52 protein-coding genes and 5 pseudogenes (1 of these 57 running past the window's edge) are annotated in these 56,181 nt (G+C 62.5%); 30 read left to right on the top strand and 27 right to left on the bottom strand.

Annotation, left to right across the window (positions count from 1 at the left end):
* Positions 1 to 374: 374 nt before the first annotated feature.
* A pseudogene (locus P3T22_RS17750) lies at positions 375 to 446 on the bottom strand (universal stress protein); the annotation flags it as partial.
* A gap of 60 nt (positions 447 to 506) precedes the next feature.
* Between P3T22_RS17750 and P3T22_RS17745 the strand changes: the two are divergent.
* A complete protein-coding gene (locus P3T22_RS17745; protein ID WP_429325636.1) occupies positions 507 to 1,196 on the top strand; it encodes a FadR/GntR family transcriptional regulator in 690 nt (229 codons plus the stop codon).
* A 163-nt stretch (positions 1,197 to 1,359) separates the two neighbouring features.
* Here the strand turns inward: P3T22_RS17745 and P3T22_RS17740 are convergent, their stop codons facing one another.
* Positions 1,360 to 1,953, bottom strand: a complete 594-nt coding sequence (locus P3T22_RS17740) for an acyl-homoserine-lactone synthase (protein ID WP_429325635.1) — start codon at positions 1,951 to 1,953, stop codon at positions 1,360 to 1,362.
* Positions 1,954 to 2,107: 154 nt separating this feature from the next.
* Here P3T22_RS17740 and P3T22_RS17735 point away from each other — a divergent pair, with 154 nt between their 5' ends.
* The gene (locus P3T22_RS17735) at positions 2,108 to 2,425 is read left to right on the top strand and encodes a transcriptional regulator (RefSeq protein ID WP_063498612.1); all 318 of its coding nucleotides are present in this window, start codon (positions 2,108 to 2,110) and stop codon (positions 2,423 to 2,425) included.
* On the opposite strand, the gene P3T22_RS17730 is transcribed toward P3T22_RS17735, so the two are convergent.
* A complete protein-coding gene (locus P3T22_RS17730; protein ID WP_063498613.1) occupies positions 2,409 to 3,113 on the bottom strand; it encodes a helix-turn-helix transcriptional regulator in 705 nt (234 codons plus the stop codon). The genes P3T22_RS17735 and P3T22_RS17730 overlap by 17 nt on opposite strands.
* 314 nt (positions 3,114 to 3,427) lie before the next feature.
* On the opposite strand from P3T22_RS17730, the pseudogene P3T22_RS17725 reads away from it, so the two are divergent.
* The 6 genes and pseudogenes from P3T22_RS17725 to P3T22_RS17700 all read left to right on the top strand — a co-directional run.
* Positions 3,428 to 3,727 (top strand): annotated as a pseudogene (locus P3T22_RS17725) (dihydrodipicolinate synthase family protein); the annotation flags it as partial.
* A gap of 104 nt (positions 3,728 to 3,831) precedes the next feature.
* On the top strand, positions 3,832 to 4,776 hold the full coding sequence (locus P3T22_RS17720) for an SMP-30/gluconolactonase/LRE family protein (protein ID WP_063500640.1): 945 nt from the start codon (positions 3,832 to 3,834) through the stop codon (positions 4,774 to 4,776).
* 273 nt (positions 4,777 to 5,049) lie between these two features.
* Entirely contained in the window at positions 5,050 to 6,219 is a 1,170-nt protein-coding gene (locus P3T22_RS17715; RefSeq protein WP_429325634.1) for an extracellular solute-binding protein, read from the top strand.
* Positions 6,220 to 6,375: 156 nt separating this feature from the next.
* The gene (locus P3T22_RS17710) at positions 6,376 to 7,455 is read left to right on the top strand and encodes an ABC transporter ATP-binding protein (RefSeq protein ID WP_429325633.1); all 1,080 of its coding nucleotides are present in this window, start codon (positions 6,376 to 6,378) and stop codon (positions 7,453 to 7,455) included.
* A complete protein-coding gene (locus P3T22_RS17705; RefSeq protein ID WP_429325632.1) occupies positions 7,452 to 8,339 on the top strand; it encodes an ABC transporter permease in 888 nt (295 codons plus the stop codon). Before P3T22_RS17710 ends, P3T22_RS17705 begins: the two co-directional genes overlap by 4 nt.
* Entirely contained in the window at positions 8,339 to 9,268 is a 930-nt protein-coding gene (locus P3T22_RS17700) for an ABC transporter permease (protein WP_063498618.1), read from the top strand. The genes P3T22_RS17705 and P3T22_RS17700 overlap by 1 nt, the downstream gene beginning before the upstream one ends.
* A 358-nt stretch (positions 9,269 to 9,626) precedes the next feature.
* Here P3T22_RS17700 and P3T22_RS17695 read toward each other — a convergent pair whose 3' ends face one another.
* Together P3T22_RS17695 and P3T22_RS17690 are read right to left on the bottom strand one after the other, a co-directional pair.
* Complete coding sequence (locus P3T22_RS17695; protein WP_429325631.1) at positions 9,627 to 10,232, bottom strand: short chain dehydrogenase; 606 nt, start codon at positions 10,230 to 10,232, stop codon at positions 9,627 to 9,629.
* 207 nt (positions 10,233 to 10,439) lie between these two features.
* On the bottom strand, positions 10,440 to 10,892 hold the full coding sequence (locus P3T22_RS17690; protein WP_429325707.1) for a DUF3005 domain-containing protein: 453 nt from the start codon (positions 10,890 to 10,892) through the stop codon (positions 10,440 to 10,442).
* Between the two features lie 350 nt (positions 10,893 to 11,242).
* Here P3T22_RS17690 and P3T22_RS17685 point away from each other — a divergent pair, with 350 nt between their 5' ends.
* Together P3T22_RS17685 and epsC are read left to right on the top strand one after the other, a co-directional pair.
* Positions 11,243 to 11,476, top strand: a complete 234-nt coding sequence (locus tag P3T22_RS17685) for a hypothetical protein (protein WP_063498620.1) — start codon at positions 11,243 to 11,245, stop codon at positions 11,474 to 11,476.
* Positions 11,477 to 11,615: 139 nt separating this feature from the next.
* The gene (gene epsC / locus P3T22_RS17680) at positions 11,616 to 12,548 is read left to right on the top strand and encodes a serine O-acetyltransferase EpsC (protein WP_063498621.1); all 933 of its coding nucleotides are present in this window, start codon (positions 11,616 to 11,618) and stop codon (positions 12,546 to 12,548) included.
* Between the two features lie 308 nt (positions 12,549 to 12,856).
* Here the strand turns inward: epsC and P3T22_RS17675 are convergent, their stop codons facing one another.
* Entirely contained in the window at positions 12,857 to 13,096 is a 240-nt protein-coding gene (locus P3T22_RS17675; protein ID WP_429325630.1) for a hypothetical protein, read from the bottom strand.
* Here P3T22_RS17675 and aepX point away from each other — a divergent pair.
* From aepX to P3T22_RS17660, 3 genes are read left to right on the top strand one after another with little or no spacing between them, the layout of a single operon-like run.
* Positions 13,071 to 14,792, top strand: a complete 1,722-nt coding sequence (gene aepX / locus P3T22_RS17670) for a phosphoenolpyruvate mutase (protein ID WP_429325629.1) — start codon at positions 13,071 to 13,073, stop codon at positions 14,790 to 14,792. The genes P3T22_RS17675 and aepX overlap by 26 nt on opposite strands.
* Entirely contained in the window at positions 14,789 to 15,955 is a 1,167-nt protein-coding gene (gene aepY / locus P3T22_RS17665) for a phosphonopyruvate decarboxylase (RefSeq protein WP_429325628.1), read from the top strand. The genes aepX and aepY overlap by 4 nt, the downstream gene beginning before the upstream one ends.
* Positions 15,956 to 15,966: 11 nt before the next feature.
* Entirely contained in the window at positions 15,967 to 17,034 is a 1,068-nt protein-coding gene (locus P3T22_RS17660) for a 2-aminoethylphosphonate aminotransferase (protein ID WP_429325627.1), read from the top strand.
* A gap of 66 nt (positions 17,035 to 17,100) precedes the next feature.
* Here the strand turns inward: P3T22_RS17660 and P3T22_RS17655 are convergent, their stop codons facing one another.
* The 9 genes from P3T22_RS17655 to P3T22_RS17615 form a co-directional block, all read right to left on the bottom strand.
* Positions 17,101 to 17,253 carry a hypothetical protein gene (locus P3T22_RS17655; protein ID WP_165614491.1) on the bottom strand — a complete coding sequence of 51 codons (153 nt, stop codon included), beginning with the start codon at positions 17,251 to 17,253 and terminating at the stop codon, positions 17,101 to 17,103.
* 162 nt (positions 17,254 to 17,415) lie between these two features.
* Positions 17,416 to 18,120, bottom strand: a complete 705-nt coding sequence (locus tag P3T22_RS17650; protein ID WP_063500642.1) for a PIG-L family deacetylase — start codon at positions 18,118 to 18,120, stop codon at positions 17,416 to 17,418.
* A gap of 322 nt (positions 18,121 to 18,442) precedes the next feature.
* The gene (locus P3T22_RS17645; RefSeq protein ID WP_429325626.1) at positions 18,443 to 19,915 is read right to left on the bottom strand and encodes a UdgX family uracil-DNA binding protein; all 1,473 of its coding nucleotides are present in this window, start codon (positions 19,913 to 19,915) and stop codon (positions 18,443 to 18,445) included.
* Between the two features lie 15 nt (positions 19,916 to 19,930).
* On the bottom strand, positions 19,931 to 20,518 hold the full coding sequence (locus P3T22_RS17640) for a nucleotidyltransferase family protein (RefSeq protein ID WP_063500643.1): 588 nt from the start codon (positions 20,516 to 20,518) through the stop codon (positions 19,931 to 19,933).
* A 205-nt stretch (positions 20,519 to 20,723) separates the two neighbouring features.
* Entirely contained in the window at positions 20,724 to 21,407 is a 684-nt protein-coding gene (locus P3T22_RS17635) for a Fe2+-dependent dioxygenase (RefSeq protein ID WP_429325625.1), read from the bottom strand.
* Positions 21,404 to 22,150: a tetratricopeptide repeat protein gene (locus tag P3T22_RS17630; protein WP_429325624.1), complete on the bottom strand. Its 747-nt coding sequence runs from the start codon at positions 22,148 to 22,150 to the stop codon at positions 21,404 to 21,406. Before P3T22_RS17630 ends, P3T22_RS17635 begins: the two co-directional genes overlap by 4 nt.
* Positions 22,151 to 22,160: 10 nt before the next feature.
* On the bottom strand, positions 22,161 to 24,410 hold the full coding sequence (locus tag P3T22_RS17625) for a TonB-dependent receptor (protein ID WP_429325623.1): 2,250 nt from the start codon (positions 24,408 to 24,410) through the stop codon (positions 22,161 to 22,163).
* 558 nt (positions 24,411 to 24,968) lie between these two features.
* Positions 24,969 to 26,432, bottom strand: coding sequence for an amino acid permease (locus P3T22_RS17620; protein ID WP_429325622.1), 1,464 nt, complete (start codon positions 26,430 to 26,432; stop codon positions 24,969 to 24,971).
* Positions 26,433 to 26,671: 239 nt separating this feature from the next.
* A complete protein-coding gene (locus P3T22_RS17615) occupies positions 26,672 to 27,964 on the bottom strand; it encodes an aspartate carbamoyltransferase (protein ID WP_429325621.1) in 1,293 nt (430 codons plus the stop codon).
* On the opposite strand from P3T22_RS17615, the gene P3T22_RS17610 reads away from it, so the two are divergent.
* From P3T22_RS17610 to P3T22_RS17595, 4 genes are all read left to right on the top strand, one after another.
* Positions 27,963 to 28,784 (top strand): dihydrodipicolinate synthase family protein, encoded by an 822-nt coding sequence (locus tag P3T22_RS17610; RefSeq protein ID WP_429325620.1) that lies wholly within the window; start codon positions 27,963 to 27,965, stop codon positions 28,782 to 28,784. The genes P3T22_RS17615 and P3T22_RS17610 overlap by 2 nt on opposite strands.
* Positions 28,785 to 29,126: 342 nt before the next feature.
* Positions 29,127 to 30,122 (top strand): M23 family metallopeptidase, encoded by a 996-nt coding sequence (locus tag P3T22_RS17605; protein WP_429325619.1) that lies wholly within the window; start codon positions 29,127 to 29,129, stop codon positions 30,120 to 30,122.
* On the top strand, positions 30,115 to 30,504 hold the full coding sequence (locus P3T22_RS17600; RefSeq protein ID WP_429325618.1) for a hypothetical protein: 390 nt from the start codon (positions 30,115 to 30,117) through the stop codon (positions 30,502 to 30,504). The genes P3T22_RS17605 and P3T22_RS17600 overlap by 8 nt, the downstream gene beginning before the upstream one ends.
* 28 nt (positions 30,505 to 30,532) lie before the next feature.
* Positions 30,533 to 30,967 carry a bactofilin family protein gene (locus P3T22_RS17595; RefSeq protein WP_429325617.1) on the top strand — a complete coding sequence of 145 codons (435 nt, stop codon included), beginning with the start codon at positions 30,533 to 30,535 and terminating at the stop codon, positions 30,965 to 30,967.
* 16 nt (positions 30,968 to 30,983) lie between these two features.
* Here P3T22_RS17595 and P3T22_RS17590 read toward each other — a convergent pair whose 3' ends face one another.
* Together P3T22_RS17590 and P3T22_RS17585 are read right to left on the bottom strand one after the other, a co-directional pair.
* Positions 30,984 to 31,790, bottom strand: a complete 807-nt coding sequence (locus tag P3T22_RS17590) for a hypothetical protein (protein ID WP_429325616.1) — start codon at positions 31,788 to 31,790, stop codon at positions 30,984 to 30,986.
* A gap of 122 nt (positions 31,791 to 31,912) precedes the next feature.
* Complete coding sequence (locus tag P3T22_RS17585) at positions 31,913 to 34,018, bottom strand: putative bifunctional diguanylate cyclase/phosphodiesterase (RefSeq protein ID WP_429325615.1); 2,106 nt, start codon at positions 34,016 to 34,018, stop codon at positions 31,913 to 31,915.
* 57 nt (positions 34,019 to 34,075) lie between these two features.
* On the opposite strand from P3T22_RS17585, the gene P3T22_RS17580 reads away from it, so the two are divergent.
* The 6 genes and pseudogenes from P3T22_RS17580 (at position 34,076) to P3T22_RS17555 (ending at position 37,835) form a co-directional block, all read left to right on the top strand.
* Positions 34,076 to 34,399, top strand: a complete 324-nt coding sequence (locus tag P3T22_RS17580; RefSeq protein ID WP_429325614.1) for a hypothetical protein — start codon at positions 34,076 to 34,078, stop codon at positions 34,397 to 34,399.
* A gap of 8 nt (positions 34,400 to 34,407) precedes the next feature.
* Positions 34,408 to 34,617 (top strand): hypothetical protein, encoded by a 210-nt coding sequence (locus tag P3T22_RS17575; RefSeq protein ID WP_148662288.1) that lies wholly within the window; start codon positions 34,408 to 34,410, stop codon positions 34,615 to 34,617.
* A gap of 52 nt (positions 34,618 to 34,669) precedes the next feature.
* Positions 34,670 to 35,887 carry a DUF2252 domain-containing protein gene (locus P3T22_RS17570; protein WP_429325706.1) on the top strand — a complete coding sequence of 406 codons (1,218 nt, stop codon included), beginning with the start codon at positions 34,670 to 34,672 and terminating at the stop codon, positions 35,885 to 35,887.
* Between the two features lie 485 nt (positions 35,888 to 36,372).
* Positions 36,373 to 36,513: pseudogene (locus P3T22_RS17565) on the top strand (family 1 glycosylhydrolase); the annotation flags it as partial.
* A 20-nt stretch (positions 36,514 to 36,533) separates the two neighbouring features.
* Positions 36,534 to 36,722, top strand: a pseudogene (locus tag P3T22_RS17560) (ABC transporter ATP-binding protein); the annotation flags it as partial.
* 48 nt (positions 36,723 to 36,770) lie between these two features.
* A complete protein-coding gene (locus tag P3T22_RS17555; protein WP_429325613.1) occupies positions 36,771 to 37,835 on the top strand; it encodes a LacI family DNA-binding transcriptional regulator in 1,065 nt (354 codons plus the stop codon).
* Here the strand turns inward: P3T22_RS17555 and P3T22_RS17550 are convergent.
* The 3 genes from P3T22_RS17550 to P3T22_RS17540 form a co-directional block, all read right to left on the bottom strand.
* The gene (locus P3T22_RS17550; protein ID WP_429325612.1) at positions 37,805 to 38,662 is read right to left on the bottom strand and encodes a PA4780 family RIO1-like protein kinase; all 858 of its coding nucleotides are present in this window, start codon (positions 38,660 to 38,662) and stop codon (positions 37,805 to 37,807) included. The two genes, P3T22_RS17555 and P3T22_RS17550, sit on opposite strands and share 31 nt — an antisense overlap.
* 180 nt (positions 38,663 to 38,842) lie before the next feature.
* Positions 38,843 to 40,099: a type II toxin-antitoxin system HipA family toxin gene (locus P3T22_RS17545; protein ID WP_429325611.1), complete on the bottom strand. Its 1,257-nt coding sequence runs from the start codon at positions 40,097 to 40,099 to the stop codon at positions 38,843 to 38,845.
* Complete coding sequence (locus P3T22_RS17540) at positions 40,086 to 40,424, bottom strand: helix-turn-helix domain-containing protein (RefSeq protein WP_429325610.1); 339 nt, start codon at positions 40,422 to 40,424, stop codon at positions 40,086 to 40,088. Before P3T22_RS17540 ends, P3T22_RS17545 begins: the two co-directional genes overlap by 14 nt.
* A 771-nt stretch (positions 40,425 to 41,195) precedes the next feature.
* Between P3T22_RS17540 and P3T22_RS17535 the strand changes: the two genes are divergently transcribed.
* Positions 41,196 to 42,908: a SulP family inorganic anion transporter gene (locus tag P3T22_RS17535; RefSeq protein ID WP_429325609.1), complete on the top strand. Its 1,713-nt coding sequence runs from the start codon at positions 41,196 to 41,198 to the stop codon at positions 42,906 to 42,908.
* 31 nt (positions 42,909 to 42,939) lie between these two features.
* Here P3T22_RS17535 and P3T22_RS17530 read toward each other — a convergent pair whose 3' ends face one another.
* Positions 42,940 to 43,311, bottom strand: coding sequence for a hypothetical protein (locus P3T22_RS17530; RefSeq protein WP_429325608.1), 372 nt, complete (start codon positions 43,309 to 43,311; stop codon positions 42,940 to 42,942).
* Between the two features lie 135 nt (positions 43,312 to 43,446).
* A complete protein-coding gene (locus P3T22_RS17525; protein WP_429325607.1) occupies positions 43,447 to 44,340 on the bottom strand; it encodes a LysR family transcriptional regulator in 894 nt (297 codons plus the stop codon).
* A 151-nt stretch (positions 44,341 to 44,491) separates the two neighbouring features.
* Here P3T22_RS17525 and P3T22_RS17520 point away from each other — a divergent pair, with 151 nt between their 5' ends.
* The 6 genes from P3T22_RS17520 (at position 44,492) to P3T22_RS17495 (ending at position 53,649) form a co-directional block, all read left to right on the top strand.
* Positions 44,492 to 44,926, top strand: coding sequence for a VOC family protein (locus tag P3T22_RS17520; protein WP_063498643.1), 435 nt, complete (start codon positions 44,492 to 44,494; stop codon positions 44,924 to 44,926).
* A gap of 430 nt (positions 44,927 to 45,356) precedes the next feature.
* Entirely contained in the window at positions 45,357 to 48,584 is a 3,228-nt protein-coding gene (locus P3T22_RS17515; protein WP_429325606.1) for an efflux RND transporter permease subunit, read from the top strand.
* 48 nt (positions 48,585 to 48,632) lie between these two features.
* Positions 48,633 to 49,856 (top strand): efflux RND transporter periplasmic adaptor subunit, encoded by a 1,224-nt coding sequence (locus tag P3T22_RS17510; protein WP_429325605.1) that lies wholly within the window; start codon positions 48,633 to 48,635, stop codon positions 49,854 to 49,856.
* Positions 49,853 to 51,409: an efflux transporter outer membrane subunit gene (locus P3T22_RS17505; protein WP_429325604.1), complete on the top strand. Its 1,557-nt coding sequence runs from the start codon at positions 49,853 to 49,855 to the stop codon at positions 51,407 to 51,409. Before P3T22_RS17510 ends, P3T22_RS17505 begins: the two co-directional genes overlap by 4 nt.
* Positions 51,410 to 51,487: 78 nt before the next feature.
* Positions 51,488 to 52,174, top strand: a complete 687-nt coding sequence (locus P3T22_RS17500) for a heavy metal response regulator transcription factor (RefSeq protein ID WP_007176723.1) — start codon at positions 51,488 to 51,490, stop codon at positions 52,172 to 52,174.
* Positions 52,171 to 53,649 (top strand): heavy metal sensor histidine kinase, encoded by a 1,479-nt coding sequence (locus P3T22_RS17495; RefSeq protein WP_429325603.1) that lies wholly within the window; start codon positions 52,171 to 52,173, stop codon positions 53,647 to 53,649. The genes P3T22_RS17500 and P3T22_RS17495 overlap by 4 nt, the downstream gene beginning before the upstream one ends.
* Here P3T22_RS17495 and P3T22_RS17490 read toward each other — a convergent pair.
* The 5 genes and pseudogenes from P3T22_RS17490 to P3T22_RS17470 form a co-directional block, all read right to left on the bottom strand.
* A pseudogene (locus P3T22_RS17490) lies at positions 53,591 to 53,887 on the bottom strand (hypothetical protein); the annotation flags it as partial. The gene P3T22_RS17495 and the pseudogene P3T22_RS17490 sit on opposite strands and share 59 nt — an antisense overlap.
* Positions 53,791 to 54,939, bottom strand: a complete 1,149-nt coding sequence (gene dinB, locus P3T22_RS17485; RefSeq protein WP_429325602.1) for a DNA polymerase IV — start codon at positions 54,937 to 54,939, stop codon at positions 53,791 to 53,793. The gene dinB and the pseudogene P3T22_RS17490, both read right to left, overlap by 97 nt.
* 92 nt (positions 54,940 to 55,031) lie before the next feature.
* Positions 55,032 to 55,184, bottom strand: coding sequence for a hypothetical protein (locus P3T22_RS17480; protein WP_429325601.1), 153 nt, complete (start codon positions 55,182 to 55,184; stop codon positions 55,032 to 55,034).
* A 66-nt stretch (positions 55,185 to 55,250) separates the two neighbouring features.
* Complete coding sequence (locus P3T22_RS17475; RefSeq protein ID WP_429325600.1) at positions 55,251 to 55,880, bottom strand: methyltransferase family protein; 630 nt, start codon at positions 55,878 to 55,880, stop codon at positions 55,251 to 55,253.
* Positions 55,881 to 55,946: 66 nt separating this feature from the next.
* On the bottom strand, positions 55,947 to 56,181 hold the end of the coding sequence (locus P3T22_RS17470) for a TadG family pilus assembly protein (protein ID WP_429325599.1). The gene runs 839 nt beyond the window's last position; 235 of the gene's 1,074 nt are visible here — the last part of the coding sequence; the start codon falls outside the window, past its right edge — the gene reads right to left on this strand; the stop codon is at positions 55,947 to 55,949.

Raw genomic sequence — 56,181 nt, 5'->3', positions numbered from 1 at the left:
CTCGCCTTTGCCGGTGCGGCACGACGGCCGCCACGCGCCGGCGGCGAAATCACAGTGGAATCGGCAGCGGCGCCGGCGGAGCGAGTCACAGCGGTAGGGATAAGCATGTTCTGCAGCCATTTGTCGGAGTAACAACTGATTGTCCCACCGCCCATGCCCCCCGCTTAGCGACAAAATGACGCGTCCATGCAGTTAGGCATCTTGAGCGATGTCACCCTCGCGTTGCTGCTTGTGGTTATGGACTGCTATGTATTCTGGCGAACGTGCTTTGCTCTGATTTTGAAGATAGGGTGCTGCGCGTGCCGCCCTTTGGGGCAAGCACGCGCAGTTGCAACGTGCGTCGCCACGCGTTCAGGCGTCTTCACTGACCTTGCCGCCGCGGACGGAATCAGCAGCACGGGCAAGGTCGCCTGGCGCACACAACGCTCTGCGACGCTGCCGGGAATCCAGGGCCAGGTTTGCCTTACAATCAGGAACTACTCAGACAAGCTGCTTCAGCACCGTTGATGAACGAGCACAAAACGACGGGCTTGCCCGACAAGATCTACAGCGACATCCTCAATCGCATTCTTGACGGCGAGTACAAGGAAGGCGAGCGGCTGCCTACCGAGCATGCGCTCGCCGAACGCTTTGCGACGTCTAGGCCAACCGTGCGCGAAGCGCTTGCACGCTTGCGGGCGGACGGGATCATCATGACGCGGCACGGCTCGGGCACCACGGTTGCGCGGCGGCCGGACCCGGATGTGCGCCGGTTTGCGCCGCTCGAAACGCTGTCCGACATTCGCCGCTGTTATGAATTCCGCATCGTGACCGAGGCGGGCGCGGCCGGGCAGGCGGCGCTCAAGGCCGATGCCGACGACATCGCCGCGATCCAGCATGCGTGGGACCAGTTGGAATGCATCATCGAAACCCGGGGCATCGGTGCGCAGGACGATTTCATATTCCACCTGGCGGTGGCGCGCGCCTCGAAGAACCCGTTTTTCGTCACGGTCATGTCGTTCATCGAAGAGCAGATCCTGTTCAGCATGAACCTGTCGCGCAATCTGTCGCTCGTGAAGACGGTGGAGCGGCAGCGGCTCGTGCAGGACGAACATATGGCCGTGCTCGAGGCGATCCGCCGCAAGGATGGCCCTGCAGCGGGGCTGGCAATGCGCGCGCATCTTGAGAATGCGCTTGAGAGGATGTTCGGTTCCTGAAATCCCGCGCGTCTCTCCAGCGGGCCGCGACCACCACGTAACCGCTCCCAGCCCGCCGCAATCCGGCAACCTCAGCCGGGCAACTTCGATCGGGGTCAGCAGCAGCGGGTCGGGCGCGACCGGGCAACCGCCACGGCGGCCCGGCCTCGATCGCTTCAAGGCGTCAGGCGGCGGCGGCCATCGGCCCGAACAGGGCGGTGCGGGTCTTCGGACTGACCGCGATATCCAGCGCCACGGCCCGTTCCACGCCGATCTGCAGGGGCGACCCGAGCCGGCTGATGTCGATCCCGGTCTTGCGCAGCAGCCGTTCGATCGGCGTGGTGGTCACCGTGACATAACGCGTGATGCCCATCCGGTCGGCAAACGTCACGAGTTCGTGAATCGCCTGCATCGTCAGGTCGGCAAAGCCGAACGACTGCTCCTCGCCGCCGGTTTCGATCGCGAACCGGCTCAGTTCCCAGATGTGCCGCCCGACTGGCGCATCCGCGCCATGCAGCAATTGCGGAAAGGTGTCCTTCAACATGTTTGGCCCTTCCGTCGGCATCAGGCGCCAGCAGCCCCGCACGTGCCGGTCGTCGCCCTGAATCAGCATATAGTGCGGCCCGAGGGCGTCGTAGCCGTCGATCTCCATGCCCGCGATGGTCGGAATGTCCCATCCGAGCCGCCCGTGAAACACCCGCGCCCGCAGGCGGTACATCTCGTTGATGTCCGCGTTGTCAAATTCTTGCCGCATTCCAATCCGGATCGTTGTTTGCATGACGTTCTCCTGAACGTGTTGGGATACCCAATACGCAAGAAAACTTATGCATTTTGAATCTTTTCGCCACCTATCTACCTGGATAGGTGTGCATGCTTATCGGGTAACGCAGAATTCGAGATAAGCCTCAGCACTCAACCGACGGGACACAAAAATGGAACTTCTCGACAACCACTGGCAGGCGCAACCCTCCGTGCAAACTCGCCCGGCAGAGCCTTCATCGGCGGTGGACCGCGTTCTGATCATTGCCTACCGCAAGAAGAAAAAAGAGAGCCAGCGCCGTTTCTGGGCACGCTTCGGCGTGACGCAGTCGCGTGGCAGCCGGTTCGAATCGGGCGCCGAAATTCCGCCGCCGGTGTCGATCCTGCTGGGCCTCTACTTCACCAAAACCGTTTCGGACGCCGATCTGGGCCGGGCCGAGCGGGTCCTGACCAGCCGCGACGCCGCCGCCTTGCTCAACCCGGGTCAATAAGTCCCAACTGCGCGGCGATCACGGCCGCCGCGCGCCGTGAATTCACACCGAATTTCGTCCTGATGTTCTTCATGTGGAAGTTCACCACGGCTTCCGAACAGTTCAGGATATGGGAGATTTCCCAGGTGGATTTGCCGCGCGCGGTCCATTTCAGACACTCGCGTTCGCGAGGCGTGAGCTTGGGCAATAAAGTCTGGGCATGCGTAGTCAAATGGCGCTGACTGGTATCGATCACCAGATCGCGCAATAACACCAGGTTTGGCAACGCAACGTTGATATGACGCCAGAATTCGCCGGTCGGATTGCTGTCGTTGACGAAGCACATCATGCCGGCTTCCTGGTTCGGCCCATGAATCGGCAACGTCACGCCGGCGCGCAGGCCGTGCGCGCGGGCTTCCTCGTACATCGATTGTTGCGGCGCGGTCGTGAAAATGTCCGGCGACCAGATCAGCGGCGCGGCGCGCGTCGCGCAATGCGAGACCGTCGGGTCGATGTGGACGAGACCCTGCTCGTCGTAGGTGCGCCGCCACGCCGGCGCGTAGGTGCTCCGCACATAGGCGTCTTCAAGGCGAATGGTCGGGCGCGGCAGCATGGCGATCAAAAGCTTGTCGAAGCCCCACGTTTCGGCAAGGGCCGTGATCGCGCCGAACCATTCCGCTTCATCTGCGGCGTTCAGTAGCGGTGCCATTTCCTCGATAAAATGTAGCGACAATTTGGTTCTCTCAGACTCGCAAACGTCCCGTTGCGGTTAATTGCGGTACGGCAATCCGTCCGGCTGTTTTTATTCTCACAATCTATCACTAAAAATCGTTTCACAAGCCGACTGCAATTTCTAAAGAAACGGCATCGGCGCTGGTTCTGCAACCAGAGGAACGAATGACTCCTTATATCGGATTTGTTTGACCTGATTAACATTCACGGGCCGATAAAGTGGGTAATTTTCTCGTAGTTGCATTTTTGAAGATTTTGATTGGCAACATTATTGTCAACCCAATCTGAAACGCGATCGTCCGCGACAATCCTGCGGACGATCCGTATCTGCGCCGCCTGCTGCGATCCGTGCCTGCGGCCAAGGTGGTGTCGGGCATGGGCGAGCGGCCTGTGCTCGTTCATCCGCACGACGAAATTTCGCTAATCCGCGTGCTGCACGATGCGGTTACGTTCTCGACGATTGCCGACATGGGGCCGATCCTGCCGCTACTCAGTTCGACGCCGCCCGAACATCATGCGAAGATCGATCATGCGACGCAGGTCCTGCTCACATTGGCGCGTCAGTTCGCGCAGAAGCGCGCGTTGAATTGACGTTGCCTGGTGTCGAAAGCGGGCGCTTGCATCGCGCGCGTATGCCGGGCGCACTGCGCTTCAGCCTGCTTTCCCCATTAACTTCCATCGTCCAAAGCCTACGCATGACCGACATCAGCCGCCGCTATCCCGATCCCTCCATTCGCGTGCTCGATCCGCGCTTCAAATCGCTGATTCTTGCGTCCGCTTCCGTCGAGTGTCTGTATCAGGGCGCGCGCTGGTCGGAAGGGCCGGTCTGGTTCGGCGACGGCCGTTATCTGCTGTGGAGCGACATTCCCAACGACCGTATCCTGCGCTGGGACGAAACCAGCGGCGCGGTGACCACGTTCCGCCAGTCGTCAAACAATGCGAACGGCCATACGCGCGACCGCCAGGGCCGCCTCGTGACCTGCGAGCACCTGACGCGGCGTGTCACGCGCACCGAGTATGACGGCTCGATTACCGTGCTCGCCGACCGTTATCGCGGCAAGCGCTTCAACTCGCCGAATGACGTGATCGTGAAGTCGGACGGTTCGATCTGGTTCAGCGATCCGACCTTCGGCATCGACAGCTTTTATGAGGGCGAGCGGCAGGAGTCAGAACTGCCCGCGTGTGTGTATCGCATCGACGGCCAATCCGGCGAAGTGACGGTGGTCGCCGACGACGTGCTGGGCCCGAACGGTCTCGCCTTTTCGCCGGACGAGTCGGTGCTGTACATCGTCGAATCGCGTGGCGTGCCGCGCAAGCTTCGTGCGTTCGACGTCGACGTTAGCGGCGAGAGCGCTGTACTGTCGAACAACCGTGTGCTGATCGACGCCGGGCCGGGCACGCCGGACGGCTTTCGCGTCGACACGCATGGCAATCTCTGGTGCGGCTGGGGCATGGGCACGGACGAACTCGACGGCGTGCGCGTCTTTACGCCGCAAGGCGAGCCGATCGGCCATATCGCGTTGCCGGAACGCTGCGCGAACGTGTGCTTCGGCGGACGCCATCGCAACCGCTTGTTCATGGCGGCAAGCCACGGGTTGTATTCGCTGTATGTGAATACGCAGGGCGTCCAGGGCGGTTGAGTACGCGCCTCTGGATGCGCAGTGCCAGCGCGGCTTGCCTGACAACCTGTTGCTCAATCCGCATGCCGACTCCGGGTTTGCCCTTGGATAAAGCGCGCAAGCCATTGAGCCGCAACGATTGCCCGTCAAAACAGGCAGATTGGCCAGCAAGGCGCGGTGGCGACTATTTGCTTGACATCGGCAGTTCCGCTTCGCTATGTTCCATTGGTAGAGAGACACCGCCAGCAGCGCATCTGGTCGGCGGACTTCCATACCAAGAAGCGAGGAGACGCAATGACTGTTTCAGGCAGGTTGGCGCTCAGGCTGGTGTCCGTAAGTCTCGTGGCAAGCGCCGCATTGGCATCCGCGGCGCGCGCGGCCGATCAGGTAACGCTCAATATCGTCGACGTGGCCGGCGATCTTCAACTCACGCAGAAGGGCTTCGAGGCCTTCAAGGCGAAGTATCCGGATCTCGTCGCCAATCTCACGTTCACCAACGCGCCCGCGCCGCAGTTGCCCGGCAAGATCAAGGCGATGCAGGCCGCTGGCCGCTCCGATATCGATCTCGTTCTGACCGGCACCGACGCACTGGCCGCCGGCATCGAACAGAACCTCTGGATGAAGCTGTTGCCGGACAATGCGGCGGCTTTCCCCGGCGTGCTCGACAAATACGCGCCTGGTCCGCGCAAGATGCAGGACCTCGCACAAGGCTTCGGTCTCGAAGTCGCGTATATGCCGGCTGGTCCGTTGCTCGAATACAACCCCGCCAAGGTCAACGATCCGCCCAAAACGCCTGAGCAATTGCTGCAATGGTGCAAGGCGCATCCGGACAAGCTGATCTACGCCCGGCCGGCGAACTCCGGTCCGGGTCGCACGTTCCTGATGGGCTTGCCGTACGTGCTCGGCGACAAGGATCCACAGGATCCGATTCACGGCTGGGACAAGACGTGGGCCTTCCTCAAGCAGCTGAACGATTGCATTCCTTACTATCCGGGCGGCACGTCGGCAGTCATGAAAGAGCTTGGCGAGGGCACGCGCGACATGACCGTGACCGTTACCGGCTGGGACATCAATCCGCGTGCGCTCGGCATTGTGCCGGCGGAATTCCGGGTGCAGGCATTCGACAACATGACGTGGGTGAACGACGCGCACTATATGGTCATTCCGAAGGGCGTGCCGAAGGAAAAGCTCGACGTGCTCTACAAACTGATGAACTTCATGCTCGAACCGGCGCAGCAAGCCATGACCTATGACGACGGTTATTTCTACCCGGGGCCGGCGATCAAGGGCGTGAGCGTCGAGCAGGCGCCCGCGCACAGCCAGGACGTGCTGAAGAAATACGGTCGGCCGGAGTACGCAAAACTGCTGGCCGAGCGTCCGCATGTTTTGCCGCTCAATGCGGCGGCAATGGTCGCGGCTTTCAAGAAGTGGGACAGCGACGTCGGCGCACAGAAGACCAAGTAGTCGCTGAATGAGTCCGTGCACGCGTTCGTTCGGTCCGCCGAGATTCGCGTGCCATGCACGCAGAAAACCGCCATGTAGCTGCTGTCGCATCCGTTCTATTGGGCCGCCGCGACTCGAGGGTCAAACGTCAAGCGTCACGCGTATCAGGAAGCCGCCATGAAGCATCACTTTGAACAGTTGCGGCTCGCTTCGGTGAGCCGCAGTTTCACAAATGCGGAGGGCCAGGCGGTCGCGGCGTTGCAAGGTCTCAATCTGAATATCCAGCGTGGCGAGTTCATCGCGTTGCTCGGACCTTCGGGCTGCGGTAAATCGACGGCGCTCAATTGCATCGCCGGTTTGCAGCCGTTGAGCGGCGGCGGCATCTGGCTCGACGATAAGCGCATCGACGTGCTGCCGCCGGAAAAGCGCGGCTTCGGCATGGTGTTCCAGAACTACGCGCTGTTTCCGCATATGAGCGTGCTCGACAACGTCGGCTTCGGATTGAAGATGCGCGGCGTCGGCAAGAGCGAAACCATGCGCCGGGCGCGTGAAGCGTTGCAGCTCGTGCAACTTGTCGGGCATGAACGTAAGCTGCCCGGGCAGCTTTCGGGCGGTCAGCAGCAGCGCGTGGCGATTGCGCGGGCGATCGTGATCGAACCGCCGCTGATTCTGATGGACGAGCCGCTCTCGAATCTCGATACGAAACTGCGCATTGAAATGCGTGCCGAGATTCGCCGCATCCATAGCCAGCTCGAGCGCGCGACGCTCTACGTGACGCACGATCAGGACGAGGCGCTTTCCATGGCCGATCGCATCGTCGTGATGAAAGAGGGGGTGGTGCAGCAGGTCGGCACGCCCAAGGAGGTCTACACGCGGCCGCAGAATTTGCACGTCGCGCGTTTCATGGGCTATCGCAACGTGACTGAATTCACGCTCGAAGGCGCGCAAGGCGATGCGGTTGCGGTGAACGCGAACGGCGTGCGTCTGATTGGCACGCCGATGGCCGGTTTCAACAGCAAGCGCGTGAGCGTCGCCTTGCGTCCAGAGGATATGGAGCGTGCAGCACCTGGCGCGCAAAACGCCTTCGACGCGCTGGTGACAACCGTGGAATACGGCGGCCACGATTCCCTGCTGCGGGTGAAGACCGCGTTCGGCGACTTGTGGGCGCGCATTACTGGCGAATTCGAAGAGGGCGAACGCATCAGCCTGCACGTGCCGCCGTCACGCACGCTCGTCTATGACGCAGAGGCGGTATGAACACGCCCACGCTGTCGCCGCCACGGGTACCATTTGCGCCGCGCGACGCCAAAGCGTGGCTGGTCGCGCCGGCTTTGATCTTCATCGTCGCGTTGTTCATCTATCCGTTCGCGTACGGTTTGGTGCTGTCGTTCCGGCCGATGAACGGCGGCGGCCTGTGGGCCAACTATGTGACGTTCTTCACCGACACGTCGATGTGGCCGACCATTCTCGTCACGCTCAAGCTCGCTGTACCCGCAACGCTGATCAATGTCGGCGTGTCGGTTCCAGTGGCGTTCGCGCTGCGCCGCAATTCACCCTACCAGAAACTCGTCACGACGCTGCTGGTGATTCCCGTCACGCTCGGCACCGTGCTGATCGCCGACGGCATGCTCACGTACTTCGGCCCGAACGGCTGGTTTCCGCAGGCGTTGCAAGGTTTGCATCTCTACACCGACGAAGTGCGTTTGACGCACAACTTCTGGGGCGTGCTGATCTCGCTGATCGTGTCGGGTTTTCCGTTTGCGTTTCTGTTGACGCTGTCATACGTGACCGGCATCGATCCGACGCTCGCGAGCGCTGCGGCCACGCTCGGCGCGAGTCCGTGGCAGCAGTTTCGCCGCATCTACCTGCCGCTGCTGGTGCCCGGTCTAACGATGGCCGCGTGTTTATCGTTCGTGCAGGCGTTCTCGGTGTTTCCATCGGCGGTACTGCTGGGGGCGCCCGCAGGCCCGACGCGCGTGATGTCGATCGCCGCGGCCGAAGCCGCGTTCGAAAGCTATGACTATTCGCTTGCTTCCGCGATCGCCATGGTGATGGGTTTCGTGCAACTGGTGGTGGTCGCCGCCATGCTCGGCGCGCGCCGTTTCTTCTACAGCGGTCCGGTGACGGGAGGCAAAGGCTGATGGCTAGCGATCGCCACGCCGCGCATCCTTCGTGGTCCGCGTCCACATCGAACGAAAACAACGACGGCGCCCAGCAACCCAGCAAGCGCGTGAAGCAGCGCGCCAGTGTGCCGGGCCGCATCTGGCACGTGCTGGTGTGGGGCGCGATGGTGTTCTTCCTCGTCAACGTGGTGTTGCTGATTGCGACCGTGGCGGTGAATTCGGTGGCGACCCGCTGGTTCGGCACCTTGCTGCCGCAAGGCTTTACGCTGCATTGGTATGCGCAGGCGTGGAGCGATTTCCAGTTGGCGAGCGTGTTGTGGGTCACCGTCGAAGTGGTCGGTGCGGTGGTGGTGTTGTCGGTGCTGCTCGGCGTGCCCGCGGCGTATGCGCTCGCCCGCGTGCAGTTTCCCGGCAAGCGCATGGCGATGCTGATTTTCCTGCTGCCCCTGATGGTGCCGCCCGTGACGTATGGCATTCCGATGGCGACCGTGATGTACAAGGTCGGCCTCGCGGGCACGCTGGGCGGCGTAATTCTCGCGAATCTCGTCCCGGCGCTGCCGTTCGTGATCCTGGTGATGACGCCGTTCATCGAGCAGATCGATCCCAATCTCGAAGCGGCGGCGCGCATTTTCGGCGCGAACACGTTCCGCTATTTCCGCTACGTGCTGCTGCCCCTACTGGTGCCCGGCATGTTGGCCGCGGGGCTGCTCGTGCTGGTGCGGACCATCGGCATGTTCGAACTGACATTCTTTACGGCGGGGCCCGCGACGCAAACGCTCGTGGTCGCCTTGTACTACGCGGTATTTTCAACCGGCGTGCGCGCACCGCAATCGATCGATGCGATGGCGATGATCTACATGGCGATCACGCTGATCTGGGTGCTGATCGCGCTGCAATTCGTCAGCCCGACGCAGATCGTGTCGCGGGTGAAGGAGCAGAAGCGCTGAGGCGCTGAGTCACTGAGGCGCGCCCCGAAGGAAGTCCCCCGCCCGTAGGAAGTCCCCCGCCCCGAAAGAAGTCCCCCGCCCCGAAGGAAGTCCCCGCCCCGAAGGAAGTCCCCGCCCCGAAGGAAGTCCCCGCCCCGAAAAAAGTCCCCTTGGGGGATCGAGGGATCGGGGGGCGCCAAAAAAAGCATCGTGGAGCAGACGTTGACGACGAGAAAGAAACCTGAAGAACTGCGCAGCCACCGCTGGTACGGCCTGAACGATTTGCGCTCGTTCGGCCATCGCTCGCGCACCGCGCGGCGGCGCGCACACGGATGCAGTCGGCGAGCCGGAGATTCACTGAGCTGCCAAGGGCTCAATATCAATACCCCACGCGATACACCCGGCCCGTTTGCGCGCCTTCCACACTGCGCAAGTAGGCCTGCGCCGCGCGTTCGGCCGTCACCGGCTCGAAGCCGCGGAAGTAGGGCGCATAGGCGTCGAGCGCTTCGGTCAGTACCGTCGGGCTTACCACGTTGATCCGGATGCCGCGCGGCAATTCGATCGCGGCGCCGCGCACGAAGCCTTCCAGGGCCAGATTGACGGTGGTTGCGTTAGCGCCTTCGCGGATCGGTTCGTCGCCGACAATACCGCTCGTCAGCGTGAACGAGCCGCCGTCGTTCACGTAGCGCTGGGCGCCCAGCACCACATTGATCTGACCCATCAGCTTGTCGCGCAGGCCGACCCAGAACTGCTCGACGCTCATCTCCGGTAGTGGGCCGAAATGCAGCTTGCCGGTGGTGGTGACGACGCCGTCGACCTTGCCGATCTCGCTAAAGAGCCGCTCGATGCTGGCCGGGTCGGTACTGTCGACGCGATACTGGCCGCGCGTCGCGCCCACTTCGATGACTTCATGGCGCGCTTTCAATGCTGCGCTCACTGCTTGGCCGACCGTGCCGGTTGCGCCGATCACGACGATCTTTTTCATCTGCCGCTCCGTTTAGTTTTGAATATGCAGTTGATTGTCTCCGCGTTCGGCGGGCGGAAATAGCTTGTTCGGCTTGCAGGTCCTGCAACCCCGAGTTTCTAATCCGTGCCGAAACGCGCACCGTCATTCAAACGGAGCGCGCTTTGGAATTGCCTGATTAATCGGTGCAAGCGGCGTCATTCAAACGAATACCCGCAACGCGATTACTTATTTCGCCCGATGTAATTCGATCACGCGAGTGGGCCGAAAATGATTAAGGGCGTAGTGAATGCGGCCGCGTTCGCGACGGCTGCGGATCGGACGCGGGTCGTCGAACAGATCGTCCGCTGACTCGGCGCCTTGCGGCTCGACCATGCCTTTGTCGATGACCGTGTAGCCCGGTTCGAGCGCCAGCAGCAGATGATTGCCGCCAACCCGGCTGTCGAAGCCGGCCATGCCGTCTTGCGCCTCGGGCACGCTGTTGACGAGGGTCGCGTTGCTCGTCGTGATTTCGTCGGGCGAGATCGGGCTGTGGCCGGCGATGCGGGCGGCTTCGAGATTTTTGCCGTCAGTGTCGACCGTGCTGTCATGGGTGCGGTCGTTATGCAGTTCGGTCGTGCACGGGCCGATGGTGCGCGGCTGTTTGCCGGCGTCTGCCGGCTTGTTGATATCGCTGTTCATCATGCATTCTCCGTTGAAGATGACATGGTTGAAGTGCAACAAAACCCGTTCCGCCTTGCGCCACGTCTTTGTGCGTGTGAGTTTGAACTGCGCGCGGCGCCTCAGTTGCCTCGTGGCTATGCGCAGTGATGTATGCGGGCGTTTCACCCGGCGATTGCGTCCCTGGATTCCTTTCGTTTTTTTTAATGGACGCCTATTTTCTACAGAGTATGATCTTACTCCGACAAGTGGAGCGCGGTTAAATTGGCGACATGCGTTGACGACATGTGCCCGGTTGTTTTTACATGGCCGACAACGAATAGACGCGCGCTACTCAGAACATCTTACGGGGCCGTCAGGGCGGGTGACACATGCACTTCGATGCTGCATTCACACATCGCGGCTATTTGCTGAATTGTGCGCCGGCGCGCGCGGGCGATGGTACTTGGCAACCTTATGTGGTCATCTCCCGCTCGAGCGACGGCGAACTGGTCGCCAACCGGTTTTTCCCCACTGACTTGCGCTTCCCTGACGAAGCCACCGCTATCGCGCACGCCCGCGACTGGGCGGTGCGCTGGATCGATGCGAGCAGCGTGACCATCTGAAGCACCGGGCACCGGGCATCGGGCACGCGTGGCCCAGCATACCGGGCAGCCGCGGTGCGCTGCGCGAGCGGCTGTAAAACGCGGTAATCTCTTGGGACAATCACTCTGAACCGTGCCTTGCGCACGGCGCCGTTCTTTTATGCCTAACGTGCCTTCCCCCAACTGGGGTCTCGAACAGATCGTCGCGGACTTGCGCGCGTCGCGTGAAAAATTGCATCGCACGCGGCATCCGCTCGGTATTCGCGAGCTGCCATCGCGCGAAGCGGTGATCGCCATTGTCACTGGCTTGCGCGCGGCGTTGTTTCCCACGCACTACGGCGCCCCCGATCTCACTGACGAAACGGTCGACTACTACGTCGGCCACACGCTCGAAAGCACGTTGCGATTGCTCGCCGAACAGATACGGCGCGCCTTGCGCTTTCTGCCCGAGTTCGGGGAAACGCCCGATGCGGATCTGAAGGCGCGCGCGTTCAACGTTGCGCGAGAGTTCGGCACGCAGTTGCCCGGCATTCGCGCGTTGCTGGTCAGCGATATTCAGGCTGCTTTCACCGGCGACCCGGCCGCCCAGCACATCACTGAAATTCTGCTTTGTTATCCGGGCGTGTGGGCGATGACGCACCATCGTCTTGCGCACGCGCTGCATCGCCTCGGCGTGCCCTTGCTCGCGCGCTTCATCAACGAGATCGCGCACTCCGCGACCGGCATCGACATTCACCCGGGCGCGACCATTGGCCCAAGTTTCTTTATCGACCACGGCACGGGCGTAGTGATCGGCGAGACCGCGATCATCGGCGAACGCGTGCGCGTCTACCAGGCTGTGACGCTTGGCGCGAAGAGCTTCGCTGCGGACCTTGACGGCACGTTGGTCAAGGGCAACGCGCGGCATCCGATCGTTGAAGACGACGTCGTGATTTATGCCGGCGCGACGATTCTCGGCCGCGTGACCATCGGGCGTGGCTCGGTGATTGGCGGCAACGTGTGGCTTACGCATAGCGTGCCGCCGGGCAGCAGCGTGTCGCAAGGCAAGATCCGCGAGGGTGGGCGCACGGGCACGGACGAGGAGGGTGGTTGACGAGCGGGCTGGCTCGCGCGTCATCTCGTGCTTTGCCGCACGGCTTTCTCGTTAGCGGTTAAGGGGAGAGCCCATGGTGCGCGGCCGTGTTCACGTGCCTCGCTGCGCAATTGCCGGCGTCGAAGCGACGGTGGCAAAGAAAGTAAGTGTGCCTGCCCCGCACGGGGGGCGAACGCTAATAAACCGATAACATAATTAATACAAAATTCGAATAAAGCAATGCAATAAAAAGCCCAAATGCAAATCAAATAAGAAAAAAAGAAAACGAAGGCAAAAAACCGCGCCAAACCGATCCCAGGCAGGGGAAATCACATTCCTCCACACAACGCCAAAAAAGTCCAAACCCCAATCCCCTCATTGAAAAACGCAAAAAACAACACATTTTTCCACGTAACCGCAAAAATAGAAATTTGAATACCGCCGAAAAAACGAATAAAAACGATTTCGGCTATAGTCGCCATTTTCCAGCCGCTAGCCGGGCAAAAAAGAGCCCCAATAAGCCCGCCACCAGGAGTAAAGAAATTGAACGCCCGCGAACCTGCATTCATCTCCGCTTCGCGCAGCGCACGCCTGCGCCAGATGCTCGTCAGCAACGAACTCGAATTCATGATGGAGGCCCACAACGGGCTCTCCGCCCGTATCGTCCGCGAAGCCGGCTTCAAAGCGATCTGGGGTTCGGGCCTCGCGATCTCCGCCCAATTCGGCGTGCGCGACAACAACGAAGCCAGCTGGACGCAAGTCGTCGATACCCTCGAATTCATGGCCGACGCCAGCGATTTGCCCATTCTCCTCGATGGCGATACCGGCTACGGTAACTTCAACAACGTGCGCCGTCTCGTGCGCAAACTCGAACAACGCGGCATCGCCGGCGTCTGTATCGAAGACAAACAATTCCCGAAAACGAATAGCTTCATTAACGGCGAAGCCCAGCCGCTTGCCGATATGGACGAGTTCTGCGGCAAAATCAAAGCCGGTAAAGACTCGCAGTCGGATGAACACTTCTCGATCGTCGCCCGCGTCGAAGCACTCATCGCCGGCTGGGGCATGGACGAAGCGCTGCGCCGCGCGGAAGCCTATCGGCAAGCCGGCGCCGATGCGATCCTGATTCACAGCAAGCTCTCGCGTCCCGATGAAATTCTCGAGTTCGCGCGCGAATGGGCCGGCCGCGCGCCGCTCGTCATCGTGCCGACCAAGTACTACAGCACGCCCACCGAAGTGTTCCGCGAGGCTGGCATCAGCACGGTCATCTGGGCGAATCATCTGATCCGCGCAGCGACCTCGGCCATGCAGGCCGTTGCCAAGGAAATTCATTCGAGCGAGACGCTTGTCAACGTCGAAGACAGCATCGCCGCAGTCAACGAAATCTTCCGTCTGCAAGACGCCGACGAATACTCGGAAGCCGAAGACCGCTATCTGTCGAGCGGACGCGCGGCCGGTGCGGCCGTCGTGCTCGCGGCAGGCCGCGGCAAGGGGCTCGAAGCCGTCACCGAAGATCGTCCGAAAGTCATGCTGCCGATCGCGGGCAAGCCGCTCTTGCGCTGGCTCGTCGATGCATTCAAGAAGCAGAGTGTCAATGACATCACCGTGGTCGGCGGTTATCGCGCCGATGCGATCGATACTGCCGGTATCAAGCTGGTCGTCAATGAACGTCACGCACAAACTGGCGAGCTGGCGTCGCTCGTCTGCGCAGTCGATAAACTCGCAGGCGACACCGTCATCTCGTACGGCGATCTGCTGTTCCGCAGCTACATCTTGCGCGATCTGGTCGAGAGCGAAGCCGCGTTCAGCGTGGTGGTCGATTCGTCGCTGACCGATGCGGAAAACGCCAGCGTGCGCGACTTCGCATGGTGCTCGGCGGGCGACGATCGCGGTCTGTTCGGCAACAAGGTCACGCTGCGTCACGTGTCGAGCGGGCAGGAGGCAACGTCCGCCATCGCTTCGCAAACGCCGCATGGCCGCTGGGTCGGTCTGCTGAATGTGCGCGGCGAGGGGCGTGAGCGTCTGCGAGCGGTACTCGGCAAACTGCAGGCGCGCCCGGATTTCGATTCGCTCGATATGCCCGCGCTGCTGAATGCGCTGATCGAAGCGGGTGAAGCGATCGAAGTGCAATACGTGCACGGCCACTGGCGCGGGGTGAACGATCTGGACGACTTCCGTCGTGCCGGCGATTTCGCACATGCGCAGGCGCCGTTCGCGGCAGCGGTCGGCAACCAGATGGGGACAACCAGCGGGGCCGCGCAATGATCGAGGCAGCACAGTTCGTCGAAGCGGCGCGCGAACGCGGCTTTGACTGGTATGCAGGCGTGCCGTGCTCGTATCTGACGCCGTTCATCAACTACGTCTTGCAGGATGAGTCGCTGCATTACGTCTCGGCCGCCAATGAAGGCGATGCGGTTGCGTTGATCGCGGGCGTTACGCTCGGCGCGCAGAACGGCCGGCGCGGCGTCACGATGATGCAGAACTCCGGCCTCGGCAATGCGGTGAGCCCGTTGACCTCCCTTACGTGGACCTTCCGTCTGCCGCAATTGCTGATCGTGACGTGGCGCGGGCAACCCGGCGTCGCGGACGAACCGCAGCACGCGCTGATGGGCCCGGTCACGCCCGCGATGCTCGACACCATGGAGATTCCGTGGGAGACCTTCCCGACCGAAGCCGACGCGATCGGTCCGGCGTTGGATCGCGCCATCACCTATATGGATGAAACCGGCCGTCCGTACGCGCTCGTGATGCAAAAGGGCAGCGTGGCGCCGTACGAATTGAAAGAGGGCCACGCTGGTGCCCGCCGTGTGCCGGTGGCGCCGCGTGCGCAATTCAGGAACGTCGCGGCGAATGAATTGGCTTCACGTCACGATGCGCTGCAGAAAGTCATCGCGCACACGCCGGTCGAATCGACGGTGGTGCTCGCGTCGACCGGTTTTTGCGGCCGCGAACTCTATGCCATCGACGACCGTCCCAACCAGTTGTACATGGTCGGCTCGATGGGTTGCGTGACGCCGTTCGCGTTGGGTCTCGCGCTCGCACGTCCTGACCTCCACGTGGTCGCGCTCGACGGCGACGGCGCCGCGCTGATGCGCATGGGCGCATTCGCGACGCTCGGTGCGTACGGTCCGTCGAATCTCACGCACGTGTTGCTCGATAACGGCGCGCACGACTCGACCGGCGGTCAGGCGACGGTGTCGTCGCAAGTATCGTTTGCGGGTGTCGCCGCGGCTTGCGGTTACGCGTCGGCGGTTGAAAGCGACGACGTCAATGTGATCGATGAGCTGTTCGATACAGCGCCGTCGCCCCACGGCCCGCGCTTCGCGCGACTGGCGATTCGCCGCGGCACGCCCGATGGCCTGCCGCGTCCCACTATCACCCCGCCCGATGTGAAGGCGCGCCTGATGCGCCACATCGGCGCCGCTTAAGGAGTGTGCTCATGCTGCTGCTCAATCCCGGCCCGGTGACGCTCACCGAACGCGTCCGCAACAGCCTGTTGCAAACGGATCTGTGCCACCGCGAAAGCGAATTTTTCGACTTGCAGGAAGAGGCGCGCACACGTCTGGTCGATCTGTACGGGCTCGACGCAAACGAATGGCAAGCGGTCCTGATGACCGGTTCCGGCACGGCTGCTGTCGAAAGCATGACCGCCGCGCTGGTGCCGCAAAACGGCAAGCTGCTGGTCGTGGAAAACGGCGTGTACGGCGAGCGTATTTCGCAGATCGCCACGCAATACGGCATCGCGCATGAGTCGCTGAAACACGACTGGATGGTGGCGCCGGATCTCGCGAAGATCGCCGAACACCTCGACGCGGACAAAGCGTTCACTCACGTCGCGGTGATTCATCACGAAACGACCACCGGCCGTCTGAACGATCTGCAGGCGCTCGGCGCACTGTGCCGCGAACGCGGCCTGCGTCTGCTGGTGGATAGCGTCAGCAGCTTCGGCGCGGAATCGATCGATTTCGCCGATGCCAGTCTCGACGCCGTCGCGGCGACCGCGAACAAGTGTCTGCATGGCGTGCCCGGCGCGTCGTTCGTGCTGGCGCGGCGCGCGGCGCTCGCGCAGGCGGCGAGCCGCACGTACTACCTGGACCTCGGGCGCCTCGCACGCTTGCAGGACCAGCGCAATACGCCATTCACGCCGTCGGTTCATGCGTACTACGCACTGGTCGAAGCGCTGCGCGAACTCGCCGACGAAGGTGGCTGGCGGGCGCGCCACGCGCGTTACGCTGCGCTCGCCGAGCAGGCGCGCGCGGGCCTCGCTGAGCGGGGCATCGGCAGTGTGTTGCCGCCGGAGCAATCGTCGGTGGTGCTGCGCGCGTATCGTTTGCCGGACGGCGTGTCGTATCCGCAGCTGCACGATGCGTTGAAGGCACGCGGCTTCGTCATCTATGCCGGTCAAGGCGGCTTGTCGGCCGAACTGTTCCGCATCTCGACGATGGGCAACATTCACGCGGCCGACATCGACCGTCTCCTGCAAGGCTTTTCCGCGCTGACACGCTAAGGCGCGCGTTTACACGTGGGTCCGGTAACAAGCCGGTACCAAGCCGGTACCAAGCGCAGGGCGGCATCACACTGGGTCCTTGTCCGGCGGTCCATCGGGCCGCTGCGGCTCCTCGGTGTGATGACCCGGCGACGGCGGCACGAGCGGATCGGCTTCCGGGTCCCGGTTCGGATCGGCGTTCGGATCGGGAATCGGGCTGGTATGCATGTCGTAGCTCATTGCATCACCTCTTTGAGTTGGGAAGAGGGCCGAAAGCGGGCCGAAAGCGGGCCGAAAAGCGGGCCGAGGAGCGGGCCGAGGAGCGGGCGGTGCGCCCGGTCGAATGCGCATAAACGCCGACCGTTTCCTTCTAGCGTAGGCGATCCGGCACGCCGCGCACCCTTACTTTTTTCCGCGGCGGCCCACGCTCAATTGCCAGTAGCGTTCGGCGGCGAAAACGTCGTCGTAGTGGTCCGCGCCGAAAGCGCGCAACTGGCTTTCGTAGGCGTTGACCGCTTCACGTTTGAGCTGGGTTCGGCGCGCGAGATCAATCGTATGGCTCGCGCTCGGACAAGCTGGCGTGGCGACGATGCCGCGTTGCGCGAGGTCGGCGAGGCGCGCCTGCACGACACCGGGTGTGCAGCGGTGAATCGCGTCTTCATAGGCGAACCACGTGAGATGTGACAGACGCGGCAGGATTTCGCAGCAGGCTTCGAACACCCGCACGTGATCCTCGTGATGCAGGCCGAGCGGCATGAGCAACGTATTCGCGGTCGAGCGGTAGATGGTCTCTTCAAGCGCCGCCGCCAATCTGGCGATCGACGGCGAGTCCATGTATTGGTCGTCGCGAAACGGCATGCGTAGCGGAATCGCGTCGAGCACCTCGAGCGCGAGGTCGTCTTCGCGCGTGCGCGCGTGGATGGCCTGACGGGCGCTCGTGAAACCCGACTTTTCATCCCATTCGGTATGCATCTCCTGCTCGGGCGGTGCGGCGAACACCGTGCAGACCGCGGCGTCTGGATGGGCGGCGAGTAAGGCGCCGCAACTGAAGACGGCGTCGTCGAAATGGGGCGAGACGATGAAAAGGCGTGGGCTGGTTTCGCTCATGGGACGTGTGATGGTTTCGAAACGCGCGGGCCGCACTCGACGCGCCAATATAGCGCGCGACAAACTTGCTGGATGGGCGGCGTCACATCAGCTTAGGCGGAATCGGCGCGGCTTGCGTAACCGTTGTGATCGACGCAAGACACGTGCCCGGGCTGCCGCGATGCTGCGGGGCATCCCGTAAAGACTCACCGTCCGGCGTTCTGCGGCTCCCGAACCTGCTCACCCTCTGCCGACGGCCCGACGGGCGCATGTATGAACGAGCAAGTGGAGGTGGCGGCGACGCTGCTCTGAGCACAGGGCGCGCGCGCCTCGAGCGAGAAAGCTACGCGCCGCCGGCAGCCAGCGCTGCTGCGCGGCTGAACGCCGCCGCAATGGTCGCGACAATGTCGTCGCGCAACCTGGTGTCGGCCGTTCCTAGCGCATAGGACGGATGCCATGCCGGCACGATCAGGCGGCCGTCGTGGGCGATGGTTTGACCGAGGTATTCGGACAGATTGACGTGCGCGCCGGTCAGCGCTCTCAGCGCGGTTGCTCCCAGTGTGACGACCACGCGTGGCCCAATCTGCGTCAGTTCTTTTTCCAGCCAGTACTGGCAAGCCTCGACTTCGCGCCGCGCGGGCGTGCGGTGAATGCGCTGCTGGTCGAGCGTTTCCCATTTGTAATGCTTGACGGCATAAGTCAGATACAGCGCCCCCCGCTCCAGTCCTGCGCGCGCAAGCGCAACATCCAGCAGTTGACCGGCCGGCCCGGTGAACGGCTCGCCATGCTGGTTCTCGTACTCGCCCGGCTGTTCGCCGACCACCATGATCGCCGCATGTGCGGGCCCCGCGCCCGCAACCGCCTGTTTCGCATTGCGCCATAACGCGCAGCGCCGGCAGGTGGCGAGCGGGCCGGTGGGCTCCAGCAAGGGTGGCGTTATCGCCGAATACTCGACCGGTGGCGCGGCGGGAACGGTGACGGTCGCGCTTTGCGCACCGAGACGGCTGCGCTCGCGCGCGAGGCGTGCGGGCAGCGGCGGACCCGCGGGCGGCATTCTCCAGTAGCGCAGCGGCACGGGAGACGGCTCGCCATTGAAAGCGCTGGCGTAATACGCGAGCCAGAGCGCCTCCGTGGGCGTGCTGGTAATGGCTTCACCGGTCATGGCGCTTGCCGGTAAAGCGTGCGTGGCTTGCTCGTGATCCTCCGTTGCCGGCCGGCCAATACGCAGCAGCATGCCGTTCCAGAACACCGCGCCGTGCGGCGTGGCCAGCATCCACGTGGAGTCGCCCATGCGAGCGGCGAACCGCGCTGCGGCGCGCGCCAGCAGGTCATGATGCGGCTCGTACCAGCCGACGAATTCAGGTGGCCCCATCGACGGATCACGCCGTCTGAACAGCGTGAGTGTCAGCAGATCCTCGGTTTCGTGCTCGATAGCCCGGATGCGTTGATCCAGCAGCGAGCCGTCTGGATCGTTCAGATCGAGGACGTTGCGCTCGCCGCGCGTCCAGCGCCATAGGACGCGGTATAACAGCGCCCAGCGGTCCGGCGCGCGGAAGCACGCGGCCGTTTTCAGCCAGGAGAGCAGTTCGCGGGGAATTGCGGGAGCGGACAGGACTGGGGCAGGGCCGGTGGCGATTCCTGAGCCGGAGGCACCTGCAGTGGCGAACGCGGACTCAGCAGCCGGCATGCCTGGCGCTGCCGCTGCACCTTCAGACTCAAGCCATTCGATCTGCGACGGCTCGACACCTTGCCGCAGCAGCGCCCGCGCGGCGCGCCGCCATACGGCGAAAGACGGTTCGATCGGAATGCGTTTCATGCTGTCGCGCTAAAGCTAGACGTTGCGCAGATCGTCGGGCGTATCCACGTCCCGCAGAATCCCGGGGTCGTCGACGTCCAGCCGCATCACCCGCTGCGAAGTCAACAGCGCGCGCGCGCCGGTGTCGCCGTCGAGTGTCATCAGGGCGTCCCGATGCTCGACACCGAAGCCGACCGGATGGCCGCGCTGTCCCTGATAAAACGGCGCGACGATCGAAGCGCCGCCGTCGAGCGCACGCGCCACCGCTGCGATCGTCGTGGTGGCAATGCGGGGCATGTCGGCGAGCGCGACGATCCAGCCCTCGGCGTCATCGCTGGCTTCGATGCCGGCGGCGAGGCTCGCACCCATGCCGCGTTCGGCGTCCGGAGCGAACATGACGTCGCAGCCGGCGTCGTTCAGAAGGCGGGCGAGGGCGTCCGAGCCCGGCCGCACCACGGCCAGCACACGCGTAACGACTTGCAGCAGCCGGTGCGCGGCTTCGTGCGCGACCGGCGTGCCGTCGGGCATGAGCGCGAGTAGTTTGTTGTGTCGGCCGTCCGGATCGAAGCGAGAGCCGAAACCGGCGGCGAGTAACACGCCAGTGGCGAGCGAAGCGTAGGCCATTGACGGGCACCGGTAGAAAAGATGAGACCGATTGTGCGATGCAACGCGTCGGCAGGCAAGCGGCAATGCATGGGCTGTTATGTGCAGATCGCGCACGCGCACGCCGGTCGCGTGATACACCGCATTCGCGATCGCCGCCGGCACGGCGGTGATGCCGATCTCGCCGATCGAGCAAGGTCACGCGCGGGACGAGTAGTCCGCTCAATCAGGCGTCGGCCCAGCGGCGCAGCAGATTGTGATAAATGCCGGTGAGGCTGACCACGGTTGCGTCGTTCGAACCTTTTTCGGCGGCGAGGCGCTGCACGTCGTTGTCGAGTTGAAACAGCATGGCGCGTTCGCCGTCGTCGCGCACCATGCTCTGAATCCAGAAAAACGACGCAATCCGCACGCCACGCGTCACGGGGTTCACGTGATGCAGGCTCGAAGCGGGGTAGAGCACCATGTCGCCGGCCGGCAGCTTCGAGCGATGCACGCCGTAAGTGTCTTCGATGCAGAGTTCACCGCCGTCGTAGGACTCCGGCTCGGCGAGAAAGAGCGTGGCCGACAGATCGCTGCGGATGCGGAAGCCGGTGCCGCGCAACTGGCGGATCGCGTTGTCCACATGCGTGCCGAAACCGTCGCCGCCTGCATATCGGTTAAAGAGCGGTGGAAAGACTTTCAGCGGCAACGCAGCGGAAAAGAAACGCGGATTGCGCCCGAGCGCGTCCTGAATCGCATCGCCCACCGCGCGCGCGGCGGGGGAGCCTTCGGGCAATTGCTGATTGCGCTTGGCCTGCGCCGACTGCTCGCCGGAAGTCGCATTGCCGTCGATCCATTGGGCCGCGTCGAGGACTTCGCGGCATTGCGCGACCTGATGTTTGTTGAGCACGCCTTGCAGATGCAGCATCATGCGCGTGCCTCTTCATTGACGACTTCAGCCAGTGCACGAAATGCACCAACCGGCGAAGCGGCCAGCCACGCCCGCATTTTCTCGACGAACGCCGCCGTTGCCGTCGCCGGCACGCGCCGCAACCACGCCAGCGCGGCTTCGATCTCGCCGCGCCCGGCCAGCAGCCGCGCATAGTTGAACTGGCCACGGAAGTCACCGCCGACCGCTGCGCGCCGGTAATAGTCGAGCGCGATGCTTGCATCGGCATCGACTGCCCAGCCGTCTTCGTAAAAGCTGCCAATGAAGTTGAGCGACTTCACGTGACCCATTTCGGCGGCGCGCCGGAACCACTGCAACGCCTGCGCACGATCGCATTCGACACCATTGCCGAGCGCCAACGCCGACGCATAGTTGTACATGCCCCAGTCGAGTCCCGCCTGCGCCGCGAGCCGGTACCAGTAGACCGCCACGGGCGCGCACGCGGTGGTTCCCCAGCCGTGCTCGTAGCTTCGGCCCAGCATGTTCATCGCCATTGGATGATCCTGGCGGGCCGCGTGCCTGAACCACGTCAACGCTTCTTCGGCATTGCGCGCTACGCCGTGGCCGTCGAGCAGATACTGGCCGTACACGGCCTGCGCTTCGACGATGCCGTTATGCGCGGCGGCCGCCACCCACACGGCGGCTTTGGCGGGCGGCCCGGAGAGAATCGCGGCGAACTCGTCGTGCGACACGCTCGCCAGCGCCTTCAGCGTCACCTGTTCCATCATGCTGTGCTTAGTAGTGCGCGTTAAGCGTCAGGAAGGCGGAACGGCCGGCTGCGATCGACGCGTAGTGCGCCGGATACGCCTGGTCGTAATACGTCCGATTGAAGATGTTCTGCACGTTCAGTTGCAGATCGACCTTCTTGTTGATCCGGTATGTCGCCATGCCGTCGAAGCGCCAGTACGACGGCACTGCACGCAGGTTCGCCGTGTCGCCGTACACCTGCGACATGTAGAACGCGCCGCCGCCGATCGTGAACTTCGGCAGCACGTCGTAGTTGGTCCACAGGCTGATGCTGTTCTTCGGCGTATTCGGGAACTGGTGGCCGTTATCCGAGGTGGTCTTGCCGTTGTCGCGCAACTGGCTCTTCATGTACGTGTAGCCGCCGAACAGCTGCCACTTGTTCGTCAACTGACCGGCCACGCCGAATTCGAAACCTTGCACGCGCTTGTTGCCGGCCATCGCGTATTCGTTGTTCGGCAGCGTGACGCGGGCGTTGGTCGTATCGATCTGGAACAGCGCGCCCGTCAGCGAGAGATGGTTGTTCAGCACATTCCACTTGGTGCCGAGTTCGACGCTGCGGTTCTTTTCCGGGGCGAGTTGATCCGCATTCGCACCGACACCGTTGCGGCCCGGCGTCAGCGATTGCGTTTCGCTGCCCTGGCCGAGCTGGGCGCCGGCCGGCGTCGACGAGGTCGCGATCGACGCATACACGCTGCCGTTGGAAGCCGGTTTGAAGACGAGGCCGAACTGGTAGTTGAAGAGCGTGTCGTCGCGCGAGGTGCGCTTGCCGCCGCTGGCCACCGTGTTGCGGAAATCGGTCGAGTAATCGTCGACGCGCAAGCCGATGTTGGCCTGCCAGCGTTTGGCGAGTTCGATCGTATCGAACGCATACAGCGATTTCGTGGTGGTGCGCTGCTCGCTCGGGTCGTTCGCCTGGCTTACCGAACCGGACCACGGGTCGTTCGGATTCGGCGACCACAGGCTCGTGCAGTTGTAGCCCGACGCCGCGCCGATGCCCTTGGTCTTGCAGATCGCACCGGTGGCCGCAGCCACGGCGTACGAGTCGTTCACGCTGGTTTCGCGCGACAGTTCGAGGCCGGTGGTGAAGCTGTGCTTCAGGAAGCCGGTCCTGAACTCGCCGAACAGTTCGGTCTGGTTCGCGAGGCTGTAGACGTCGCTGGCACGCGTATTCGCGCGGCGCCAGACCATGCCGTTCACGACGTTGCCCTGGCTGTCGTCCGGCTGCGTCCAGATGTAGTCCTGGGTGGACTTCGTATAACGCGTGGTGTTGCGGATCGTCAGATTGCTGTTGATGTCGTGCTCGATGCGCACCGTGCCGACGTCCGAGGTCGTCTTGCGGAAATCGCGGTCGATCAGGCCGTAAAAGTTGTGGCGGTCCACCTTGGCCGGATAGATCGTGTCGACGTTGGCCGGCTTGTTGGCGGTCGTGTAGAAGTACGGAATACCGCTGTCGGGCAGGTCGTCGGTCGAGAGATGGTAGTAGCTCGCCGTGACGCGGGTCGGCGTGCCGAGACCGTAGGTGAACGACGGCGCGATGCCCCAGCGCTCGTTGTTGACCGCGTCGCGGCCGGCCACGTCGTTGTTGTGGCTTATCACGTTCAGGCGGAAGGCCGCGTGATCGGCCATTTGCCAGTTGCCGTCCGCGGTGAAGCGGCGGTAGCGGTCGGTGCCGAGGCCCGCGCTGCCGTCGGCGGAATTGCCCAGATGCGGCGTCTTGGTGATCAGGTTGATGCTGCCGCCCGCGCCGCCGCGGCCACCGTAGGCGCCGTCCGAACCCTTGGTCACTTCCACGCTTTCGATATTGAACACTTCACGGGTGGTCGCACCGATGTCGCGCATGCCGTCGACGAAGGTGCTGCCCTGAGCGTCGTAGCCGCGAATGAACGGCCGGTCGCCGAGGGGATTGCCGCCTTCGCCAGCGCCGAATGTGATGCCCGGCACCGTGCGCAGCGCTTCGGTCAGCGTCGAGGCGCCCGTGCTCCTGATCAACTCCTGCGGAATCACGGTCACCGACTTCGGGGTGTCGACCAGTGGCGCGGTGAATTTGACCGATGCCGAGTGGTCGGTCTTGAAGCCGTCGTCCGCCTGGCCTTGCACGGCGATCGGCGCGAACTGGCTTTCCTTGTCGGGCGGCGCCGTGCCGGCCGCAACCTGCGCGAGAGCGGGACCTGCCGCCAACATGCCGCACAGCGTCGTGCTGATCTTGCCGAGCCTCGGTTCGTCGGACCGCAACTTCATTTTTATCCTCGTCGTTGAGTGCTGGTAGCCGAGCGGGCTGCGCATCCCTTACCCGGGTATTCCATGTTTATTACAAAAAGGTTTCGGCATGCATTCTATGCAATCCGCTTGTAATTGAGAAGCGTTCTCATTAAAAAATCTCAGTGCGTGGAATTGAATGTGAAAGCCGCCGCGTGGAATTGGCGGGGTAATCGACGAGGATGGGTAAAAAAGGCGGGGGTTTGGCGACTACCGAGGCGTAGCGGTGACTTTGCGTCTGTCGCGCGAGTGGTTTTTGCAGTGCGTGATGGGCCGCTTCTGATCGAAGGGCAGCCCGTGCCTCGCTAGGTTTCTCGCTGTGCCGCCAGCTCGGCCAGCGTCTCCCGCAGCCACTATCTCGCGCTGGTTTCGCTGGTGGCGTCGGGGCAGATCCTTATCGAGGCCGTTGCGTTGAAGTCGTATCCGTTTGCTGAACTGGAGGCGGCCATCGACGCTGCCGGCCGTATGCCGGGTCTGCAATGCACGGTCGTGGAGGGCCAGTCCCGCGAGACGTGGGGTCGAGCACGACGCAAGGCACTATCAGTCGGGAGCCCGCTCCGGATGGCGAAGGCGCGAATGATTGCGACCGTAGATCCCATAGATGACGAGCCCGATCACCAGCCAGACGAACAGCCGTAGCCATGTGACGAGCGGCAGCCCGGCCATCAGCAGCAGGCAAAACAGAATCCCGAGGATCGGGATCACCGGCACGCCCGGCGCGCGGAACGGCCTCGCGGCGTCTGCGTCGCTGCTGCGTAGATAGATCACGGCGCCGCAGACGAGAATGAACGCGAACAGGGTGCCGATGCTGACCATCTCGCCCAACACGTTGATCGGCGTAAACGCCGCCACAACCGCGACGATGGCGCCGATCATGATCTGGCTCAGATAAGGCGTGTGCAGACGCGAATGAACTTCCGCGAACAGGTGCGGCAGGAGGCCGTCCTGCGACATCGTGAAGAAGATGCGGCTCTGGCCATACAGCAGCACGAGTATCACGGTCGTCAAGCCGGTCAGCGCGCCGATCTTGATGAGCACGGAAAACCAGGTGACGCCGATCACATCGACACCTTTCGCGATCGGATCCGGGACGTTGAGCTCGGCATACGGAACGAGTCCGGTCAGCACGCCGGCGACCGCAATATAGAGCACCGTGCAGATCACCAGCGAGCCCAGAATGCCGATCGGCATATCGATCTGCGGCTTGCGTGCCTCCTGGGCCGCGGTGGACACCGCATCGAAGCCGATGAAAGCGAAGAAGACGACGGCCGATCCGCGGAGAATGCCGCTTGCGCCGAAGTTGCCGAATTCGCCGGTATTCTGCGGAATGAACGGATGCCAGTTGGCCGGATGGACAAAGAAGGCGCCGATGACGATGAACGCCAACACCACAGTCAGTTTGATCGCCACCATGATGTTATTGAGCCGCGCCGACTCCTTGGTGCCGAGCACGAGCATGATGGTCAGCACGGCGATAATGAAGACCGCCGGCAAATTGACGATACCGGCTACCGTGCTGCCATCGGCGAGCGTCACCGTGGTGCCGGGCGCAGCCGCCATGGTGGGCGGAATGTTAATCCCGACATTGTGCAGCAGGCTCACGATGTAGCCTGACCAGCCGACCGCAACGGTTGCCGCGCCCATCGCATACTCGAGGATCAGATCCCAGCCGATGACCCACGCGAATAATTCGCCGAGCGTGGCATACGTGTAGGTATAACTGCTGCCGCAGACCGGCAGCATGGCAGCCAGTTCGGAGTAGCAGAGTCCGACAAAGGCGCAGGCAATCCCGCCAAGGACAAACGAAAGAATGATGCTCGGCCCCGCATAATGGGCTGCGGCCGTGCCGGTCAGAACAAAGATGCCGGCGCCGATGATCGCGCCGATACCCATCGCCGTAATGCTGAGCGCGCCCAGCGACTTCGACAGGTGGCGTTCACCGCCCTCCGCGCTGGCAACAATATCCGCGACGGATTTGCGCGCCATATAACCCGTGTCAGCCATGATGAGTCGTCCTGTTCGTATGTGGGTGAATCCGAGATCGAATCGATTCGTGACGCACTGCAATAAGCGACTTCTTTAAAGGCGACCGACACTATTGATGTTGCGGTTGAGGAGGGTACTGACGAATCCAGTCTAGTCTGGATTTAATCGCGTGTGTACTGAAGAGCGAGGTTGCGGTTGCCAAAACGGCCTTGCGGGTGCGCCGCAAGGCCGTCCTTCTGTCATCGAATCCTGATCAATCAATCGATGCCGTGAAACACCGCATCGTCCGGGCCGAGATAAACGGGCGGCCGCCACGCGGCGTCGCGCATCGAATGCTGGACCAGCTTTTCGACACCCAGCAGCACCGCGAAAATCGCCATCCGCACGGGAATGCCGTTATCGGTTTGGCGGAAAATCGCGAGGCGCGAATCGTGATTCAGGTCGATGCTCAGATCGTTCGCGCCCGGCCGGCTGTCGCGCGGCAGCGGGTGCATGATCAGCGTGTCGGGACCGCATACGCTGTCCATCAGCGCCTGATTGATCTGGAAATCCGGCGTATAGCCTTCGAACGATTCGTCGGTGAAGCGCTCTTTCTGGATGCGCGTGGCATACACCACGTCCGCGCCGCGCAGCCCGGAGGGCAGATCGTGGGTCTGCTCGATCACGTGGCCATTGCGCGAGATCTGCTCGATGATGTAGCTCGGCATTTCGAGCATGGGCGGCGAGATCAGCGTGAACTTGATGCCGCGATATAGCGCCAGCAGCTTGACCAGCGAATGCACCGTGCGGCCATATTTCAGGTCGCCGACGAGAGCGATATGCGCGCCGTCGACGATCTTATCCAGCCGCGAAAACTCGCGCTGGATCGTGTACAGGTCGAGCAGCGCCTGGCTCGGATGCTCACCCGGGCCGTCGCCGCCGTTGATCACCGGCACGTTGGTGGCGCGCGCGAATTCGGCCACCGAGCCTTGTTCCGGATGACGGATCACCAGCGCGTCCACATAGCCGCTCATCACGCGGCTGGTGTCGTAGATCGACTCGCCCTTTGCCATCGACGAAAACGTGAAGCCGGTGGTGTCGCACACCGAGCCGCCGAGCCGGCAGAATGCCGCGCCGAAGCTCACGCGGGTACGCGTGCTGGCTTCGAAAAACAGGTTGCCGAGCACCGCGCCTTCGAGGACGCGGGAGATTTTCCGGCGCCGCGCGATCGGCTGCATGATGTCGGCGACGCGAAACAGCGCCTCGACCGAGTCGCGCGAGAACTGATCGACCGACAGCAGTTGCGGCTTGCCCTCGAACAGCATCTGGCTTGCCAATGACTGTGAATCTACGCTTTGCGTATATTTTTCACCTGGCTCGCCATGCACGACGATTTCCGATACGAAACGCTCCACGATCTCCGGCATGGCCCGCGATTCCTGCGAATCGTCCGGCAGCAGCCAGGTGTCGAGCGCGCGGCGCGACACGCCGATGCGGCTCGCGAACGTGTCGCGGGTCATGTTCAGGCGACGCATCGCATCGCGCAGGAAGGCTTGTTGTGGGACGCTCATGCGGGCACCTTGTCGGGAGTGGTCGCGCACCGATTATGTACGCGGTGCGTATATTAGTTTCCCTGTCGTAGAAGTCAAGCAATTTTGCGATGAGCTTCGCAAACCGGCGCCGGACGCGGTTACACGGCGAGCATGCGAGCGCATCGAGCAACTGAATGCCCTGCCGATAGCCGGTACGCTGATGGCCGCGCCGTACTACATCCGGCCTTCGCAAGCCGGCATCGTCGGGCATTTCATGGCGCTTGCCGATGCGAGCGACAAGCCTGTCGTGCTGTACGACATTCCTTATCGAACCGGTGTTCGGCTCGAACTCGATACGCTCCTGACGCTTGCCGCGCATCCACGTATCCAGGCATCCAGGCATCCACGCATCCACGCATCCACGCATCCACGCATCCAGGCGGTGAAGGATTGCGCGGGTTCGCTCGAAACCACGCTCGCGCTGATTCGCGACGGCCGTTTGCAGGTGCTGACCGGCGAAGACATCAATATTTTCAACACCTTGTGCCTGGGTGGGAGCGGGGCGATCGCGGCCTCGGCGCATCTGCGGCCGGAACGGTTCGTCGCGCTGTATCGTGCGCTGTCGGCGGGCCGGCTCGACGAAGGACGGCGTATTTTTCATGAGCTCGCGCCACTGATCCAGGCGCTGTTTGCCGAACCGAATCCGGCGCCGGTGAAGGCCCTGCTCGCCGCGCATGGTCTGATACGCGACGAGTTGCGCATGCCGATGACGCGTGCTGGCGATGCACTGGTCGCGCGGCTCAGGGAATTGGAAGGGCTTGATCGGATAGCGCAGCACGCGGCCGCCTTGTCGGCTTGAGTGTGGGTTCGCTTGCCGCCATTTGTATTTGAGATGATGGTTCGTGATGCCAGGCGATAATCGGCGCCCTTTGTCCATTATCGCCACCGGCTTAGTGTCCGGTCGATGCCGCATGCAGTTAGTCTTGTCCACCGATTTCCTGTCCCTCTTTAGCCCGCTCAGCCCGCTCAGCCCGCTCAGCCCGCTCAGCCCGCTCAGCCCGCTCAGCCCGCTCAGCCCGCTCAGCCCGCTCAGCCCGCTCAGCCCGCTCAGCGCGTTCAACACGCCGAACGCGCTGAACGTGTGTTGTGGCGCCCGTGCGCGGCCTTGCACGGGCCCGATGGCACGCGCCGGGAGCCGCTGATGTCCTCCGTGTTTCGCGCCGGCAGTCAGCTTTCCAGCGGCTCGGTGAGGTTCGTCACGCGCCGCACCGCGCTGACCATCGCGGTTGTCACGGCGTTCGGCACAGCCGCCCTGACGCTCGCCGCGGGCATCGCGATCGGCATGCATTGGCCGGCGCGCGGCGGCTCCGGCGAGCAGGCAGCGAACCGTGTCGAGCACGACTATGCAGTCGATCAGCTCGGCAAGCTGAACGCGTCCGTGGCGCAGATCGAACCGCGCATCGCGCGCCTGACGATGCAGGTCGGCGCGTTGCGCGATTTCGAAGCACGCCTGAATACACCGCGGCCGGCGCCGCGCGCACCGGCCATCCCAGCCACCCTGGCCACCCTGGCCCCACCGGGCGCCGCCTCTGAACCCGACACGTCCGCTACCGACAGCGAAGGCGAGGGCGGCCCTTCCTTACCGCCGCGCAGCTGTACGGATGTCATGCCGCAACCGGCCGTTCATGCCTATGCCGGGCGCACCCGGCAACAACTGGATTGCATTGCCGCGACGCTGTCCGCGCTCGAGCAACAAACCGCCGACCACGCGATCGCGTACGCCGCCTTTCCCGGCCGCATGCCCGTCGACGGCGCGCGCTTCGGCTCGCCGTTTGGCAACCGCACCGATCCGTTCACGCAGCGCTTGAGTTTTCATCCGGGCGTCGACCTGGTCGCCAGAACCGGCACCGCGATTGTGGCGGCGGCGGGCGGCCGGGTGATTTTCGCTGGCGAGAAATTGGGCTATGGCAATGCGGTCGAAATCGATCACGGCAACGGCCTCGTGACCCGTTACGGCCACGCGTCGCGCATTGTCGTGCATGTCGGCGATCTGGTGCTGCCGCGCCAGTATGTCGCCGATGTCGGCTCGACCGGCCGCTCCACCGGACCGCATCTGCATTTCGAAGTGCTGGTCAACGGCGCGCCGGTCGATCCGGCTGCCTACCTCGCGCTATTCGCGCCCGTGCCCCATGGTTGAACGACGTCGTTTTTCCCGCGATGCGGGCAGTCTGACCCACCGCGCCTATACGGTGCAGCCCGCGCGGCCGCTCGTTCTTCGCGTAACGATTTGGGTGCTGGTGTGCGCGCTCGGTGCGGCAGGTGGCGCGGCGGCCGTTTTGGCGTGGCACGCGCAACGCGCGGATACACCGGCTGATCAATGCAATGCGGCGCGCGTCGATGAAGGCAGCGAACAGACGGAACTCGCCCGCACGCGGCTTGCGCTGGCGCAGGAATCGGCGGCGCGCGCCGCGGTGCAGAAAACCGCGGACGGCGCCGCCGCCGACGCCGCGCGATTGAACGCCGAACTGCAGTTTCTGCGCGGCCAGAGCAAGGCTAAGACGCCGACGCCGAGCCGCTGACTGTCATTTTCATTTCCACGAGGTACTTATGTTCAGCAAGAAAAAGCACGCGGGCATCCAGCAGACCAAGCTCGCCACCCTCATCGCACATGACGTGCGGATCACGGGCGACCTCGTGTTCAGCGACGGCCTGCGCATGGACGGCCACGTGAAGGGCAACGTCAGCGGCGAGCAGGGCACTCAGACGCTGCTGGTATTGAGCGACCGCGGCTCGATCGAGGGCAACGTGCATGGCTATGACGTGGTGGTCAACGGCCGGATCGTCGGCGATGTGATCGCCGATCACTTCGTCGAATTGCAAAGCAATGCGCATGTGACCGGCAACATCTACTATCAGCAGCTGCGGATGGATTGCGGCGCCTCGGTGGACGGCAAGCTTACCCGGCGTGAAGCCGCGCAGGCGGCGACGCCGATTCTCGTTTCGGTGGCCGATACCGCACGCGAGGAGCGCAAGGCCGGCTAAGCGGCCGCGCTCCGCGTCAAACCGGCCCCGGCAGCGACTGGCATTGCGCCGGTGTGTCGTGGCCGAGCGAGTCGCAGCGCCGCGAGCGTGAATCGAACATGGCGCGCATTTCCCGTGCTTCAGCGAGACGGTCCAGCGCGCCGCGGTCGAGCGTGGCGAGCATGTCGCGTTCGACGATCAGATGGTGCAAGGCCAGCACGATCAGGCCGATGGTCAGCAGCAGATCACCTGCGAACACCACGGCGTAAAGCGCCGAGGTGGTGCGCGGATTGCCGTACAACAGGGTCATGTTGGCGCGGTCGAGCAGCACAAGCACGAGCGGCACGACGGCATTGAGCGTCACGATCGCGCTGCCCACCGCCACCAGCATGCGTGCTGGCCCGAGATGCGGACGGCGCCGGCGGCACACTTCATACAGCGTCGCCGCGCGGTACGGCACGAAAAACAGCGCCAGCAAGCCGGCGCGGACCACCAGCGGTGCATTCCATGCCAGCGCGCTCCCGTACAGCAGGCAGAACACGGCAGTGATGACGAGACCGGCGCGCCACGGCGCGGATGCGCCGAACAGGTCGCGCGTGCCCGACCAGATCAGCATGCGGCTTTGCAACGCCAGCGCCGCCGTGGCCAGCAACAGCAGGTCGTTGTGCCAGATCGCATGCAACGCGAAGCAGGCCGTGGCGGTGGCAAGCAGATAAAAGCCGGCGGCCCAGAAACGGAAGGCGCCGACCTGAAGAAACATGCGCGAAAGCGCCGTCGAAATGAGGGCGCTGCACAGAAACGTGATCAGCCACACCGTTTGGAACGTCGCTACGTCAATCATCATGAAGTTTCCAGCAGCCACTCTGTCTGTTCCTGCTTATCGGTAAAACGAGGCCATGCAGCGGGGGGCGCCATGATGGACAACTGAACGGAGCCGCCATACGGGTTTCGAACGGATCCGGATGCTCACGCGGCCACCATTCTTTCACGGAGCAGCTCGCCGAAGTCGTCGGCGGTGAGCGGCTTGCCTAGCAGGAAGCCTTGCATCTCGTCGCACATCATCGACTTGAGCATGTCGAGCTGCGATTCGGTTTCGACGCCTTCGGCCACCACGTCCATTTCCAGCGAGTGCGCGAGCGCAATGATCGCGGCGACGATCGCGCTGCCTTCCGGTCCGTGCTCGTCGAGCCCGTTGGTGAAGAAGCGGTCGATCTTCAACTGCTTGACGCGAAAACGTTGCAGATAGGCGAGGCTGGAATAGCCGGTGCCGAAATCGTCGATGGCGATTTCAAAGCCGCTTGCCTGGAACGCACGGATCATTTCGATGGTTTTCGGCGCGTCCTGCATCGCGACGGTTTCGGTGATTTCGAACATGATCTGGGCGCATTGCACGCCTTCAGCTTTGACGATCTCGAGCATCGTTGCGACGAGATTCGGTTGCGACAACTGGCGCGGCGACAGATTGATCGCCACTTTCATCGGCGGCAGGCCCTGCTCGATCCAGCAGCGAATCTGCCGGCAGGTTTCGCGCAAGACCCAGTAGCCGATCTGCACGATCTGGCCCGAGCGCTCGGCAATCGGAACGAACTCGAGCGGCGCCAGCGTGCCGAGCTGCGGATGATGCAGGCGGATCAGCGCTTCCGCACCCGCCAGCGAGTCGCCGCTGCCGTGGAACTTCGGCTGGAAGTGCAGTGAGAAATGTCCGGCGGTGAGCGCTTCATGCAGCGCGCTTTGAATTTGCAGCGTGCGCATCGCGGCTTCATTCATGCTTTGTTCGAAGAAGCGATAGGTGCTGCGGCCCGCGCGCTTGGCTTCGTACATGGCCGCGTCGGCATGTTTGAGCAGGGTGTCGACGGTATCGCCGTCGTGGGGATAGAGCGCGATGCCGATGCTCGGCATCACCTGCAGCGGTTGCGAATCGCTCCATATGCCCTGGCGCATCCGGTCGAGCACGCCTTCGGCTATCGTGCAGGCATCTTCGCGTGAGCCCAGGTTCTCGGACAGCACGACGAATTCGTCGCCGCCGAGACGCGCGACGGTGTCGCTCGCGCGCACGCACAGCAGAAGGCGCTGTGCGAACGCGGACAGCACTTCATCGCCAGCCGAGTGGCCGAGCGAATCATTGATGGTCTTGAAGCCGTCGAGATCCATGAACAGGATGGCGAACACCGAGCGCTGCCGGCGCGCGTTATGGATCGCACGGTCGATGCGTTCGGTGAGCGTGCTGCGGTTGGGCAGGCCGGTTAGCGTATCGAGCGTGGCGAGGCGCACGATCTGACCGTTCAGCTTCGACACCGAGCCGATCAGAAAGCTGGTGCGCGCATCGAAACGCGACAGCATCAGCGTGACGATCAGAATCGCAAACGTGAACAGGATCACCGACGTCGCGAGCCACGCGGCGTTCACGCCCTTGGCTGCGCCGCACACGGCGCCGGGCGGAAACTCGGCCGCCGCCATGCCGGCGTAGTGCATGCCGGTGATCGCGACGCCCATGACCAGCGCCGCGATGAAACGTTTGCTCACTACGTGGCGTTCGCCATCGTTACTGAGTGCGCGTGCCATCCATAGTGCGGCGGTCGACGCGCCGATCGCGATCGCAAGCGAGCCAGCGAACCAGGCCGGCTGATAGTGGGTGCCGGGCTCCATTTCCATCGCCGCCATGCCGGTGTAATGCATGCCGGCAATGCCGAAGCCCATCAGCACGCCGCCGGCCGCGAGCCGAAGCGGCGTGAGCCGCGCGTTGGTTGTCACGACCAGCGCCAGATACGACACGCCGATCGCGAGTCCAAGCGAATACGCGGTTGTCGCGAAGTCGTAGCCGAGCGGAATCGGCAGTGAGAAGGCGAGCATGGCGATGAAGTGCATCGACCAGATCCCGACACCGAGTGCCGCGGCGCCGCCCAGGCGCCACGCGTGCCGCAGACGTGCGGACGCCAGCAGGAAAATGCGGCCTGTCAAATCGAGCGCCGTGTAAGACGCCAGCACCGCGACGACGAACGAGATTGCAACCAGCCAAAAATTGTATGAGCTCTGCATGTTAAGTCCAACCGCGGGAGGGAAGCGGCTGAACATGTTATCGACAGTTGTCGGCGTTTATTTAATTGATTTTCAATATGTTAGATATCGGCGTTGAGCATTTCGCGTCTGGCCGTGGTTTATGCCAACGAGAAGCCTTCGTCGAGCCAGCCCGAGACGCCGCCGATCATCAACTTGACGGGCCTTCCGATGACGCGCGCAGCGATGACCGATGGTGGCGGCGTTGCGCCGGTCGACGCCACAGCGAGGATCGCCAACCTCGCGCCTTTTGACAAACAGGCGGACAAATGCCTGATCGAGTTCAAGCTCTCCGCACCGGAGACGCTTGATGTAGAGATGCACGGCTCGCCGACGGAATGCGGTTTCGGCTTCAACGTCAGTGCGGACGGACGTTACTATCTGATGACAGGCTCCTGACGGTCGGCATGCTGGCGACCACGCGCCTGTTCAGCTTGGCCCGCGTGGCTTCCCCATCCAGCGCCGCGTCTCTTATTATGCTGTTGTTGCTGATCGTTCCGCTGCTCGTCTCGCTGTCGTTCATGCTGGTCGCCGATATCGACAGCCCGCGAGGTGGTGTGATTCGTGTGAAGCCGCTCAATCTTCATGCGCTCGCGGATTCGATCCGCTCGCATTGAACCCGTACCGAACCCGTACTGAACCCCATTGAGCCACATGAAAGGGAAAAACATGTCCGATCTCGCGCAGACCATCGCCAGCTTCAATACCGGCCGCGATTCTGAACGGCTCGCGATGAAATACAAGCTCATGCGAGGCTCGCCGTTCGTGTTTCTGCGCGGCACCTGTCATCTGTTTTACGCGCGCCTGCCGCGCGACAAGGTGCTCGACGATGCGCCGCCGGTGTGGATCTGCGGCGACATGCATCTGGAAAATTTCGGCAGCTACAAGGGTGACAACCATCTTGTCTATTTCGACAACAACGATTTCGACGAAGCCTGCCTCGCACCGAGTCTTTACGAACTGGTGAGGCTCGTCACGAGCGTGCTGGTCGGCGCGAGCGATCTTAAGCTGAGCCGTGCGGAGGCACTCGCGCTTTGCCATACCGCAGTCGATGCCTATAGCGCGGCGCTCGCCTTCGGCAAAGCGCGCTGGATCGAAGCGGAGACGTCGACCGGCATGGTGCGCGATCTGTTCGACGCATTGGCGAGCCGCACGCGCACCGAGTATCTCGATCGGCGCACCACGCTCAAGGGCAAGGCCCGCGTGTTGAAAGTGGACGGCAAGAAAGCGCTGCCGGTCAGCGACAAGGCGCGCGCTGCCGTCACCGAGTTCATGCATCAATTCGCCGCCGGTCAACCCAATCCCGACTTCTATCGCATCGTCGACGTGGCTCGGCGGATTGCCGGCACCGGCAGTCTGGGCGTGGACCGCTACGTGATTCTCGTCGAAGGTAAGGGCTCGCCGGACGGCAACTATCTGCTCGATCTGAAAGAGGCGCTGCCTTCTTCGGTGACGCCGCATGTGCGCACGCCGCAGCCGAAGTGGCAGAGCGAGGCGCAGCGAGTGGTTGAAGTTCAACGGCGCAATCAGGCGGTCTCGCAGGCGTTCCTGCATGCAGTCGATTTCAATCAGCGCTCGTATGTGCTGCGCAGCTTGCAGCCTTCGGAAGACCGCGTGGCGTTGAGCGACTGGGACGGCAAGTTGCCGCGGCTCGAAGCAGTGGTCAACAGCATGGCCGAATTGAGCGCGTGGGGGCAACTGCGCAGCGGCGGCCGGCAGAAGTCGTCGATTGCGGACGAGCTGATCGCGTTCGGCATTCGCAAGGATTGGCAATTGCCGTTGATCGAACTCGCGACGCAGTGCGAGGCGCAGGTGAATGCCGACTGGAAAGCGTATTGCGAGGCGTATGATGGGGGGGCGTTCAATCTGGTGGCGAAGAAGTCTTAACGGGGCGTCACGCTGGGCGCTTAGCGCGGCGCCTGGTGTTTTGTATCGCTCTTTGGGGCGGCTGCTGCCGCACCCCGTCTTTTTCCTTCTAGCTGTATCAGGCCGGACCCTCAGTCCTCATCCATTTTCATGCAGGCATATCTCGCGTCCAACGGGACCGCGTGCGGCCGGTCCACGTCTGACGTTCTGATTTTCGTCGCGGTGATGTGGCAAAGGCTCACAGACTCTTGCGTAGTTCCCTGCGGGTCTTCACGACCACGTTGAAAGCGTCTTTTGTGTAGACGCATGGATTGCGTAGTTTTAGGAATTGTCGAATAGCGGGGATTGAATGCTCCTTATAGGGTGCTTGAGATTTAAACAAGTATAACTAATAAGGATGACTATGAAAAATAATAGAATGACTGATTGGTCAGCGGCCGTGGCGGCTCGCCTGCTAGCCGCATTCACATGCTGCTGACGGTGGCGTTCGGTGCAAACGCGGACGACTACTGTATAAGCGTCTTCTGAACCGCCTGAAAGAGAAGGGCATGACGACCTTCGTGACGTTCTATCACTGGGACTTGCCGCAACATCTGGAAGATCGCGGCGGCTGGCTCAATCGCGACACCGCTTACCGTTTCGCCGACGCTCGAGCACGACAATCGACGAGCGCGCAAGCATTTCACTGATCGAACCGATGGGCAACCACCGTGTCATCTGGCTCGACTATCATGGAGTGCAAATCGCGTCGATCGACCAGACGAAGGCACCGGTGGCGATAGCAGATGCCGCGGCGTTCTCGTTCGATGGCGCGCATATTTCGCTGTTCGAGGAAGACGGCGGCGCGCGGCGATAGTGACTGGATGCTGCGTCGTTGACTACAACCGGCTTGACGGAGACCCGCGTGGCAACACTCAAAGATGTCGCGGCACTGGCTGGCGTCGGCATGTCGACTGCCTCACGAGCCATTTCCGGCAAGGGACCCATTTCAGCCGATGCCGCCGCCCGTGTGAAGGCCGCTGTCGAAGCGCTGAATTTCCGGCCGTCGTCTATCGGCCGGGCGATGGCGACTCAATCGCTCGGCATGATCGGTATTTTCGTGCCGACCTTCGTCGGCTCCTGCTACGGCACGATTCTCAAGCAGACCGACGCCGAACTTCGCGCGGTGCGTCGCCACGTGGTGGTTGCAACGGGTTGCGGGGAAGTGTCGCCGCGCGAGCAGGCCATCGAGGCGGTGCGCTTTCTGATCGGCCGCGATTGCGACGGCGTGGTGGTGATCAGCCACGATCTGCACGACGAGGATCTGGACATGCTGCACCGCATGCATCCGAAAATGGTGTTTCTGAATCGCGCGTTCGATCAGTTGCCGGAGGCGTCGTTTTGCGCGGATCATCGGCGCGGCGGCGAACTGGCGGCGCGCACGCTGCTCGATCACGGGCATCGGGATATCGCGGTGATTTCCGGGCCGTTCAGTGCTTCGCACAATCAGACCCGGCTCGAAGGCTTCTTTGCCGAACTATTGCGCGAGGGCATCGCACGCGAGGACGTCACGCTGATCGAATCGGACTTCTCGCCGGAAGGCGGTTACGCCGCCGCGCAGAAGCTGCTCGATTCGAAGCGGCGTTTCACCGGGCTCTTCTGCGCGAACGACACGATGGCAGTGAGCGCGCTGGCGCGCTTCCACCAGGCAGGCATTGCCGTGCCGGACGAAGTTTCCGTGATCGGCTACGACGATGACTATTCGGCCGCTTATGCCTCGCCCGGACTCACTTCGGTGCATATCCCGACGGCGGAATTGACGCAGAATGCCGTGCGCTGGCTGGTCAATCAGTGCTACCGGACCTCGTGGGAAATCTTCCGCGAGTTTCCAGTGAGCGTGACGATGCGGGAGTCGGTGGCGCAAGCGCCGGGAGCGCTTACGCGGGGTGCAGGGTCGGCTCAGGTGCCGCTGCGCAGCGACTGTTCGTAGCGCAGGCGGGCTTCTTCGTCGAGCCGCGTGTCTTCGAGTTCCTGCAGCACGCCTTCGAGATCGATCGGCGTGGTGTCCAGTTCGACACGGCCGGTCAACTCGGCGTCCACGTGCAACGCGCCCGCTTCGTACAGCGACCAGATTTCCTTGCCGTAGCGGGTGTCGAGCAACGCGGGCGCGAAGCGGCCGAAATAAGTGGCGAGGTTGTTCACGTCGCGCTCCAGCATGGCCGGTGCTTCAAGATTGCCGGCGGCATCCACGGCTTGCGGCAGGTCGATGATCACCGGGCCGTCTGCTGCGAGCAGGATGTTGTATTCGGACAGGTCGCCGTGAATCATGCCGGCGCACAGCATGCGCACCACCTGCTTGAGCAGCAGCGCATGCAGTTCGAGGGCGCGTGCTTCGCTCATCTCGACATCGTTCAGACGCGGCGCGACGTTGCCGTCCGCATCGGTCACCAATTCCATCAGCAGCACGCCGTCGGTGCAGATGAACGGCTGCGGCACGCGCACGCCGGCATTGGCAAGCTGGAACAGCGCATTCACTTCGGCGTTCTGCCAGGCCTGTTCCTGCACTTCGCGGCCATAGCGGCTGCCTTTTTCCATCGCGCGCTGCTGGCGGCTGTTCTTGACCTTGCGGCCTTCTCGATAGGACGCGGCCTGGCGGAAACTACGCTGTTTGGCGTCCTTATAGACCTTCGCGCAGCGCGTGGATTCGCCGCTGCGGACCACGTAGACGGTGGCTTCCTTGCCGCTCATCAACTGCGAGATGACTTCGTCGATCAGGCCTTCTTCGACCAGCGGGAGCAGACGTTTGGGTGTTTTCATGCGGCCGCCGGGGAGCTTGGGGCGGCTGATCGGACCTGTGCGGCCGATTGCGAGGGGAGATGGTGCGGGATTCGGGTCATGCCGGATTATAAGGGGTATCGAGACACGCGCCGGAACGCGAGCGTGAAGGTGCCGGATGCGGCCGGATCGCCTCGTGCGTGTGGCCGCCATGCGAGGTCATCACGCCTGAAAGATGGACTCCATTCGCTGTACTTCGGGCCGGGACAGATTCAGCGCGGCGGCTTCTTCCCGCCACGTGTTGACGGCGTCTTGAACTTCCGCCACGATGCGGCGCGCTGGCGCGTCGTCTAGTCGATAAAACTCAGCGGTTTCGATCGCGGTTTCGAGATTCGGCAGGGCGCTCAACCCGTCGAGCGTGAGCGCGTGTTCCCGCTTGCTCGGGTTTGGATTCATATCGAACGCCGGCGAGAGCCGCCAGCCCGAAGCCTCGCGCATGAAGCCGTGATTGCGAAGATGATCGTCCCGGTTTCCCACGAGGACGTTGAAAACGACTCTTCTGAAGAGCTGGGCGAGATCTTCGTCGATATGACCTTGCGCGCCGTTGCCGGCAAGATACTCGGCAATGTCCAGATAGCTGGCTTCCGATTCGCCGTCCTGACGTTCGAGCAAGGTCATGGCGGAGGTGTACATGCGCCGGCTGCCTTCACGGCGATCGAATCGTTCGACGCAGAACGTGCCATAACGTGCGCCGACGTACTTGAGTTCGGACTGCGGCACCCAGATGCCGGCTTTCCTGGCCAACCGGTGTGCGATGTATTCCCACGCGCCGATGTCATAACGGTCGTCTTTCGCGGGGAATTTGGCGATCCAGAGATCGTTGCCCAAGCTGGTGAAGTTGGCTTTCGGACGAGCGCCACCGAGTGAAGTGCCAGGTGCGATCAGCATGGCGAGCCACTGCTCGTATTCGGGCAGTTTTTCGATATCCGCCTCTTCAATGCGCAGGCTGATATACGCCAGGGTCGCGAGGTCGGTGACCGGCGGCGCGGCCTCGGCGCTGTTGTCGAGAAAATGTCCCTCCGTGTCCTGAAACCGCAGCGCGCCGACTCGCGTCAGATCGTGTACGCCCAGCAGGAAATCGATCTCCTGCAAATTACGCATGGGCCGGTCTTCACGATCTGCCGCCGCGGCCTCGCGGCGCTCCATCAGCACGCGGCCCCAGCGATCCGGTGCTGAATCCATGAAGACGCCGAATGCGGCGGACTTCGCGGGCGGGTATTGCTCGTCGGTCCATAACTCGAGGCGCGGGTCGAGCATGAATGCGTTACGCCCGTCTACCCAGTTCTTTGCATAGGCAAACGATGCAGGCAAGTCGGTACGTGCAGTCTGGCGATACAAGGTGCCGACCTGTTGCAGGCTGCTCAGTTCGGTTGCGTCGAGAAATACCTTGAACGCATCTCGACGTTTATTGCTGACCATCAGATTTCTTCGGGTGTTTTTTTGTCGGCGGCCCGGTTTTGACAGGAACGGCGCCGGGCGTGTTCGTACGCGGTTTGCGCTGACCCGGCAACTTGAGATCCTGCAACTTGCGCCCGAGTTCGTCGTCGCGGGCGATGGCTTCCATGTCCTTGTCGAGGCCCAACACGCGAAGCGCCCGCATATAGGTGCCGAGCGCGATATTCGGATCGCCTTTCTCGAGGCGGCTCAATGTGTCGCGCGAAATGCCCAGCCGTTCGGCGAACAGCACGGTTGGGAGTTCACGCCGCAGACGGGCGAGTTTCAGCCGTTCGCCGAGAGCACGCATCTGCTTCTCGACCGACGGAAAGGGACGTTGAAAGGTGCGGGGCATGTCCGATAGATTAGGCAAATATCATGACTATGTCAAAAGTATCGGACAAGAAGGCTGGGCCCGGACGTTCTGGGCGTGTTGAAGGTACCTCAAAAATTCCGATGTTTTGTACGATATTTCAGGCATAAATTAGGTTTTTGCCTGAAGTATCGTACAAACCTGAGTGTTCAACAACCGGTGGACTCCTTCAAACCGGCTTCCTACCCCGCCAGTCCCTTCAGCAACGGCCTGGGATTGAATTCGTCGGCTTAGGGCCGCCTGCGTTTCAGCAAGCAGATCGGCATGGGCTTGCCGCTGTTTGACGACGCGTTCGGCACATGGGCACCAACGCAGCCTACACGTGGCTCGGCACTGCTGTCGTGCAGATGCCGGCCGTGTAACGATGTTGTAATTGGCGGCAACAGTGTATTGCGTTTTCCCCCATTCAATTCGCATGGCAATCGCTTAAAATTCGCCGTAACAATTTGTTACGGGGTGCGAGATGTTAGCCGTGTTCATCATCACCTGTCCGATCTGCATCGTCGCGTTGTTCGGTTTTGCACGACATGTGGATCCGCTGACAGGGCAGTTCAAGCGCTAAGCCGAGGTGGGGCGATTCCAGTGGCGAGTTCGGAGCCATTGCCGGTTTTAGCCATTTTCTTCAACTGATCAAGGCCTCAATCCTTGCCTTTGTGTGCCGAGTCACGGCACGATGCGCGATAACCTAAGTTTGGGGCACGACCGCGCATGCGAGATTTTCTGGCAAATATCACTACACGTCTTGGCGTACTGAAGGGCATGCTTCCTTTGAGCCGTGCCGCTGCGGCGCGCGATGCGCTGGCCGGCGTGCAACTGGCGTCGATGGATATTCCGCAGGTGCTCGGCTACGCGCGCATTGCCGGCATGCCTGCCGTTACAGGCCTTTACACCGTCTTTCTGCCGCTTATCGCGTTCGCGTTCTTCGGCGCGTCGCGGCACCTCGTGGTGGCTGCCGACTCCGCCACCGCCACCATTTTTGCAAGCCGCCTCTCGACCATGGCGCCGGCTTCGAGCGCCGAATATGCGGCGCTCGCCGGGATGGTCGCCTTGCTCACTGCCGCGCTCCTGTTCATCGCGCGAATCTTCAAGCTCGGTTTTCTCGCTGACTTTCTCTCGCGCACCGTGCTGGTCGGCTTCCTCGCCGGCGTCGGCGTGCAGGTCGGCATCGCCATGCTGGGCGACATGGTCGGCGTCCCCGGGCATGCCGCGCGCAGCGTCGATCAACTCGCGCTCGTGGTGCGCGAGTCGGCGCAGATCAATCTGCCGACGCTCGTCATTTCTGCGCTGGTGGTGGTCTCCATTCTGGTTTGCAAGCGCTTTTTGCCGCGCGTGCCGGTGCCGTTGATCGCGGTGGTGGCGGGTATCGCCGCCAGCGATGTGTACGGTTTCGCGGCGCACGGTATTGCCGTGCTGGGGCCGGTGGCAGGTGGATTGCCGCCGCTGCGCATGCCCTCGGTCACGTGGCAGCAAATGCTCGATCTGCTGCCGGTCGCCGCCTCGTGCTTCGTGATGATCGTCGCGCAAAGCGCCGCCGCGAGCCGCGTATTCGCCGAGCGCTATCAGGAAACCGTCGATACCAATGCCGATCTGCTGGGAATTGCCGCCGCCAACGCAGCGGCGGCGTTTTCCGGCGCCTTCGTCGTGAACGGCAGTCCGACGCAAACCGCCATGGCCGATCGCGCCGGTACGCGCAGCCAGTTCGCGCAGGTCGTATTCGCGGTGGTGGTGGTCGTGGTGCTGCTGTTTTTCAGCCGATATCTGCAGTACCTGCCGCACTGCGTTCTGGCCAGCATTGTGTTTACGATCGCCATCGGCCTGGTCAACCTGCAGACGCTGTTTTCGATTCGCCGCGAAAGTCCCGGTGAATTCACGCTGGCCGTGTTCACCGCGGCGGCCGTGGTGCTGATCGGCGTCGAGCACGGCATTCTGGTGGCGGTCGCGTTATCGCTGCTGCGGCATGTGCGGCATAGTTACCGGCCGCACACCATGGTCCTCGTGCCCGGCGAAGACGGCATCTGGGTGCCGGTAGCGGCCGCGCCAGGACTCCAGACTGCGCCGGGGCTGATCGTCTATCGCTTCGGCGCCGATCTGTTCTACGCGAACGACCACTTTTTTGTCGACGACACCGGCGGCCTGATCGATCACGCGCCGAGCGCGGTGCGCTGGTTCGTGATCGACGCGAGTGCGATCACCGACCTCGACTATTCGGCGGCGCGTTCGATCGGCGAGTTCTGCGCGACGCTAAAGCGCAGCGGCATCGAAGTGATCTTCGCGCGCGTGAACCAGTACTTGCGCTCGGATATGGATCGGCATGGGATTACGCCGGTCGTTGAAGCAAGATGTATTTTCAGCACCCTGCATGAAGCGCTACACATGGCAGGGGTGGAGCAACCGGGTAAGCACGTTAAAGAGGCGTTGTAAGCGCCAGTTTCGCCTGACGCGGTGGATTGCTTCAGGCTTGCGGCTCTTCGTCGGCAAAGAAGTAAGCGATAAAAAAGCATGCGCCCGAGAGCAAGGCGCCCAGCACGGCCACCGTGTATGCGAGCGCCTTACCATGCCAAAGACCGTTGAACCACTGATGAAGCTGGGCCATCAACACCGCCGCGTTGCCGCCGATGCGCTGCAATTCGATCTGATAGCGCGGGTCTGCGATACTGTACATGGCGACGGCGCTGTCTGGCGCCGGAGCCATGGCATAGATGATCGCCGCGGCGATCAGGCCGGCGAACAGCACAACCGCGCTCGCGAGATAAAGCCGCTTTTGCAACGGCGAGCGCTTCACTGCCGGATGCGCTGCCGGATTCAGGTCATCGCCACCGCTCATCGTGTTCGTGTGTCCGCTCGGGTCATCAAGGCGACAGTATCGCAGAGCGGGCGCACCGCGAAGGCGCGGCTAGCCTTTCGAAGTCAGCAGCTTGATCCCGGCAATGCCGAGCCTGATCGCGAGCGGCCCGTCCACTCAGGCCGGCCGGGCAACCCAACCCCCCGCGGCTATACCGATGCAATCCGCCAGCCCCCCCGCCACCGCCTGCCGGCTATGCCGTGGACGCTGCACGAGCCCGATTTCACGGTGAAACGTCGCGTCGCCGAGTTCGAGCGCGGTGACGCTGGCGGGCCACCTGCCGAGTCCCGCCGTATTCGGAATCAGCGCCACGCCGATGCCGCGCGCGACCAGTTGGGCGATACCCTGTAACTCGTCCAGTTCGATCACGTCGTGCACGTTCAGCCGCGCACGCCGTAGAAAGCGGTCGACCAGCCTGCCGCCGAACGATCCCCGGTCATAGCGGATGAACGGCTCGCTTCTGAGCAGCTCGCGCCAGGACCGCTTGCCACGCGCGAGCGCCTTGGGCGCCAGCAGCACGAACGGCTCGGTGACGAGCGTGCGCCATTCCAGTTCGGACGGCAGCGCGAACGGCGGTTTGATGATGACGGCGAGATCGAGCTCCCCCGAGTCCACCTGCCCGAGCAAACCCAGCGACACGCCGGGCACGACGCGAATCCGCCAGCCGGGGCGGTCGTCGCGAAAGCGGGCCAGCGCGTCGGCGAGAAACGACACTTGCGCGGACGCAATCGCACCCACCCGCAACATCCCACTTTCGGCCACGCCTGCGCCGCGTTCCGAGAGCCTGTTGTACAGCGTCATCATTTCTTCGGCGAGTGCGAGCGTTTCGCGGCCGGCGTCGTTGAGCGTGGCGGAGCGGCCCGTGCGGTCGAACAGCGCGAAACCGAGTTCCTCTTCGAGCCGTTGCATTTGCGCGCTCACGGCGGATTGCGTCAGGCCGATGCGCGCGCCCGCGCCGGAAAACGTGCCGTACTGGCTGACGGCGATAAAGGTCTTGAGTTCGCTGAGCATCGAAGATGGGTCGATTGATCGATTTTGGTGTTAGTCAGGTCAAATATATATCGTTTTTCACCATTTTTAGTCATGGTTAAAATTGGCCTCACGCGTGCACCTTTGTGGGCGCGATGCGTTATTCCACTATCCCCCTGCGAGTTTTCCCATCATGACCGTTGCCGAAACCGTTTTGCCGCCGTTCCATCTGGCGTTTCCTGTGCATAGCCTCGCCGCCGCACGCGAGTTCTATGGCGAGTTGCTCGGCTGCCCGGAAGGGCGCAGCTCGCCGGACTGGGTCGACTTCAACTTCTACGGCCACCAGATCGTCGCGCACCTCGCGCCGGAGGAAGTCGGCCACCGGCAGACCAGCAAGGTTGATGGCGACGCGGTGCCGGTACGCCATTTCGGCGCGGTGCTCTCGATGGCGCAATGGCAGGCCGCCGCGGACAAGCTGCAAAAGGCCGGCATCGACTTCATCATCGAACCGCATGTGCGCTTCAAGGGCGAGGTCGGCGAACAGGCGACGATGTTCTTCCTCGATCCGTCGGGTAACGCGCTGGAATTCAAGGCGTTTGCGGATATGTCGTCGCTGTTTGCGAAGTAATGTTGGTGCAAGGCTGGGCCTAACCGCCCGGACGGTGATCGCATAGGCTCGACCTGAACGTAAGGTATTAGCATTGCGCAACAAAATATCGAGGCATGTCTCGCATAAGCTTGGCGAGGCATGCCTTTAATTGCCCCCTTAAAATCGCCTATCTACACTTCATCAAACGTTTGCGGCTCATGAAGCCACATGTGTTTGAAGTCCCGCCAATCCTTACATTAGCCTTCCTGACAATTTCGCCATTTTCGCGCCATGCAGGCGTTGGTGCTATCGATCTAGCATAGGACTTGATTCACCGGGAGGCGCGCGAGCATTGGCTCCGGCAACATGGCTTCATGTTTGCCGGCTTCGGCATGTCGAATGCTGAAACAGCGCGGCCTTCCAGTCACGGCGATTCAATTTCTTATCGGCATTCTCTCGGGCGCGTTTCATGTGGATCGTCAACGTTGCGCTTAAGCGGCCCTACACGTTCATCGTGATGGCCATTCTGATCTTGCTGGCAACGCCATTCGTGCTGTTGACCACGCCGGTCGACGTGCTGCCGGAAATCAATATTCCGGTGGTCAGCATCATCTGGAATTACACGGGCTTGTCGGCCGAAGACATGGCCAACCGCATCACGTCGGTCAACGAGCGCAGTCTGACCACCACGGTCAACGACATCGAGCACATCGAATCGCAGTCGCTTGCGGGGATCGCAATTCTCAAGGTGTTCCTGCAACCGAACGCTAACATCCAGACCGCGATCGCCCAGACCGTGGCCGTCGAGCAAGCGCAGCTCAAACAGATGCCGCCGGGCGCCACGCCGCCTTTGGTGATCAGCTACTCGGCTTCCAGCATTCCGGTGATCCAGCTCGGCTTGTCGAGCCCGAAGCTCTCCGAGCAGGCGCTCAACGATACCGCGCTGAACTTCCTGCGCCCGCAACTGGTGACGATTCCGGGCGCGGCCGTGCCATATCCGTATGGCGGCAAATCGCGTCTGATCTCGGTCGACCTCGACACGCGCGCGTTGCTCGCAAAAGGCCTGACGCCTTCGGATGTGGTCAGCGCGTTCAATGCGCAAAACCTGATTCTGCCGACCGGCACGGCCAAGATCGGGCCGAAGGAATACACGATCAACATGAACGGCTCACCCGCTACGGTGGAGGGGCTCAACGACATTCCGGTGCGCACGCTCAATGGCGCGACGACCTATCTGCGTGAAGTGGCGCACGTGCGCGACGGCTTCTCGCCGCAGACCAATATCGTGCGGCAGGACGGACACCGCGGCGTGCTGATGTCGGTGCTGAAGAACGGCAGTGCGTCGACACTCTCGATCGTCAATACGCTGCACGGCATTCTGCCTGCCGCGCGCGCTGCCTTGCCGCCGGACCTGAACATCACGGCCTTGTTCGATCAGTCTGTGTTCGTGAAAGCGGCGGTGCAGGGCGTGGTGCGTGAGGCGGTGGTCGCCGCCGCATTGACCGCTGCAATGATCTTGCTATTTCTCGGTAACTGGCGCAGCACCTGCATCATCGCGATTTCGATTCCGCTGTCGATTCTGTCCTCGCTGATCGCCCTGCACGCGCTCGGGCAAACCATCAACATCATGACGCTGGGCGGCCTCGCGCTGGCGGTCGGGATTCTGGTCGACGACGCAACGGTGACGATCGAAAACATCGAACGGCACCTGCATATGGGCACGAATCTGCACGATGCGATTCTCGACGGCGCCGGCGAAATCGCGATTCCGGCACTCGTCTCGACGTTGTGCATCTGTATCGTATTCGTGCCGATGTTCTTCCTGACCGGCGTCGCGCGCTATCTGTTCGTGCCGCTGGCCGAAGCGGTGGTGTTCGCGATGCTCGCTTCGTACGTTCTGTCGCGTACGCTGGTGCCGACGCTGGCGATGCTGCTGATGGGCCACGCGCACAAGCCCAGGGCCAATGCCAGGCCGAGTCTGTTTCGACGCCTCTATCTGCGTTTCGATCGCGGCTTCGAGCGCATGCGCTCCACCTACATCATGATTCTCAGCAGCGTGCTGGTGCGCCGCGGCAGGTTCGGCAGCCTGTTTCTCGGTTTCTGCGCGCTGTCGATGAGTCTTGTTTTCGTGCTCGGCGAAGACTTCTTTCCGAGCGTCGATGCTGGCGACATTCGTCTCCATATGCGTGCGCCGACCGGCACGCGCATCGAGGAAACGGCGCGTCTCGCGGACCAGGTCGAGAATGTGATCCGCGAGGTCGTGCCGCCTGCGGAGCTCCGCACGATTCTCGATAACCTCGGCTTGCCGTATAGCGGTATCAATCTCTCGTATAGCAACGCGGGCACGATCGGCACGCTCGACGGCGAAATTCAGGTGGCCTTGAACGAGAACCACAAGCCGACGCAACGCTATCTGGACAAACTGCGCGCGATCCTGCCGCAGCGCTTTCCGGGCGTCGAGTTCTTCTTTCAACCGGCCGACATCGTCACGCAGATTCTCAACTTCGGCCTGCCCGCCGCCGTGGACGTGCAGATTTCCGGCGCGGATCAGCAGGGCAACTTCGATGTTGCGCGCAAGCTGCTGAAACAGGTGCGGATGATTCCCGGTACCGTCGATACCCACATCCAGCAGAAACTCGACGAACCGGCGATCAATCTTCAGATGGACCGCACCCGGCTGCAACAACTCAATCTGAGCGCGAGCAATGTGGCGCAAAATGTGCTCATTTCCTTGTCCGGCAGTTCGCAAACCTCACCGGGTTTCTGGTTCAACAACAGGAACGGTGTCGAATACAGCGTCGCGGTGCAAACGCCGCAGTATCAGGTGTCGTCGATCGACGAGTTGTTGCGCACGCCCGTCTCGGGCTCGGCCAACGGTCCGACGCAACTGCTCGGCAACCTCGTGCGGGTCTCGCCGCAGAATCAGTTCGCAGAAGTCACGCACTACAACATCAGGCCGGTGATCGACCTGTACGTAAGCGTTGAAAAGCGCGACCTGGGCAGCGTGGCCACTCAGGTCGACAAACTGGTGAACAACGTGCGGGCATCGTTGCCGCGCGGCAGCCAGATCACCTTGCGCGGGCAGGTGCAGACCATGCGCAGTTCCTTCTTCGGTCTCGGGATCGGCGTGGCGATGGCCATCGTGCTGGTGTACCTGCTGATCGTGGTGAATTTCCAGTCGTGGGTCGATCCGCTGATCATCGTCAGCGCGTTGCCCGCGGCACTGGCGGGCATCGTATGGATGCTGTTCCTGACCGGTACGCATTTGAGCGTGCCGGCATTGACCGGCGCGATCATGACGATGGGCGTCGCCACCGCCAACAGTATTTTGATGGTGTCGTTCGCGCGCCAGCGGCTCTCCGCCGGCGCACCGCCGCTCACCGCCGCGCTCGAAGCCGGGGCAAGCCGGATCAGGCCGGTGCTGATGACCGCGTTCGCGATGATCATCGGCATGATTCCGATGGCCCTTGGTCTCGGTGAAGGCGCCGAGCAGAATGCGCCACTGGGCCGCGCAGTGATCGGTGGCTTGCTGTTCGCTACCGTGTCCACGCTGTTTTTCGTACCGCTCGTGTTCGCGGGCGTTCATACCCGCCTTGCGCGACGTCACCGCGACGACGATACAGACACGACGGGCAGCCAGGGCCGCGGCAACGACGGCCCCGCGCCGGACCACGGCGGCGAAGGCAAACCCGCGTAACGTTAATTGACAGCTGACAGAGATGGCTGACAGAGATGGCTGACTGAGATGACCGAAAAAACTCATGCATCGCTGGCGATTCCCGCCCGAGAGACCGAAGGCGGCCACGCCTTGCCGCCGCGCAATCGCGAATGGAAGCGCGCCAAAATCGCCATCTGGATCGTGCTGGCGCTGCTCGCCGTGGGCGCGTTGCGCACGGTGATCGCGAATGTTTTACAAAACCGCTCGGTCGCCGAAACGACGCAGCAGAACGCCACGCAGTATGTGAGCGTGGTGAGTCCGACGCAAACGGAAGGCGGCGGCAACACCTTGTTGCCGGGTACCTTGCGCGGCTACGTGGAATCGCCGATTTACGCGCGCTCCACGGGTTATCTGCTGCACTGGTATGCCGATATCGGCGCGCGCGTGAAGCAGGGGCAACTGCTCGCCGATCTGGATACGCCGGAAATCGATCAGGAACTCGCACAGGCATTGGCGCAGCGTCAGCAAACCAGTTCGAGTCTCGGCCTTGCCAAAACTTCGCTGGAGCGCTGGCAACAATTGCGTCAGCGCGATGCGGTTTCGCAGCAGGAACTCGACGAACGGCAGAGCACGTACACGCAGGACATCGCCAACCTCGCCGCCGCCGATGCCAATGTACAGCGCTTGCGGCAACTCGAATCCTTCAAGCGCATCGTCGCGCCGTTTTCGGGCGTGGTCACGCAGCGTAATGTCGACGTCGGCGACCTGATCGACGAGGGCAGCGGGACGAGTCGCGCGCTGTTCGCACTGGCGCAATCGGATCCGCTGCGGGTCTATGTGCAACTGCCGCAGGCGTACGCGCAAAACGTCTCGGTCGGACAGAAGGTCGTGGTCACGCAGGCCGAATTGCCGGGTCAGCAGTTCCACGGCACGATCACGCACATCTCCGGCGCGATCGACGTGCCGACCCGCTCGCTGCAAATCGAAGTGACCTTGCCGAATCCCGACGACAAGCTGCGGCCCGGCGCGTACGTTCAGGTGGCTGTGCCGGCGGTTGCCCATGCGCAATTGATGGTGCCGGGCAATGCGTTGCTGTTTCGCGCCGAAGGTCCGCGGCTCGCGGTGGTCGATGCGAAGGGTAATGTGGCGTTACGCAAGATCGTGATCGCGCGGGACCTGGGGCAGTCGCTCGAAATCGAAAGCGGGATCGAGGCGAACGACAGGATCATCATCAACCCGAGCGATTCGATCGCTGACGGCGATCACGTGCAGATCGCGCAGCCGCGCAAGAGCGGCAAGGGGGCGTCGTGATCGCGAAGCAGGCGGGCGCTTGCCGGGCACTGACGGCGCTCACATCGCTAACGGCGCTTGCGGCCACCGCGAGCGCGGCCTTGCTGGCCGCGTGCACAGTCGGCCCGGATTATCAGCGGCCGCAAGCCGAGGTGCCGCCGGCCTGGCAAACCGATTCGTACTGGCGCGTCGCAGCGCCTGCGCATGCGCCGATCTCGCTCGACTGGTGGAGCGGCTTCGGCGATCCGACACTCGGCACGCTGGAAACGCAGGCGCTCGCGCAGAATCAGACGCTGGTCGCGGCGAGCGCGCACTACGCGCAGGCCAAGGCGACGCTGACGAACACCCGTGCGCAGCAGATTCCTGAAGTCGATCTGGCGGCGACCGGGTCGCGCTTCAAGATTTCGCACGACCGCCCGCTGACCAACTACGGCACGCCGACCGTGTCGACGGTGCAGAACAATCTGCAACTCGGCCCGTCGATCAACTACGACACCGATCTATTCGGCCGGATCCGTCGCGAGGTGGAAGGCGCCGCGGCCTCCGCGCAGCAGTCGGCCGACGACCTCGCCAACGCACGGCTGGTCCTCACCACCGATCTCGCCACCGACTATTTCTCGCTGCGTGAACTCGACGCCGAGATCGACGTGCTGAATCAATCGGTGAAACTGCAGCAAAAGGCGCTCGATTACGTCACGACCGAGCACGATCTCGGCTCGGTGTCCGGGCTCGACGTGTTGCAGCAAAAATCGCTACTCGATTCGACACGTGTGCAGGCGCAACTCTTGCTGAATCAGCGCGCGCAGTTTGAACATGCGATTGCCGCGCTGGTCGGTGTGCCTGCGCCGCAGTTCGCTATCGAACCCAAAGTGCTCGACACGCAGGTGCCGGCGATTCCGCTTGGCGTGCCGAGCGACGTATTGCAACGCCGCCCGGATATCGCATCGGCAGAGCGTGCGATGGCCGCGGCGAACGCGCAGATCGGCGTCGCCAAGGCGGCGTTCTTTCCGAGCTTGACATTGACGCCGGGCATCGGCTGGGAAAGCACGCAGTTCGCCAGTCTGCTCAGCGCGCCGACACTGGCGTGGACGCTTGGTGCAGCTGTCGGCCAGGTGCTGTTCGACGGTGGCCGCCGTGCGGCGAACGTCCAGTTTGCGAGCGAAGGTTATAAGGCGACCGAGGCGAACTACCGGCAAACCGTGCTCAACGCGTTCCAGCAGGTGCAGGACGGCATCACAGGCCTGTCGGTTCTGGACGGCGCGGCGAAGCAGTCGCACGAGGCGGTGACCGATGCGCAGCATTTGCTGGCGCTCGCCAACGACCGCTATTCGGGCGGCCTGGTCGCCTACCTCGACGTCATCACCGCGCAGCAGTCGTTGCTCACCAGCGAGCGTCAGGACGTGCAGATCCACGGCCAGCAGATGACCCTCTCTGTTTCGCTGGTGAAGGCGCTGGGCGGCGGCTGGGATGCCGGCACGGCCGTATCGGATGCCCAGCCGCCCAGCAACACAGCGGGCGCAGCGAACACAGCGAACACAGCGGACACGCAGGAGGCGATGGCTCCCGCGAAGTGAGCCGCCCGGCAATGACACGGCCAGACAGGAAAGAGCAAAACGAGGCGTTTCGTATAATGCAGAGACAAGGGGACGCGCATGAAATTGCTGATCGTTGAAGACGAGCATAAGGTGGTGGACTACCTGCGCTCCGGTTTGACAGAGCAGGGCTGGGTCGTCGACGTCGCGCTCGACGGTGAGGAAGGCATGCATCTCGCTACCGAATTCGATTACGACGTGATCGTCCTCGACGTCATGCTGCCCAAACGCGACGGCTTCAGCGTGCTGAAGGCGCTGCGCATGCGCAAGTCGACGCCGGTCATCATGCTGACCGCCCGCGATCATGTGAACGACCGCGTGCGCGGTCTGCGCGAAGGCGCCGACGACTACCTCACCAAACCCTTTTCCTTTCTCGAACTGGTCGAGCGGTTGCATGCACTGGCGCGCCGCACGCGTTCGCAGGAGTCGACGCTGATTTCCGTGGGCGATCTGTTCGTCGATCTGATCGGCCGGCGCGCCACCCGCGACGGCGTACGTCTCGATCTGACCGCCAAGGAATTCCAGTTGCTCAGCGTGCTGGCGCGCCGCCAGGGCGACATTCTCTCGAAGACCGCCATTACCGAACTCGTGTGGGATGTCAACTTCGACAGCCATACGAACGTGGTGGAAACCGCGATCAAACGACTGCGCGCCAAACTCGACGGCCCGTTTCCCTCGAAGCTGCTGCACACCGTGCGCGGCATGGGCTATGTGCTCGAAGTACGTGAAGAGGCGGAACAATCATGAACCGTTCTATCGCGCGCCGCCTGGCGGCGATGTTCGCGCTTGTGGCGCTGTTCGTATTCACGCTGGTCGGCACCGGGCTCTTTATGGTGTTGCGTACGCAACTCGAACACCATCTGCGCGAATCGCTCGACGATCGCACCGAGATCGCGCGCATCATCGTCTATCACGCGGTGACGCCGGAGAAATGGCGCATGGCCCGCGAAAAACTCACCGACATGATGCCGCACGACGGCAGCACCGTGTATTCGGTATCGAGCGACGATCCGTATTTTCACTATGGCAAGCCCGTCCAGGGGCCCGTGGTGTCGAGTTGGCAGGGCGGCTACGCGAGGGTTTCGCCGGTCGGCGGCGGCGCGGACATGCTGACCGTCACGGTGACGATACCCGCTTACGGCGCCCGTCCGCCCGTGCAATTGCAGGTTGCGGCCAGCTGTTTGCCCAACATCCGCACGATGCGCGTGTTCGGCTCGGCGCTCGCCGCGCTGTCCGCGTTGGGGAGTCTCGCCGTGCTGTTGCTGAGTTATTCGGTCACGCGGCTGGGTCTTGCGCCGTTGACGCGGCTGACGAGAGATGCATCCGCGGTAAGCCCGAATAACCGCTCACAGCGCCTGAATACGGCCGCGCTGCCGCTCGAATTGAACGATCTGGCCAACTCCTTCAACGGCGCGCTCGAACGTCTGGACGGCGCATACGGCCGCCTCGAGTCGTTCAATGCGGACGTCGCTCACGAACTGCGTACGCCGGTGACGATTCTGATCGGCCAGACCGAAGTGGCGTTGACGCGCAACCGCTCGGTCGACGATTTGCGCCACACACTGCAATCGAATCTCGAAGAGTTCGAACGCATGCGCACGATCATCAACGACATGCTGTTCCTCGCCCGTGCCGACCAGGGCGAGCGCGCGACGGGTCTCGTCGAAGTGTCGCTGGCTGCCGAAGTCGCGCATACGCTGGAGTTTCTGGAGATTCCGCTCGAAGAAGCGCGCGTGCATGCGCAGTTGCGCGGCGATGCGGTGACGCGCGTGAACCGCTCCCTGTTCGGCCGTGCGTGCACGAATCTGCTGATGAACGCGATCCAGCACTGTGCGCCGGGCGCGGCGATTACCGTGACGATCTCGAATGCGGCGGATCAGTTGCGCGTCGCGGTGGCCAACCCGGGCGAGCCGATCGAGCCGAGTGTGCTCGAACATTTGTTCGACCGGTTCTATCGTGCGGAAGTGTCTCGCACCAATAGCCGTGAAAACCACGGGCTGGGTCTCGCGATCGTGAAGGCGATTGCCGAGATGCATCGCGGCACGGTGTCGGCGCAAAGCGCAAACGGAATCAACACGTTTGCGTTTTCGATTGCGGCGTCGAGTGTGGAAACCAGCTTGCCGGCGGCGCGCACGAAGGCCGGTGTCCCTGCGGAAGCAGCGGCTTGCGTACCGGCAACGGCCACACGCGCAACGGCACATCCGCAGGCGTCAGGATCGTGAGGCCGTCGGGCTTGTCGAGTTCGGAGCCGATTTTCGCCAGCAGCTTGTTCGGCGCCACGCAAATGGAGCAGGTGAGGCCGGTCGCCTGATTGACGGGGTGCTTGATGCGCGCGGCGATCTCGCGGCAGGAGGGGGTACGTGCTAGAAATCCAGCGTGAACTGCGGTGACTCGTAGCCTTTCTTTTTTTCCCCCGCGCGTTGCAGGTTGCTGGCCTTGACCCCTAACAGCCTGATGGATTTGACAAGTTCGACCCGTTTCAGGCACTGAGTCGCCGCGTTACGCAACGCCTTGGCGTCCGCAACAGGTTCCAGAAGCGTGACATCACGCGTTATCGTCTGGAAGTCATTGAAGCGCAGCTTGATGCCGATCTTTCGCGCAAGATAGCCCTTTCGCTGCAGATCTAGCGCCACCTGTTCGCACAGACGGGTAAATGCGGCACCTAGTTCCTGTCTGTGCCGCACGGCGTGCAGGTCTTGCTCGAATGTTGTCTCCCGGCTCATCGAGACAGGCTCGCTGTGTGTCACCACTGGCCTATCATCAAGACCATGAGAGACCCTGCGGAGCCACGATCCATAGCTTCGTCCAAAGTGTTCGACTAGCCATCGCTCGTCGCGTGCGGCAATCTCGCCGATGGTTGTTATTCCGAGAGACTCAAGCTTTGCGCTGGCCTTCGGGCCAATGCCGTTGATTTTGCCGGCTGCCATCGGCCAAATCCTGGACTCCAAATCCTCAAATCTCAGGATAGTGACGCCGTCCGGCTTTTGCATGTCCGAACACAACTTTGCCAGAAGCTTATTTGGCGCAATTCCGACCGAGCATGTGAGACTTGTCGCTTCGAATACAGCGGACTTCAAGTTGCGCGCAACTTTCTCCGATGCGTCATCCAGCTGAGAGACGTCGGCGTAGACCTCGTCGATTCCGACATCCTCGATGGTCGGACTAACTGACCGAACTGCATCCTTGAACAGACGCGAGTAGTTTCGATACAGATCGAAGTTTACCGGAAGGAGAATGGCATTCGGCGCTAACCGGGCCGCTTTCATCGCTGGCATCCCGGAATGAACGCCCAGCGCTCGCGCTTCGTAGGTTGCGGTCGTTAAGACGCCTCTGCCCGTATAGTCGCGTAACCGGGAGAATTCACGGGTGCCGTCCGGCATTGTTCTCGGAGCATCCGACCGACGGCCTGCAACAACCATTGCTTGGCCTCGCAATTCGGGATACTGCGACAGTTCACAGGACGCAAAGAATGCGTCCATGTCGATATGGGCTATGCGCTTATCATCTGGCATGCGTTAATAAATCACTAGCAATCAATCGTTTTGTCGGGCCAACGCGACGTTCGTGGGCGGCCTTTTGACATGATTACGCAAGTTGCGGATCTTTAGAAGAACAACGTCTCGGCGTGGTTCAGCCAGGACGCGCGGGCCGGCCCATTCGGAAGCCTGCGATACAGCAGGAACCCCAGCTGAACGGTCGGCAAGCCTTCGACGAGGAAGAGCCAGTGCCATTCATGCATGCCGGCCTTCCGCATCATCCAATCCAGTCCTGATGCAGCTCGCAGACAAATTTAGCCGCCTCGGAAAACCCGCAACGAACCGAGTTAAAACACGCCATGAACCAACCGGTAGCGCACGCGGCTCATGTACTCGCGATAAGTCGCGTCGTTCGAGAGCAATTGCTCTTCCCTCACGATCCGTACGATTTGCAGCGTCCACTGGACGACCAGGACGACGACATTGCGAACGCCGAAGTTGGCAACGAGAAAGCCGATGTCCGTGACCAGATAGCCCAGGTACAACGGATGGCGAACAACCCGATACGGTCCGGCCACGATGACGCCGCGATTGGCCGGCAAAAGACCGAACGAACGCCCTAGCGACCACTTTGCATAGATCTGCACCGAAACCCCGGCAACCTGAATGACTGCGGCCAGCCCTTCCGGAACCAGCTTGATGCCGGGTGTAATCTGGAACGCGAGAAAGTAAAAAGTTGCGCAGACGGTCACGACGAGGCTGAGCGGATTCCAGTCACGCTCGCGCGGGACGCGGGCCAACACGGCCAGCACGACGGTCAACACCTCTGCAAACGCGAAAACCAGCAGCGTGACCCGCGATGGGTCTCTCACGTATTGATGAATGCTCATGGCGACGAACAGGCCTAGCAGCGGCACGGTAAGCGCTCGCACAACGACTTCCGCCGTAAGTTGCGCGCGTGTGAGGGCCTTATTCATGGATCGGAACGGATCGTTGGTTCAGGAGCATCGCGGCTGGCGCCTGCGGTAGTGGAAGACATTGCGTCACTGCGCGAGACGCGGCGGAACATACGCCCCGTAATAAGGGCCACCCTGTCCGGCGCCGCCGGTCACTTTGAGATTCGTTATCAGATGGCCCTGGATGTATTTACCGCTGCCGCCGACTGCAACATCGATGTGGAAAGCGGCGAAACCGACAATCGTTTCTGTCGACGACGCCAGGCTCTGCACAACCGGTACCAGCACATCGACGTTGGCTGGAACCGAACTGTAAAGTGTC

Origin of the sequence: Paraburkholderia sp. GAS348, from assembly GCF_050434205.1 — a bacterium.
Taxonomy (GTDB): domain Bacteria; phylum Pseudomonadota; class Gammaproteobacteria; order Burkholderiales; family Burkholderiaceae; genus Paraburkholderia.
The sequence above is the reverse complement of the archived record's forward strand: the minus strand, read 5'-3'. Positions and strand labels throughout refer to the sequence as shown.

Excerpts from the sequence above, each read along its gene's own strand:
- P3T22_RS17480 (WP_429325601.1), bottom strand. The coding sequence starts at position 55,184 with ATGATGCGGAAGGCCGGCATGCATGAATGGCACTGGCTCTTCCTCGTC.
- P3T22_RS17600 (WP_429325618.1), top strand. The coding sequence starts at position 30,115 with ATGGTTGAACGACGTCGTTTTTCCCGCGATGCGGGCAGTCTGACCCAC.
- P3T22_RS17720 (WP_063500640.1), top strand. The coding sequence starts at position 3,832 with ATGACCGACATCAGCCGCCGCTATCCCGATCCCTCCATTCGCGTGCTC.
- P3T22_RS17685 (WP_063498620.1), top strand. The coding sequence starts at position 11,243 with ATGCACTTCGATGCTGCATTCACACATCGCGGCTATTTGCTGAATTGT.
- P3T22_RS17730 (WP_063498613.1), bottom strand. The coding sequence starts at position 3,113 with ATGGCACCGCTACTGAACGCCGCAGATGAAGCGGAATGGTTCGGCGCG.
- P3T22_RS17495 (WP_429325603.1), top strand. The coding sequence starts at position 52,171 with ATGAACCGTTCTATCGCGCGCCGCCTGGCGGCGATGTTCGCGCTTGTG.
- P3T22_RS17535 (WP_429325609.1), top strand. The coding sequence starts at position 41,196 with ATGCGAGATTTTCTGGCAAATATCACTACACGTCTTGGCGTACTGAAG.
- P3T22_RS17510 (WP_429325605.1), top strand. The coding sequence starts at position 48,633 with ATGACCGAAAAAACTCATGCATCGCTGGCGATTCCCGCCCGAGAGACC.
- P3T22_RS17610 (WP_429325620.1), top strand. The coding sequence starts at position 27,963 with ATGCGGGCACCTTGTCGGGAGTGGTCGCGCACCGATTATGTACGCGGT.
- P3T22_RS17500 (WP_007176723.1), top strand. The coding sequence starts at position 51,488 with ATGAAATTGCTGATCGTTGAAGACGAGCATAAGGTGGTGGACTACCTG.
- P3T22_RS17700 (WP_063498618.1), top strand. The coding sequence starts at position 8,339 with ATGGCTAGCGATCGCCACGCCGCGCATCCTTCGTGGTCCGCGTCCACA.
- P3T22_RS17525 (WP_429325607.1), bottom strand. The coding sequence starts at position 44,340 with ATGCTCAGCGAACTCAAGACCTTTATCGCCGTCAGCCAGTACGGCACG.
- P3T22_RS17650 (WP_063500642.1), bottom strand. The coding sequence starts at position 18,120 with ATGAGCGAAACCAGCCCACGCCTTTTCATCGTCTCGCCCCATTTCGAC.
- P3T22_RS17735 (WP_063498612.1), top strand. The coding sequence starts at position 2,108 with ATGGAACTTCTCGACAACCACTGGCAGGCGCAACCCTCCGTGCAAACT.
- P3T22_RS17605 (WP_429325619.1), top strand. The coding sequence starts at position 29,127 with ATGTCCTCCGTGTTTCGCGCCGGCAGTCAGCTTTCCAGCGGCTCGGTG.
- P3T22_RS17475 (WP_429325600.1), bottom strand. The coding sequence starts at position 55,880 with ATGAATAAGGCCCTCACACGCGCGCAACTTACGGCGGAAGTCGTTGTG.
- P3T22_RS17620 (WP_429325622.1), bottom strand. The coding sequence starts at position 26,432 with ATGGCTGACACGGGTTATATGGCGCGCAAATCCGTCGCGGATATTGTT.
- P3T22_RS17675 (WP_429325630.1), bottom strand. The coding sequence starts at position 13,096 with ATGAATGCAGGTTCGCGGGCGTTCAATTTCTTTACTCCTGGTGGCGGG.
- P3T22_RS17540 (WP_429325610.1), bottom strand. The coding sequence starts at position 40,424 with ATGCGTGCTCTCGGCGAACGGCTGAAACTCGCCCGTCTGCGGCGTGAA.
- P3T22_RS17570 (WP_429325706.1), top strand. The coding sequence starts at position 34,670 with ATGTCCGATCTCGCGCAGACCATCGCCAGCTTCAATACCGGCCGCGAT.
- P3T22_RS17595 (WP_429325617.1), top strand. The coding sequence starts at position 30,533 with ATGTTCAGCAAGAAAAAGCACGCGGGCATCCAGCAGACCAAGCTCGCC.
- P3T22_RS17695 (WP_429325631.1), bottom strand. The coding sequence starts at position 10,232 with ATGAAAAAGATCGTCGTGATCGGCGCAACCGGCACGGTCGGCCAAGCA.
- P3T22_RS17655 (WP_165614491.1), bottom strand. The coding sequence starts at position 17,253 with ATGAGCTACGACATGCATACCAGCCCGATTCCCGATCCGAACGCCGAT.
- P3T22_RS17635 (WP_429325625.1), bottom strand. The coding sequence starts at position 21,407 with ATGATGCTGCATCTGCAAGGCGTGCTCAACAAACATCAGGTCGCGCAA.
- P3T22_RS17740 (WP_429325635.1), bottom strand. The coding sequence starts at position 1,953 with ATGCAAACAACGATCCGGATTGGAATGCGGCAAGAATTTGACAACGCG.
- P3T22_RS17520 (WP_063498643.1), top strand. The coding sequence starts at position 44,492 with ATGACCGTTGCCGAAACCGTTTTGCCGCCGTTCCATCTGGCGTTTCCT.
- P3T22_RS17660 (WP_429325627.1), top strand. The coding sequence starts at position 15,967 with ATGCTGCTGCTCAATCCCGGCCCGGTGACGCTCACCGAACGCGTCCGC.
- P3T22_RS17545 (WP_429325611.1), bottom strand. The coding sequence starts at position 40,099 with ATGGTCAGCAATAAACGTCGAGATGCGTTCAAGGTATTTCTCGACGCA.
- P3T22_RS17715 (WP_429325634.1), top strand. The coding sequence starts at position 5,050 with ATGACTGTTTCAGGCAGGTTGGCGCTCAGGCTGGTGTCCGTAAGTCTC.
- P3T22_RS17710 (WP_429325633.1), top strand. The coding sequence starts at position 6,376 with ATGAAGCATCACTTTGAACAGTTGCGGCTCGCTTCGGTGAGCCGCAGT.
- P3T22_RS17530 (WP_429325608.1), bottom strand. The coding sequence starts at position 43,311 with ATGAGCGGTGGCGATGACCTGAATCCGGCAGCGCATCCGGCAGTGAAG.
- P3T22_RS17745 (WP_429325636.1), top strand. The coding sequence starts at position 507 with ATGAACGAGCACAAAACGACGGGCTTGCCCGACAAGATCTACAGCGAC.
- P3T22_RS17585 (WP_429325615.1), bottom strand. The coding sequence starts at position 34,018 with ATGTTCAGCCGCTTCCCTCCCGCGGTTGGACTTAACATGCAGAGCTCA.
- P3T22_RS17515 (WP_429325606.1), top strand. The coding sequence starts at position 45,357 with ATGTGGATCGTCAACGTTGCGCTTAAGCGGCCCTACACGTTCATCGTG.
- P3T22_RS17640 (WP_063500643.1), bottom strand. The coding sequence starts at position 20,518 with ATGGCCTACGCTTCGCTCGCCACTGGCGTGTTACTCGCCGCCGGTTTC.
- P3T22_RS17615 (WP_429325621.1), bottom strand. The coding sequence starts at position 27,964 with ATGAGCGTCCCACAACAAGCCTTCCTGCGCGATGCGATGCGTCGCCTG.
- P3T22_RS17630 (WP_429325624.1), bottom strand. The coding sequence starts at position 22,150 with ATGGAACAGGTGACGCTGAAGGCGCTGGCGAGCGTGTCGCACGACGAG.
- dinB (WP_429325602.1), bottom strand. The coding sequence starts at position 54,939 with ATGCCAGATGATAAGCGCATAGCCCATATCGACATGGACGCATTCTTT.
- aepY (WP_429325628.1), top strand. The coding sequence starts at position 14,789 with ATGATCGAGGCAGCACAGTTCGTCGAAGCGGCGCGCGAACGCGGCTTT.
- P3T22_RS17625 (WP_429325623.1), bottom strand. The coding sequence starts at position 24,410 with ATGAAGTTGCGGTCCGACGAACCGAGGCTCGGCAAGATCAGCACGACG.
- epsC (WP_063498621.1), top strand. The coding sequence starts at position 11,616 with ATGCCTAACGTGCCTTCCCCCAACTGGGGTCTCGAACAGATCGTCGCG.
- P3T22_RS17550 (WP_429325612.1), bottom strand. The coding sequence starts at position 38,662 with ATGAAAACACCCAAACGTCTGCTCCCGCTGGTCGAAGAAGGCCTGATC.
- P3T22_RS17575 (WP_148662288.1), top strand. The coding sequence starts at position 34,408 with ATGCTGGCGACCACGCGCCTGTTCAGCTTGGCCCGCGTGGCTTCCCCA.
- P3T22_RS17590 (WP_429325616.1), bottom strand. The coding sequence starts at position 31,790 with ATGATGATTGACGTAGCGACGTTCCAAACGGTGTGGCTGATCACGTTT.
- P3T22_RS17690 (WP_429325707.1), bottom strand. The coding sequence starts at position 10,892 with ATGAACAGCGATATCAACAAGCCGGCAGACGCCGGCAAACAGCCGCGC.
- P3T22_RS17645 (WP_429325626.1), bottom strand. The coding sequence starts at position 19,915 with ATGAAACGCATTCCGATCGAACCGTCTTTCGCCGTATGGCGGCGCGCC.
- P3T22_RS17705 (WP_429325632.1), top strand. The coding sequence starts at position 7,452 with ATGAACACGCCCACGCTGTCGCCGCCACGGGTACCATTTGCGCCGCGC.